General features: G+C 69.6%; 39 protein-coding genes and 3 pseudogenes. 10 read left to right on the top strand and 32 right to left on the bottom strand.

Translation table 11 applies throughout. The features are described 5' to 3' along the window. Positions 1-157: 157 nt before the first annotated feature. The 5 genes and pseudogenes from I8N67_RS29665 to I8N67_RS43090 form a co-directional block, all read right to left on the bottom strand. Positions 158-1843 carry a ribonuclease J gene (locus I8N67_RS29665; RefSeq protein WP_200307303.1) on the bottom strand — a complete coding sequence of 562 codons (1686 nt, stop codon included), beginning with the start codon at positions 1841-1843 and terminating at the stop codon, positions 158-160. Positions 1844-1991: 148 nt separating this feature from the next. Further along, a complete protein-coding gene (gene dapA, locus I8N67_RS29660) occupies positions 1992-2891 on the bottom strand; it encodes a 4-hydroxy-tetrahydrodipicolinate synthase (RefSeq protein WP_200307302.1) in 900 nt (299 codons plus the stop codon). Between the two features lie 211 nt (positions 2892-3102). Beyond that, positions 3103-3552 (bottom strand): annotated as a pseudogene (thyX, locus tag I8N67_RS43100) (FAD-dependent thymidylate synthase); the annotation flags it as partial. A gap of 3 nt (positions 3553-3555) precedes the next feature. Next, a pseudogene (locus tag I8N67_RS43095) lies at positions 3556-4482 on the bottom strand (HNH endonuclease); the annotation flags it as partial. Next, positions 4462-4752 (bottom strand): annotated as a pseudogene (locus tag I8N67_RS43090) (FAD-dependent thymidylate synthase); the annotation flags it as partial. The pseudogenes I8N67_RS43090 and I8N67_RS43095, both read right to left, overlap by 21 nt. A gap of 199 nt (positions 4753-4951) precedes the next feature. On the opposite strand from I8N67_RS43090, the gene I8N67_RS29650 reads away from it, so the two are divergent. Continuing rightward, positions 4952-5506: an SCO5741 family PH domain-containing membrane protein gene (locus I8N67_RS29650; protein ID WP_200307300.1), complete on the top strand. Its 555-nt coding sequence runs from the start codon at positions 4952-4954 to the stop codon at positions 5504-5506. A gap of 48 nt (positions 5507-5554) precedes the next feature. Here the strand turns inward: I8N67_RS29650 and I8N67_RS29645 are convergent, their stop codons facing one another. From I8N67_RS29645 to rpsO, 5 genes are all read right to left on the bottom strand, one after another. Further along, complete coding sequence (locus tag I8N67_RS29645; RefSeq protein ID WP_200307299.1) at positions 5555-6010, bottom strand: tetratricopeptide repeat protein; 456 nt, start codon at positions 6008-6010, stop codon at positions 5555-5557. Positions 6011-6028: 18 nt separating this feature from the next. Beyond that, a complete protein-coding gene (gene dapB / locus I8N67_RS29640; protein ID WP_200307298.1) occupies positions 6029-6781 on the bottom strand; it encodes a 4-hydroxy-tetrahydrodipicolinate reductase in 753 nt (250 codons plus the stop codon). 34 nt (positions 6782-6815) lie between these two features. Next, positions 6816-8195 carry a M16 family metallopeptidase gene (locus I8N67_RS29635; protein WP_200307297.1) on the bottom strand — a complete coding sequence of 460 codons (1380 nt, stop codon included), beginning with the start codon at positions 8193-8195 and terminating at the stop codon, positions 6816-6818. Then, the gene (locus I8N67_RS29630; RefSeq protein WP_200307296.1) at positions 8192-10408 is read right to left on the bottom strand and encodes a polyribonucleotide nucleotidyltransferase; all 2217 of its coding nucleotides are present in this window, start codon (positions 10406-10408) and stop codon (positions 8192-8194) included. Before I8N67_RS29630 ends, I8N67_RS29635 begins: the two co-directional genes overlap by 4 nt. A gap of 370 nt (positions 10409-10778) precedes the next feature. Further along, the gene (rpsO, locus tag I8N67_RS29625) at positions 10779-11066 is read right to left on the bottom strand and encodes a 30S ribosomal protein S15 (protein ID WP_030041128.1); all 288 of its coding nucleotides are present in this window, start codon (positions 11064-11066) and stop codon (positions 10779-10781) included. Positions 11067-11475: 409 nt separating this feature from the next. Between rpsO and I8N67_RS29620 the strand changes: the two genes are divergently transcribed. After that, positions 11476-11769: a DUF397 domain-containing protein gene (locus tag I8N67_RS29620; protein WP_200307295.1), complete on the top strand. Its 294-nt coding sequence runs from the start codon at positions 11476-11478 to the stop codon at positions 11767-11769. Between the two features lie 445 nt (positions 11770-12214). Here I8N67_RS29620 and eccD read toward each other — a convergent pair whose 3' ends face one another. Continuing rightward, positions 12215-13723, bottom strand: a complete 1509-nt coding sequence (gene eccD, locus I8N67_RS29615; RefSeq protein WP_200307306.1) for a type VII secretion integral membrane protein EccD — start codon at positions 13721-13723, stop codon at positions 12215-12217. A 338-nt stretch (positions 13724-14061) separates the two neighbouring features. On the opposite strand from eccD, the gene eccCa reads away from it, so the two are divergent. Next, the gene (gene eccCa / locus I8N67_RS29610) at positions 14062-18036 is read left to right on the top strand and encodes a type VII secretion protein EccCa (RefSeq protein ID WP_200307294.1); all 3975 of its coding nucleotides are present in this window, start codon (positions 14062-14064) and stop codon (positions 18034-18036) included. 409 nt (positions 18037-18445) lie between these two features. On the opposite strand, the gene I8N67_RS29605 is transcribed toward eccCa, so the two are convergent. The 9 genes from I8N67_RS29605 to I8N67_RS29565 form a co-directional block, all read right to left on the bottom strand. After that, positions 18446-18745, bottom strand: a complete 300-nt coding sequence (locus I8N67_RS29605; protein WP_200307293.1) for a WXG100 family type VII secretion target — start codon at positions 18743-18745, stop codon at positions 18446-18448. Between the two features lie 76 nt (positions 18746-18821). Then, positions 18822-19172, bottom strand: coding sequence for a WXG100 family type VII secretion target (locus I8N67_RS29600; protein WP_200307292.1), 351 nt, complete (start codon positions 19170-19172; stop codon positions 18822-18824). Positions 19173-19265: 93 nt separating this feature from the next. Beyond that, on the bottom strand, positions 19266-20495 hold the full coding sequence (locus tag I8N67_RS29595) for a S8 family serine peptidase (RefSeq protein WP_372443821.1): 1230 nt from the start codon (positions 20493-20495) through the stop codon (positions 19266-19268). 90 nt (positions 20496-20585) lie between these two features. Beyond that, entirely contained in the window at positions 20586-22355 is a 1770-nt protein-coding gene (locus I8N67_RS29590) for a WXG100 family type VII secretion target (protein ID WP_200307290.1), read from the bottom strand. A gap of 2 nt (positions 22356-22357) precedes the next feature. After that, on the bottom strand, positions 22358-22798 hold the full coding sequence (locus tag I8N67_RS29585; protein WP_200307289.1) for a DUF2563 family protein: 441 nt from the start codon (positions 22796-22798) through the stop codon (positions 22358-22360). Between the two features lie 475 nt (positions 22799-23273). Next, positions 23274-23939 (bottom strand): hypothetical protein, encoded by a 666-nt coding sequence (locus tag I8N67_RS29580; protein ID WP_200307288.1) that lies wholly within the window; start codon positions 23937-23939, stop codon positions 23274-23276. Next, complete coding sequence (locus tag I8N67_RS29575) at positions 23939-24733, bottom strand: hypothetical protein (RefSeq protein WP_200307287.1); 795 nt, start codon at positions 24731-24733, stop codon at positions 23939-23941. The genes I8N67_RS29580 and I8N67_RS29575 overlap by 1 nt, the downstream gene beginning before the upstream one ends. A gap of 270 nt (positions 24734-25003) precedes the next feature. After that, positions 25004-25516, bottom strand: coding sequence for a hypothetical protein (locus I8N67_RS29570; RefSeq protein ID WP_200307286.1), 513 nt, complete (start codon positions 25514-25516; stop codon positions 25004-25006). Between the two features lie 59 nt (positions 25517-25575). Next, positions 25576-25863, bottom strand: a complete 288-nt coding sequence (locus tag I8N67_RS29565) for a hypothetical protein (RefSeq protein ID WP_234046498.1) — start codon at positions 25861-25863, stop codon at positions 25576-25578. A 102-nt stretch (positions 25864-25965) separates the two neighbouring features. On the opposite strand from I8N67_RS29565, the gene I8N67_RS43995 reads away from it, so the two are divergent. Continuing rightward, positions 25966-26262: an integrase core domain-containing protein gene (locus I8N67_RS43995; RefSeq protein WP_200307285.1), complete on the top strand. Its 297-nt coding sequence runs from the start codon at positions 25966-25968 to the stop codon at positions 26260-26262. Between the two features lie 617 nt (positions 26263-26879). Here the strand turns inward: I8N67_RS43995 and I8N67_RS29555 are convergent. The 3 genes from I8N67_RS29555 to eccB all read right to left on the bottom strand — a co-directional run bounded on the left by I8N67_RS29555 (position 26880) and on the right by eccB (position 30008). After that, entirely contained in the window at positions 26880-27098 is a 219-nt protein-coding gene (locus I8N67_RS29555) for a hypothetical protein (protein ID WP_200307284.1), read from the bottom strand. Continuing rightward, positions 27086-28312: a type VII secretion-associated serine protease mycosin gene (gene mycP / locus I8N67_RS29550; protein WP_372443822.1), complete on the bottom strand. Its 1227-nt coding sequence runs from the start codon at positions 28310-28312 to the stop codon at positions 27086-27088. Before mycP ends, I8N67_RS29555 begins: the two co-directional genes overlap by 13 nt. 172 nt (positions 28313-28484) lie before the next feature. Then, entirely contained in the window at positions 28485-30008 is a 1524-nt protein-coding gene (gene eccB, locus I8N67_RS29545) for a type VII secretion protein EccB (protein WP_200307282.1), read from the bottom strand. A 205-nt stretch (positions 30009-30213) separates the two neighbouring features. On the opposite strand from eccB, the gene eccE reads away from it, so the two are divergent. The 3 genes from eccE (at position 30214) to I8N67_RS29530 (ending at position 36087) form a co-directional block, all read left to right on the top strand. After that, positions 30214-31599, top strand: coding sequence for a type VII secretion protein EccE (eccE, locus tag I8N67_RS29540; RefSeq protein ID WP_200307281.1), 1386 nt, complete (start codon positions 30214-30216; stop codon positions 31597-31599). Continuing rightward, entirely contained in the window at positions 31599-32378 is a 780-nt protein-coding gene (locus tag I8N67_RS29535; protein ID WP_200307280.1) for a hypothetical protein, read from the top strand. The genes eccE and I8N67_RS29535 overlap by 1 nt, the downstream gene beginning before the upstream one ends. Before the next feature lie 298 nt (positions 32379-32676). After that, positions 32677-36087: an SCO5717 family growth-regulating ATPase gene (locus I8N67_RS29530; protein ID WP_200307279.1), complete on the top strand. Its 3411-nt coding sequence runs from the start codon at positions 32677-32679 to the stop codon at positions 36085-36087. A gap of 156 nt (positions 36088-36243) precedes the next feature. Here the strand turns inward: I8N67_RS29530 and I8N67_RS29525 are convergent, their stop codons facing one another. The 9 genes from I8N67_RS29525 to rimP all read right to left on the bottom strand — a co-directional run bounded on the left by I8N67_RS29525 (position 36244) and on the right by rimP (position 48663). After that, on the bottom strand, positions 36244-37197 hold the full coding sequence (locus tag I8N67_RS29525) for a bifunctional riboflavin kinase/FAD synthetase (RefSeq protein WP_200307278.1): 954 nt from the start codon (positions 37195-37197) through the stop codon (positions 36244-36246). 140 nt (positions 37198-37337) lie between these two features. Continuing rightward, a complete protein-coding gene (locus tag I8N67_RS29520; protein WP_200307277.1) occupies positions 37338-41171 on the bottom strand; it encodes a S1 family peptidase in 3834 nt (1277 codons plus the stop codon). Positions 41172-41494: 323 nt separating this feature from the next. Then, a complete protein-coding gene (gene truB / locus I8N67_RS29515; protein ID WP_200307276.1) occupies positions 41495-42409 on the bottom strand; it encodes a tRNA pseudouridine(55) synthase TruB in 915 nt (304 codons plus the stop codon). Next, positions 42406-42855: a 30S ribosome-binding factor RbfA gene (rbfA, locus tag I8N67_RS29510; RefSeq protein ID WP_200307275.1), complete on the bottom strand. Its 450-nt coding sequence runs from the start codon at positions 42853-42855 to the stop codon at positions 42406-42408. The genes truB and rbfA overlap by 4 nt, the downstream gene beginning before the upstream one ends. A 46-nt stretch (positions 42856-42901) precedes the next feature. Then, entirely contained in the window at positions 42902-43195 is a 294-nt protein-coding gene (locus I8N67_RS29505) for a DUF503 domain-containing protein (RefSeq protein WP_200307274.1), read from the bottom strand. A gap of 198 nt (positions 43196-43393) precedes the next feature. After that, positions 43394-46567, bottom strand: a complete 3174-nt coding sequence (infB, locus tag I8N67_RS44350) for a translation initiation factor IF-2 (protein WP_200307273.1) — start codon at positions 46565-46567, stop codon at positions 43394-43396. A 147-nt stretch (positions 46568-46714) separates the two neighbouring features. After that, a complete protein-coding gene (locus tag I8N67_RS29495) occupies positions 46715-47011 on the bottom strand; it encodes a YlxR family protein (protein WP_200307272.1) in 297 nt (98 codons plus the stop codon). 150 nt (positions 47012-47161) lie between these two features. Then, positions 47162-48148: a transcription termination factor NusA gene (gene nusA / locus I8N67_RS29490; RefSeq protein ID WP_200307271.1), complete on the bottom strand. Its 987-nt coding sequence runs from the start codon at positions 48146-48148 to the stop codon at positions 47162-47164. Positions 48149-48150: 2 nt separating this feature from the next. Then, positions 48151-48663 (bottom strand): ribosome maturation factor RimP, encoded by a 513-nt coding sequence (rimP, locus tag I8N67_RS29485; protein WP_200307270.1) that lies wholly within the window; start codon positions 48661-48663, stop codon positions 48151-48153. A gap of 197 nt (positions 48664-48860) precedes the next feature. Between rimP and I8N67_RS29480 the strand changes: the two genes are divergently transcribed. The 3 genes from I8N67_RS29480 to I8N67_RS29470 are packed head-to-tail and all read left to right on the top strand — an operon-like array spanning position 48861 to position 50803. Continuing rightward, positions 48861-49391, top strand: a complete 531-nt coding sequence (locus I8N67_RS29480; RefSeq protein WP_307835407.1) for a hypothetical protein — start codon at positions 48861-48863, stop codon at positions 49389-49391. Then, a complete protein-coding gene (locus tag I8N67_RS29475; protein WP_200307269.1) occupies positions 49388-49843 on the top strand; it encodes a ferritin-like domain-containing protein in 456 nt (151 codons plus the stop codon). The genes I8N67_RS29480 and I8N67_RS29475 overlap by 4 nt, the downstream gene beginning before the upstream one ends. Before the next feature lie 27 nt (positions 49844-49870). Continuing rightward, positions 49871-50803: an aminoglycoside phosphotransferase family protein gene (locus I8N67_RS29470; protein ID WP_200307268.1), complete on the top strand. Its 933-nt coding sequence runs from the start codon at positions 49871-49873 to the stop codon at positions 50801-50803. Positions 50804-50935: the final 132 nt, after the last annotated feature.

Raw genomic sequence — 50935 nt, 5'->3', positions numbered from 1 at the left:
TTATCAGAAGTTCTGAGTCGGAATTTCCACCTTCCTCGGGTGGCTCCTGGCACACGATGGTGCCGGGTTCCCCCTTGGGCGGAGCCGTAAACGTACTGGAGCGGGGCGCCCCGATGCAAATCGAGGAGCCCCGCTCCAGGCAGGCGCTGACGGAGGGTCAGACCTCAACCACCACAGGCAGGATCATCGGCCTGCGCCGGTAGGTGTCCGAGACCCACTTGCCCAGGGTGCGGCGGATGAGTTGCTGCAGCTGGTGCGGCTCGACCACGCCGTCCTGGGCCGAACGCTCCAGCACTTCGCTGATCCGCGGGACGACCGCGCTGAAGGCGGAGTCCTCGATGCCGGAGCCACGGGCCTGGATGTGCGGCCCGGCGTTGATCTTGCCGGTCGTGGAGTCCACGACCACGAAGACCGAGATGATGCCCTCGTCGCCCAGGATCTTCCGGTCCTTCAGGGCCGGCTCACCAACATCGCCGACCGAGAGGCCGTCGACGTACACATAGCCGGCCTGGACCTTGCCGGAGATCTTGGCCTTGCCCTCGACGAGGTCGACGACCACGCCGTCCTCGGCGATGACGATGCGATCGTGCGGTACGCCAGTCAGTGCGCCCAGCTCGGCGTTGGCGCGCAGGTGGCGCCATTCACCGTGCACCGGCATCAGGTTCTTCGGCCTGCAGATGTTGTAGAAGTACAGCAGTTCGCCGGCCGAGGCGTGTCCGGAGACGTGCACCTTGGCGTTGCCCTTGTGGACGACGTTGGCGCCCCAGCGGGTCAGGCCGTTGATGACGCGGTAGACGGCGTTCTCGTTGCCGGGGATCAGGGACGAGGCCAGGATCACCGTGTCGCCCTGGACGATGCGGATCTGGTGGTCCCGGTTGGCCATACGGGACAGGGCCGCCATCGGTTCGCCCTGCGATCCGGTGCACACGAGGACGATCTCGTGGTCCGGCAGGTCGTCGAGCGTCTTGACGTCGACCACCAGGCCCGGCGGGACCTTCAGATAGCCGAGGTCGCGGGCGATGCCCATGTTCCGGACCATCGAGCGGCCGACGAAGGCGACCCGGCGGCCGTACTCGTGGGCGGCGTCGAGGATCTGCTGGATCCGGTGGATGTGGCTGGCGAAGCTGGCCACGATGATCCGCTTGCGGGCGCTCCCGAAGACCTGGCGCAGGACGTTGGAGATGTCCCGCTCGGGCGCCACGAACCCCGGGACCTCGGCGTTCGTGGAGTCGGAGAGGAGGAGGTCGATCCCTTCCTCGCTCAGCCGTGCGAACGCGTGCAGATCCGTCAGCCGGTTGTCCAGCGGGAGCTGGTCCATCTTGAAGTCACCCGTGTGGACCACCATGCCCGCGGGGGTGCGGATGGCCACGGCGAGGGCGTCCGGGATGGAGTGGTTGACCGCGACGAACTCGCAGTCGAAGGGGCCGATGCGCTCGCGGTTCCCCTCCCTCACCTCAAGGGTGTACGGGCGGATGCGGTGCTCCTGGAGCTTGGCCTCGATGAAGGCGAGGGTCAGCTTGGAGCCGATCAGCGGGATGTCCGGCTTCTCGCGGAGGAGATACGGGACGGCGCCGATGTGGTCCTCGTGGCCATGGGTGAGGACGATGCCCTCAATGTCGTCGAGGCGGTCCCTGACGGATGTGAAGTCCGGCAGGATCAGGTCGATTCCGGGTTGCTCCTCCTCGGGGAAGAGCACGCCGCAGTCGACGATCAGCAGACGGCCCCCGTACTCGAAGACGGTCATGTTCCGGCCGATTTCGCCGAGACCGCCGAGCGGGGTGACCCGCAGGCCGCCCTCGGGAAGGGGCGGCGGCGGGCCGAGTTCAGGATGCGGATGACTCAAAAGACTCTCCTCACCACGCGCGCCACGTACCTGTGGCACGTGGCGCGCGTGACGTTCGTGCAAAAGCAGTTGTGGATGTGGACGCAGGCAAGTTCATCCTGCTTATTCAGTTGTGAAGTCTGGTTGCGGCGCCGTGCGAAGTCCGTTGTCAGAGCTGTACCCCGCCGGCGGCAAGATCGATCTTGAGCTGGGCGGTCTCCTCGGGCGAAAGCTCCACCATGGGGGCGCGCAGAGGTCCGGCGGGCAGCCCCTGGAGGGCGAGCGCCGCCTTGGTGGTCATCACGCCCTGGGTCCGGAACATGCCGGTGAAGACCGGGAGGAGCTTCTGGTGGATCTCGGTCGCCTTCTGGACGTCACCGGAGCCGTACGCCTCGACGAGGGCGCGCAGCTCGGGGGTGACGACGTGGCCGACGACCGAGACGAAGCCGACCGCGCCCACGGAGAGGAGCGGCAGGTTGAGCATGTCGTCGCCGGAGTACCAGGCGAGGCCGGAGCGGGCGATGGCCCAGCTGGCGCGGCCGAGGTCGCCCTTGGCGTCCTTGTTGGCGACGATGCGTGGGTGCTCGGCGAGCCGGACGATCGTCTCGGTGTCGATCGGGACGCCGCTGCGGCCGGGGATGTCGTAGAGCATCACCGGCAGGTCGGCGGCATCGGCGACGGCCTTGAAGTGACGGTACAGGCCCTCCTGCGGCGGCTTGTTGTAGTACGGCGTGACCACGAGGAGGCCGTGGGCGCCGACCTTCTCGGCGGCGCGGGCCAGCTCCATGCTGTGGTGGGTGTCGTTCGTGCCGACGCCGGCGATGACGTGGGCGCGGTCGCCTACGGCTTCGAGGACGGCTCGTACCAGGTCCGATTTCTCCACGTCACCGGTGGTGGGGGACTCGCCGGTGGTGCCATTGATCACCAGGCCGTCGTTGCCTGCGTCCACCAGATGGGTGGCGAGCCGCTGCGCGCCGTCGAGGTCGAGTGCGCCGTCCGCCGTGAAGGGCGTGACCATGGCGGTGAGGACCCGCCCGAAGGGGGTCTGCGGAGTCGAGGTCGGAGCCATGGGTAACACGCTACTCGCTGCTCAGGGCATGGTCTGCCCTCGGGGGGCTGGAAAAGTCAGGACAAATGCGGAGCCCGGCACTGCCTGCTCGGGGGTTCAAGCAGTGCCGGGTCCGTTTGATCAGGCTAGATGAACTTCACGAAATGCCGCAATACGGACACTTCGCCCGGCTGGCCCGTACATCAGTGCCTGGCCCGGAGTCAGCGGTCCGCTACGGGGCGACCCGGCCGTTCGTGTTGAACGCCGCGTGGGTGAGCGGCATGAGCTTCGCCCACTCCGCTTCCATCTTCTCGCCGACCATCTCGATCTCCCGCTGCGGGAAGGACGGGACCTTGGCGAGCTCGTGCTGGGTGCGCAGCCCGAGGAAGTGCATCAGCGAGCGAGCGTTGCAGGTGGCGTACATCGAGGAGAAGAGTCCGACCGGGAGAACGGCCCGGGCGACCTCGCGGGCGACTCCGGCGGCGAGCATCTCCTGGTAGTGCTCGTACGCCTGGATGTACGACTCGTGCATCGAGCGCTCCACGATCGCCTGCTGCGTATCGGTGCCCGGGACGAACTCGTACTTGCCCGGGCGTCCCTGCTGCACGAGCTTGCGGTCCTCGCCGGGGACGTAGAAGACGGGCTCGAGCTCGCGGTACCGGCCGGATTCCTCGTTGTAGGAGTTGTGGACGACGATCCCGTTGGCCAGGAAGTTGTGCCAGGGGCCTTCCACGCTGAGGTCGTACGTCATGTCCTCGCCGTCGTCCTCGATGGAGACGACCGGGTCGGGAACGGCCATGTCGAGCCGGCCTCCGCTGCGGGCGCGCTCCTGCTCCGCGGCGCTCCTGGCCGTCTGGCAGGGCTCGCAGGCAGGCGCCAGGTTCCGCTCGTCGAGTGCGCGGGTGATGTCCTCCGCCACGGGGACGACATGGTCGAGCGCGAGTTCGTCACGGCGGAAGGAACCGCCGCAGAGGTGGCAGGTGTCCTTCTCCCCGATCAGGCGGTCACGCCGCATCGAGGTCCAGACGCCCAAACCGCGGCCGAGACCGGGCGGGACCTGCTCCTCCGCGGGGAGGGGGGGCGTCCCGGCAGCCATCACCGCGTCCCCCACCGTAAGTTCACCGGCCTTGCGCCAGCCGTCCGGGGTGAGCACCGCGTGGTCGACGGTGGAGCGCAGGACCTTGCCGCCGGCCGTGGTGATTCTGATCAGCGGCTTCACGCCCGACTGGATGACGTCGAGGATCTGGCCCTGCTGAGCGGTCAGTGTCTCCTCGTCGTAGCAGCGGACGTGGTTGCGCCGGACCGGTTCGAGCTTGCGCAGCCGGGTGGACGGGTGCCGCTCCCGGAATTCCGCGACGGCGGAGTCGGCCGCTTCACGGTTGTCGTACAGGCCCAGGTAGTGGTCCGTGTCTCCGTGCCGGACCCGCGCCGTCCACTTCGCCGCGTCGGCGTGCCAGGTGACACCGCCCGCCGAATGCGGCAGCCGGTCCTCGACGTCGAGGTGCCAGAGCTTGTACAGCTCGTCGATCGGGCGGCGCCGGAGCGTGCCCGCGTCGCTCACCAAGGTGATTTCCGTGTCGCCGGCGACGCACCAGCCCACGCGGTGGCGCATGAACTCGCGGAAGACGAAGATCGGAGCGCTGATGAAGAAGGTCATCGAGTTGTGCTCGAAGGGGCTGCCGTGCCGGTCCCGCATCAGGTAGTTGATCAGGCCCTTCGAGCGCTCGGGGTCCTTCGTCAGCTCCTCCAGGGACTGCTCGCCGGCGGTGGAGACGCGGGCGGCCCACAGCACGTCCGAGTCGGCCGCGCTGTGCTTCACCAACTCGACGGTGACATCGCTGCGGAAGCTGGGCTTGAGGTCGTCGGCGGGGGTGTCGGTCACGGCTCGGAGGGTCCTTCCATTGCTGCTCTGGGGCGGCGCCCACTCTACGGCCCGGCACCGACAGGGGGTCCGGATAGCCGGATTTGCACCCTCTTGCGCCTCCCCTTGGACCCGTTGGGCCCCCGAAAGTGGTGAGCGGGCATCCGGCTAGGTAGCCTCACCCGGCGAAACCTGTGCGTGTATTGAGTGAGGATCAGCCGTGCCCCTGCCCTTCCTGACCGCCGATCACGCCTTCGACCAGGCAGTGGACGAACCGCTGCCGTTCGACGACCGTGACCGCTGGCGGCGCCCCTACCGGCCCGGTCCGTGGCGGGTCGGCGCGGCCGCGCTTCTTCTTCTGCTCGCCTCGTACGTGCTGGTCGCGGCGGTCGTCATCACGGTGGCCGAGACCCTGCGAGCGGGCGCGATCTGCTTCGCGGCGGCGCTGTTCGTCATCGTCTGCGCCCTTCGGCTGCTGCGGGTCGGCGTCTGGGTGAGCGCCCGGGGGGTGCGTCAGGTGGGCTTCTTCCGCACCCGTACGGCGTCCTGGGGGCCGACCGTCTCGATGCGTACCGTGCAGCAGCCGGTGCGGTGGCTCGGGCTGCCGCGGACCGTGCAGGGACAGGCGCTGCTCCTCGTCCGCACGGACCGTGTGCAGGAATACGTGACGCCACTGATGACCACGTACAACGCCGACTTCCTGGCGCGTCCGGAAGCCTTCGACCGGGCGGCCGACACGATCGAGGCGTGGGCGGCGGAGTACGGACAGAGCTGAGCTGTCGAACGTATGGGTGAGGGGTTGAACCGAATGCGGTTCAACCCCTCACTCATACGCTACGGGCTTGCCGTCGTGCAGGGCGATCGCTCGCTGCATGGCCTTGCGGGCCCGGGGGGTGTCGCGGGCGTCGTGATAGGCGACGGCGAGGCGGAACCAGGTACGCCAGTCGTCGGGGGCGTCCTCGGTCTCCGCCTTGCGCCGCGCGAAGACCTCGTCGGCCGAGTCGCGGTCGATACGGCCGCCCGGGGTGCGCTTCAGCTCGTCGACGGGAAGGCCGCCCTCGGCGTCGAGCTCGGCGGCGAGCCGGTTGGCCTTCTGGACGAACTGGGTGTTCTTCCACAGGAACCAGAGGCCGATCCCCGGGAGGACCAGCACGGCGACGCCGAAGGCGATCGTGACCGGCGTACCGGTCTCTATGAGCAGGACCCCACGGCTGCCGACCAGGACGAAGTAGACGACCAGGACGGCTGCCGTGATGGCGTAGGTGAGCTTCGCGCGCATGACGTCTCCCCGGCCCGATCAGCTCAGGTCGAGGAAGTGTTCGAGGCCGAAGGTGAGACCCGGGGTGGTCACCACGCGGCGGGCGCCGAGCAGGATGCCCGGCATGAAGCTGCTGTGATGCAGGGAGTCGTGGCGGACCGTCAGGGTCTCGCCCTCGCCGCCGAGGAGGACCTCCTGGTGGGCGAGCAGGCCCCGCAGGCGTACGGCGTGGACCGGGATGCCGTCGACGTCGGCGCCCCGCGCGCCGTCCAGGGCGGTGACCGTGGCGTCCGGCGCGGGGGCCGTACCCGCCGCGCGGCGGGCCTCGGCGATGAGCTGGGCGGTGCGGGTGGCGGTGCCGGAGGGGGCGTCGACCTTGTTGGGGTGGTGCAGCTCGACGACCTCGACGGACTCGAAGTAGGGCGCCGCGATCTGGGCGAACTTCATGGTCAGGACGGCCCCGATGGAGAAGTTGGGCGCGATGAGCACGCCGGTCTCCGGGGACCTCTCCAGCCAGCCGTTCAGCTGCGCGAGGCGCTCGTCGGTCCAGCCCGTGGTCCCGACGACCGCGTGGATGCCGTGGCGCAGGCAGAAGTCGAGGTTGCCCATGACCGAGGCCGGGGTGGTCAGTTCGACGGCGACCTGGGCGCCGGTCTCCGCCAGCGTCTCCAGTTTGTCGCCGCGGCCGAGGGCGGCCACCAGTTCCATGTCCGCGGCGGCCTCGACGGCCCGCACCGCCTCGGATCCGATACGGCCCTGGGCACCGAGGACCGCCACGCGCAGCTTGCTCATCTGTCTTGCTTCCTTCTGGGCCTTGTAGGAGGGGTCAGGCGACGGCTTCGTGGAGACGGGACGCCTGTTTGTCCTTGAGCGGGCCGATCACCGACAGGGAGGGGCGCTGTCCCAGGATCTCGCGGGCCACGGCACGGATCTCGTCCGGGGTCACCATGGCTATCCGGGTCAGCATCTCGTCGACGGACATCTGCTCGCCCCAGCACAGCTCACTCTTGCCGATGCGGTTCATGAGCGCGCCGGTGTCCTCCAGGCCCAGGACCGTGGAGCCCCGGAGCTGGCCGATGGCGCGCTCGATCTCGTCGTCGGGCAGCCCGTGCTCGGCGACCTGGTCCAGCTCGTCGCGGCAGATCTTCAGCACGTCGTGCACCTGGGACGGACGGCAGCCGGCGTAGACGCCGAAGAGGCCGCAGTCGGCGAAGCCGGACGTGTACGAGTACACGCTGTACGCCAGGCCGCGCTTCTCCCGGACCTCCTGGAAGAGGCGGGAGGACATGCCGCCGCCGAGCGCGGTGTTGAGCACGCCGAGGGCCCAGCGGCGCTCGTCGGTGCGGGCGAGACCGGGCATGCCGAGGACGACGTGCGCCTGCTCGGTCTTGCGGCCGATCAGGTCGACACGGCCGGCCGTACGGACGGCTCGGCGGCCCTCGCGCGGGGCGATCGGGGTGGCGTCGGCGCGGGTGAGGGCGCCCGCCTTCTCGAAGGCCGCGCGGACCAGTCGTACGACCTTGTTGTGGTCGATGTTGCCCGCGGCGGCGACCACGAGGTGGGTGGGGTCGTAGTGCTTCTTGTAGAAGCGGCGGATGCGGTCGGCGGTGAGGGCGTTGACCGTGTCGACCGTGCCGAGGACCGGGCGGCCGAGGGGGGTGTCACCGAACATCGTGTGCGCGAACAGATCGTGCACACAGTCGCCCGGGTCGTCCTCGGTCATCGCGATCTCTTCGAGGATGGCGCCGCGTTCGACGTCGACGTCCTCCTCGCGGATGAGCGAACCGGTGAGCATGTCGCAGACCGTGTCGATGGCCAGCGGCAGGTCGGTGTCGAGCACGCGTGCGTAGTAGCACGTGTACTCCTTCGCCGTGAACGCGTTCATCTCGCCGCCGACCGCGTCGATGGCGGAGGAGATGTCGAGCGCGCTGCGGCGTTCGGTGCCCTTGAAGAGGAGGTGCTCCAGGTAGTGCGTGGCGCCGTTCAGCGCGGGCGTCTCGTCGCGGGAGCCGACGTGCGCCCAGATGCCGAAGGTGGCGGAGCGCACGGACGGCAGGGTCTCGGTGACGATGCGCAGTCCACCCGGGAGGGTGGTTTTACTGACCGTGCCGATGCCGTTCATGCCCTTGATCAGGGTTCGGGTACGGGCGACGGCCCGCGCCTCCGAAGAGGTGCGGGCCGTTGCCTTGGAGCTACGCGACGTCACTTGTCGGCGTCGTCCTTCTTCTCGTCGTCAGTCTCGCCCTCGACCACGGGGATGAGGGAGAGCTTGCCGCGGGAGTCGATCTCGGCGATCTCGACCTGGACCTTGGCGCCCACACCGAGCACGTCCTCGACGTTCTCCACGCGCTTGCCGCCGGCGAGCTTGCGGATCTGCGAGATGTGCAGCAGACCGTCCTTGCCCGGGAGCAGCGACACGAACGCACCGAAGGTCGTCGTCTTCACGACGGTGCCCAGGTAGCGCTCGCCGACCTCCGGCATGGTCGGGTTCGCGATCGAGTTGATCGTGGCGCGGGCGGCCTCGGCCTGCGAGCCGACCTGGGCACCGATGTAGATGGTGCCGTCGTCCTCGATCGTGATCTCGGCGCCGGTGTCCTCCTGGATCTGGTTGATCATCTTGCCCTTGGGGCCGATGACCTCGCCGATCTTGTCCACGGGGATCTTGACGGTAATGATCCGCGGGGCGTTGGGGGACATCTCGTCCGGCGTGTCGATCGCTTCCATCATCACGTCGAGGATGTGGAGGCGGGCGTCACGGGCCTGCTTGAGAGCGGCGGCCAGGACGGAGGCCGGGATGCCGTCCAGCTTGGTGTCGAGCTGGAGAGCGGTCACGAACTCCTTGGTGCCGGCGACCTTGAAGTCCATGTCGCCGAAGGCGTCCTCCGCACCGAGGATGTCGGTGAGGGCGACGTAGTGCGTCTCGCCCTTGATCTCCTGGGAGATCAGGCCCATGGCGATACCGGCGACGGGGGCCTTGAGCGGCACACCGGCGTTCAGCAGCGACATGGTGGAGGCGCAGACCGAGCCCATGGACGTCGAGCCGTTGGAGCCGAGGGCCTCGGACACCTGACGGATCGCGTAGGGGAACTCCTCGCGCGTCGGCAGGACCGGCACGATCGCGCGCTCGGCGAGCGCGCCGTGGCCGATCTCGCGGCGCTTCGGGGAGCCGACGCGGCCGGTCTCACCGACGGAGTACGGCGGGAAGTTGTAGTTGTGCATGTAGCGCTTGCGCGTCACCGGCGACAGCGTGTCCAGCTGCTGCTCCATGCGGAGCATGTTCAGGGTGGTGACACCCAGGATCTGGGTCTCGCCACGCTCGAACAGCGCCGAACCGTGGACGCGCGGGATGGCCTCGACCTCGGCGGCGAGCGTACGGATGTCCGTGACGCCGCGGCCGTCGATGCGGACCTTGTCCTTGATGACGCGCTCACGGACCAGGGACTTGGTCAGCGAGCGGTACGCGGCGGAGATCTCCTTCTCGCGGCCCTCGAACTGCGGGAGCAGCTTCTCGGCGGCCAGGCCCTTGACGCGGTCCAGCTCCGCCTCGCGGTCCTGCTTGCCCGCGATGGTGAGGGCCTGGGACAGCTCGTCCTTGACCGCGGCCGTGAGGGCCTCCAGGACGTCGTCCTGGTAGTCGAGGAAGACCGGGAACTCGCCGGTCGGCTTGGCGGCCTTCGAGGCGAGGTCGGCCTGGGCCTTGCACAGGACCTTGATGAAGGGCTTCGCGGCGTCCAGACCGGCGGCGACGACCTCCTCGGTCGGCGCCTCGGCACCGCCCGCGACCAGCTGGATCGTCTTCTCGGTGGCCTCGGCCTCGACCATCATGATCGCGACGTCGCCGTCCTCCAGGACACGACCGGCGACGACCATGTCGAAGACGGCGTCCTCGAGCTCGGTGTGCGTCGGGAAGGCCACCCAGTGGCCGTTGATCAGCGCGACGCGGACGCCGCCGATCGGGCCGGAGAAGGGCAGACCGGCCAGCTGCGTGGACGCGGACGCGGCGTTGATCGCCACGACGTCGTACAGGTGGTCGGGGTTGAGCGCCATGATCGTGGCGACGACCTGGATCTCGTTGCGCAGGCCCTTCTTGAAGGACGGGCGCAGCGGGCGGTCGATGAGGCGGCAGGTGAGGATCGCGTCCTCGGAGGGCCGGCCCTCACGGCGGAAGAAGCTGCCGGGGATCTTGCCGGCGGCGTACATCCGCTCCTCGACGTCCACCGTGAGGGGGAAGAAGTCGAGCTGGTCCTTGGGGTTCTTGGAAGCGGTGGTGGCCGACAGCACCATGGTGTCGTCGTCCAGGTAGGCCACGGCGGAGCCGGCGGCCTGGCGGGCCAGGCGGCCCGTCTCGAAGCGGATGGTGCGGGTGCCGAAGGAACCGTTGTCGATGACGGCCTCGGCGTAGTGGGTCTCGTTCTCCACTAGCGTTTTCTCCATTACGTATCGTCTTTCGTCCCTGGACCCGCCCGTGTGGCAGGGGGACTGTGGCGGAGAAGCGCGCCGTCTGGTGCGGGCCGGTCTTCGATCGAAGCCCTCGGGGTTCACCTTCTCCCGGGGGCCACTACCGAGGACCGGCGGCGGCGAGGTGCGCTTCTCCTCGTATTGCGTCGTGCTACCACACTACAAAGGGGTGGTGACACTCCGCACGTTTCCGCACGTACATCCCGCGTGCGGCGGGGCCGCGCGCCCCCCTCTCAGGGGGCGGCGGTGGTGCGTACGGCATGCGTATGGCATGCGTACAGCAAAAGGAGCGGTCCCCATTCTCCCGGGAACCGCTCCCCTTCGCGACGTCTTACTTGGCGCCCGCCGCACCGCGGCGGATGCCGAGGCGGTCGACCAGCGCACGGAAGCGCTGGATGTCCTTCTTGGCGAGGTACTGCAGCAGACGGCGACGCTGACCGACCAGGATCAGCAGACCACGGCGGGAGTGGTGGTCGTGCTTGTGGGTCTTCAGGTGCTCCGTCAGGTCGGAGATACGGCGGGAGAGCATCGCGACCTGCACCTCGGGGGAGCCGGTGTCGCCCTCCTTGGTACCGAACTCGCTGATGATCTGCTTCTTCGTAGCGGCGTCGAGCGACACGCGATACTCCTCGTAGTCTGTAAGGCCACCGAGTGCCCCCGGTCCACATCTCGGGGGAGCTTCCGTTACTCGGGAGGCGAAGATCCGCTGCGCGGCCTCAAAGGCCTGAGCCCTGAGGCGCGTACACAAACGGCCACAGCGCAGAATACCAGCCTGTGAGGATGCCTCCGACTGGGGGGCACGATCCGAGCGGGCCGGCTTCAGGGCGACCGCGCCGCCGGGCGCGAATCCGAAACCTTTCTGCCGAAGGGATGGACGGGGGGCCGGCCGGGCCGGGCGACGCGATGGCCGCCGGTGCGGTGTTGCGCACATCGGCGAACCCCTGACCAGGAGGAACAGGGGCAAGTAGGGTGGCCGCACAGCTCGTTGGCACAGAGCTCGTCGACACAGAAGAAGGGATCGCGCCGCGATGGCCGAGGCCGAGGACAAGGAACTCAAGGCACGCAAGGAGCGGGAGAAGGACGAGCTGTACGCCCTCGACATCTCCGGCGTCGAGTGGCACAGCGCGCCGGGGACCGAGGAGCACGAGGAGCGGGTCGAGATCGCCTACCTCCCGGAGGGCGCCGTCGCCATGCGGTCGTCGCTCGACCCCGACACCGTGCTGCGGTACACGGAGGCCGAGTGGCAGGCGTTCGTGCTGGGGGCGCGGGACGGGGAGTTCGATCTGGAGCCGGCTCCGCACAATGGGGGACTGGACGCGTAGGGCCGGGCAGTGACAAATGGGGCAGGGAACCAGCGATCGGTTCCCTGCCCCATTGGCTTGTGCGACACGGCGCCTGCGGTATCGCGCCGGGCGAGAATCCGGCTCCTGGCGGGATACGGGCCAAAACGGGGTACGAGCCAAAAAGCGCCTCCGCGTATCTGCAGCGGGTACATTTCGCCACCGGTGTGGGCGTTGAACTTGACCGCAGCCTCGTCGCTCACCAGGCCAAAGGCCATGATGTTGTTCGCGGCCGGAAGTCGTCTACGGCCGCCTGTCCACCCTCCCTGGTTATCGGACGGCAGCGAGTGCCCGACCCTGGTCAGCGGAAGTGGCGCGACGGCTCCGCCCAACGGCCGAGAACCCGGTTCGGCGACGGCCCGTGCCGGACCCGGCGAAGGAGCACGGCCCGCTTCCCCCGGTCCGTGTCCGGGGCCGGGCCATGCCGCTAGCTGGTCATTGCCCGTGCCCGTGCGTACACGTCGAAGACGGCCAGAGCCAGTGGAATCAGGGTGAGCAGGACGAAGCTCTCGGCGATCTCCAGGAAGCGTCCCCAGAACGGGGTCACACCACGCTCCGGGGCGATGAGGCCGATCGCGGTGACCAGGACGGCAGCCGCGGCAATGGCTGCGGCGAGCCAGACGCTGCGGATGTCGAGGGCGGTGGTGTCGCCGAGGAAGGCGTCGCGCACGTAGTCCCGCGGCGGGTTCATCGCGAGCCCGAGTCCGAGGAAGACCAGGGCCGCGAGGCCGGCGGCCAGGGTGGCGCCCACCTGCGCGGTGTAGCGGAAGAGGTGGGCGCGCATCAACATCGCCACGCCTGTCGAGAGGGCCAGAAGTTCTGCCCACACGTTGCTGGAGAAGCCCAGGACGATCGACGCGCCCACGGAGACCAGCGCGCAGCCGCCGACGAGGCCGACGAGGAGCTCGTGGCCGCGGCGGGCCTGGGCCGCGACGCGCTCCGCGTCGATGGGCCCCTGCGGGCCGGGCGCGTCCGTGTCGTAGCCGCCGCGGGACTGATTGGGCGGTTCGAAGCCGATCGGCAACCGTGCGAAGCGCATGGACAGGCCTGGCAGGAAGGCAAGCGCGACAACGGAGAGCGGGGCGCAGACGGCGGCCGTCTCGACGGGCCGCAGGTTGGTGAGGATGGCGATGAATGTGGTGATCAAACCGATCGTGGAGGCGAAGACGAAGGCGACGAAGGGGCTGTCGCCGCCTGGCGACACCAGGGTGAGCACCACGGCGGCGACCAGAACCGCCGTGCAGGCGAGCAGGAACTGCAACCGACCGATGCCCTGCCCCTCGGAAAGAGGCAGCAGTCCGGAACCGGCCACGGCGACGTTCGGCAAAGCGCCCAGGCCGAGGGCGATCGCGGAGCCGCGATCCTCGTACACGCGTGCGCGAACGCAGGCGATCGTGACCAGCAGGAGCCCGAAAACGCCGGCGATGATGCCCTGCAGGCTGTTCATGTCGTGACGGATCTCGGAACTCCAGGCGACGAACGCCAGCAGCGCCGGCAGGAGGCCGCCCGCGACGAGGCCGGCAACCCGCGTGAGCTCACCGTTCCACAGGGTGCGATCACGGGTGACGGCAGCGGCCACCGCCTCGGAGACGTCGTCGAGGACAGCCGGCGGCAGCGACTCGGCGAACGGGCGCAGAGTGAGCAACTCTCCGTCGAGGATGCGCTGCGCCGCGAACGACCGCGCGCCGTCGAGGACGGTGCCGTCACGGCGTACGAGGTGGTAGCCGACGGGAGCACCCGCGTCGGGGCTCTGCTGGGAAAGCCTCAGGATCTCCGGGTACAGGTCGACGACCGGTACGTCGTCGGGCAGCGCCACATCGATGCGACTGTCGGGCGCCACGATGGTGACCCGGCAGAAACCGAATCCCATGCCTGCCCCGGAAGGGGCTCCGATACCCGGTCCGCCGGTCGCGCCGACCGGCGCGGAGGCCGTCATGCTCACCTGCTGCTCCCCCTCGTTCGGTGGTGGGGCAGTCTCCGCGTGCCGCCGCGCACTCGTCCGCCCGTAAAGATGCCGTGTAGGTTGCGCCGCGCCGCCCACGCAGCCGGGCGACGATACCGTCACCCCCGGGAACTGCGGGGCGGTGCTTGGTTCAAAGCGTTGCGGATTACCCGGTTTTCCCGGAATGATTCGCAACTGCTCACGCACCTCACGGGCACCCTACCGCCCGCCGGGGCCAGTGGTTGTCAGTAGGATCACCCTTCGCGATCGGCGTCCGCCGGGCACGGGGCGGCGGACGAAACAACTCGGTCCGGCAAGGGAATTGGTGCGTAGTGAGCCACATCGTCGTCAAGCGCCCGCCACGGGCGTTGCCGAAGGAAGTGCCCACGGACGAGGTCGTGCTGCAACCTCCGCCGGAGCTTCCGCGGGGGCAGCAGGAGGGTGCTCTCATGCAGCTCCTGCCCATGCTCGGCATGGGCGGTTCCGTGGTGTTCTTCTTCAACCCTCAGGCCCAGCCCTTCATGAAGATCATGGGCATGGTGATGGTGGCCTCCACTATCGCCATGGGCGTCGCGATGCTGGTCCGCTACCGCCGCGGCAACCAGGGGCAGTTGGCGGACATACGGCGCGACTACCTCCGCTACCTCTCCCAGACCCGGCGCCACGCCCTGGACACCGCCAAAGCCCAACGCGACGTCCAGTACTACCTGCACCCTTCGCCGGAGCAACTGTGGGCGCTGGTGGCCGAAGGCAGCCGGGTGTGGGAGCGGCGCGCCGGTGACGAGGACTTCGGGCAGGTGCGCGTGGGCCTCGGCCCGCAGGCACTGGCCACTCCCCTGGTCCCGCCGGAGACGGCGCCGGTCGACGAGCTGGAGCCGCTGACCGCGGGCGCCATGCAGCGTTTCCTGGCCACCCACAGCACCATCGACGGCCTGCCGATGGCGGTCTCGCTGCGCGCCTTCTATCACGTGACGATCAGCGGCGAACCGGGCACCGTGCGCGGCACGGCCCGCGCCGTGGCCGCCTCCCTCGCCTCGCTGCACTCTCCCGAGGACCTGGTCATCGCAGTCGCCACCGGACGCGAGTCCACGCCCGAGTGGGAGTGGGCCAAGTGGCTGCCGCATGTGCAGACGCCGGGCCTGGCGGACGGCGCGGGCAGCATGCGCCTGATCATGACCGATCCCATGGAGCTGGACGAGCGGCTCGCCACCCGTCTCCAGGGCCGCCCCCGTTTCCACCCCGCCGGTCCGCCCGTGCCCGAGCAGCCTCACCTGGTGGTCGTACTCGACGGTGTCTCCCTGCCGCCCACCTCCCTGTTGGCCAGCCCCGAAGGCATGCAGGGCGTGACAGTGCTCGAAGTTGTTCCCGGGGACCTCAGCTTCGGACGCGGAGACCTCTCGGTCATCGTGCACCCGGGGGAACTGCTTCTCGAGTCGGCGCACGGCATGGTCTACGAGGGCACGCCGGACGTCCTGTCGTACGAGGCCGCCGAAGCGCTTGCCCGGCAACTCGCGCCGCTGCGCATGGCATCGGGCGGCGACGACGACCAACCGCTGCTGGCCAACCTGGACTTCACGGAACTGCTGAACCTGGGCGACGCGGCCTCGGTCGACCCGCGGCGCACCTGGCGCCCGCGTTCGCAGTCAGAGCGGCTGCGCGTGCCGATCGGCCTCGGCGAGGACGGCCGGCCCGTGATGCTCGACCTCAAAGAGGCCGCGCAGGAGGGCATGGGCCCGCACGGCCTCTGTGTCGGCGCGACCGGTTCCGGAAAGTCGGAGCTGCTGCGCACGCTGGTACTCGGTCTGGCCGTGACGCACTCCTCCGAGACACTGAACTTCGTCCTGGCGGACTTCAAGGGCGGTGCGACCTTCGCCGGCATGGCACAGATGCCGCACGTCGCGGCCGTGATCACCAACCTCGCGGACGACCTGACCCTCGTCGACCGTATGGGTGACTCGATCCGCGGTGAACTGAACCGTCGCCAGGAGATGCTTCGCGACGCCGGCAACTACGCCAACATCCATGACTACGAGAAGGCCCGGGCGGCCGGCGCCCCGCTCCAGCCCATTCCGTCGCTCGTCCTGGTGATCGACGAGTTCAGCGAGCTGCTCACCGCGAAGCCGGACTTCATCGAGATGTTCGTGCAGATCGGCCGTATCGGCCGTTCTCTGGGTGTACACCTGTTGCTCGCCTCGCAGCGTCTGGAGGAGGGTCGCCTGAGAGGACTCGAGACCTACCTGTCGTACCGGATCGGTCTGCGGACGTTCTCGGCGGCCGAGTCACGTGCCGCGATCGGCGTCCCGGACGCCTACCAGCTGCCGAATGTGCCGGGCTCCGGCATCCTGAAGTTCGGCACGGAGGAGATGGTGCGCTTCAAGGCCGCGTACGTCTCCGGCGTGTACCGCACGGGTTCCCAGCAGGCCGTCACGCCTGGCGGACCGCTCCCCGTCGACCGTCGGCCCGTGCTGTTCACCGCGGCCGAAGTCCCGGTGCAGTACGTGCCGGTACCGCGGCAACGCCAGGAGGAGCCGGACGCGCAGCAGGACGACGCGCTCGCCGACACCGTGCTGGATGTGATCGTCCGACGTCTGGAGGCGCAGGGCCCGGCCGCCCACCAAGTGTGGCTGCCCCCGCTGGACAGTCCGCCCTCGCTCGACTCGTTGCTCCCTGGGCTGGCTCCGGTGACCGGCCGGGGCATGACGCAGCCCGGCTACGAGGGTGCGGGCCGGCTCGTCGTCCCGGTGGGCATCGTCGACAAGCCGTACGAGCAGCGGCGCGAACCGCTGTGGGCCGACTTCGGCGGCGCGGCCGGCCACATGCAGATCCTCGGTGGCCCGCAGTCCGGCAAGTCGACGCTGCTGCGCTCGGTCATCGCGTCCTTCGCGCTCACCCACACCCCGCACGAAGTGCAGTTCTACGGGCTGGACTTCGGTGGCGGCGGCTTGTCGGCCGTGGCCGGTCTGCCGCACGTGGGCGGTGTGGCCTCTCGTCTGGACCCCGAGAAGGTCCGGCGTACGGTCGCCGAGGTGTACGGCGTCCTGACCCGCCGCGAGGAGTACTTCCGCACCGCGGGCATCCCCTCTATCGCCGAGTTCCGGGCGCGCCGTGCACGGGACGACATCTCGGTGACCGACCAGCCCTGGGGCGACGTCTTCCTCGCGATCGACGGCTGGGGCAACTTCCGTACGGACTATGAGGCGTTGGATCCGGTGATCCTGGACATCGCGGCGCGCGGCCTCGGTTACGGCATCCATCTGGTCCTCACCGCCTCGCGCTCCATGGAGGTCCGCTCGAACCTCAAGGACCACCTGATGAATCGCCTGGAACTGCGGCTCGGCGACCCCATGGACTCCGAGTTCGACCGCAAGGTGGCCGCCAACGTGCCCACGGGCGTTCCGGGACGCGGTCAGACACCTCGGAAGCAGCACTTCATGGCAGCGGTCCCGCGCATCGACGGCCTGTCCTCCGACACGGACCTGGCGGAGGCGACGTCCGCTCTCGCGGCCGACGTCAGCCGCCACTGGCAACAGTCCGGCGCCCCCGAAGTACGCCTGTTGCCGAGGGAGTTCCCGGCCGCCCAACTGCCCCCGGGCAACCGCTTCCCGCGCCGCGGCATCTCCTTCGCCCTGGACGAGGACAACCTCGAGCCGGTGTTCGTGGACTTCGACCAGGACCCGTTCTTCCTCGTCTTCGGCGAGAGCGAGTCCGGAAAGTCGAACCTGCTGAAGCTGCTCATCAAGCACCTCAGCGAGCGGTACGACGGCAACACCTGCAAGATGTTCGTGGTCGACAACCGCCGCTCGCTGTTGGGTGTCACGCCGCCGTCCCACCTGGCGGAGTACATCCCCATGTCGAACCAGATGCAGCACCATATGGACGCGCTGGCCGACCTCATGCAGCGCCGGACGCCCACCGCGGACGTCACAGCGGAACAGCTCCGCGACCGCAGCTGGTGGCGTGGTCCCACGGTCTTCGTGATCATCGACGACTACGACCTGGTGTCCACGTCGAGCGGCAACCCGCTGGCGGGCCTGACGGAGCTGCTGCCCTTCGCCCGCGATGTCGGCGTCCGTTTCATCATCGCCCGGTCCACCGCGGGTGCGAGCCGTGCCGGCTACGAGGGCTTCATGCAGCGCATCAAGGAACTCGGTGCGCAGGGCGTCGTCCTCGCGGGTGACCCGGGTGAGGGCGACCTGCTGGGTGGGGTGCGGCCGCGGCCGATGCCTGCGGGGCGTGGGGTGTTCGTGTCCCGGAAGCGGGGGAAGCCGTTGGTTCAGATCGGGTTGGTCGAGGACGGGAACGTATGACGGCAGGACGGCATGCCGGCGTGATGGTCTGCCGGTGGGTCGGTCTGCCGGTGGGTCGGTCTGCCGGTGGGTCGGTCTGCCGGTGGGTCGGTCTGTCTGTCTGTCTGTCTGTCTGTCTGTCTGTCTGTCTGTCTGTCTGTCTGTCTGTCGACTGAAGTGCGGGGCTCTTGGGGCGTGACCGCTTCGGTGGTCACGGCGCCGGTTCGGTCAGGGAACGGGCGTCCGTACGGCGGACCTCGGACCGGGGCTCGCGCTCCATGGGAACGTCGAAAGCCGCTCGTCACGGTCGTCCGCTCTCACTTGCGGACATGGAACCGGCCTCGACATGCCGCTGGGTGGGCTCTGAACCAACAACGGGGTGGGCGCCTCCCGCGCGCGCCCACCCCGGAACTGCTCTATGCGCCTCGTGCTACTGAAGGTAGCTGGCTCCCTTTTTGTCGCCCTCCATGTAGGTACCGCCTGCCGTAGCCACAACGTGACCGATACCCGTGAGCGCCGTGTGGATGTCGGTGGCTTCCGTGTCCCACCTCTTCAGCTTCGCGTTGAACGCGTCCTGGGAGTCACCCTCCCAGTACTGCCGACTGCTCTCGACGAGCCTCTTCAACTCCTGCAGGTCCGTCTCGAGGTCCCTCGCCTCAGTCGCGATCTTGGTCGCCGTGATGTCGAGCGCGTCATAAGTGACGGAAAGCCCATCGGTGTTGTTGCCCATACTTGCCTTACCTCGTCTCGCTGGTGCGTACCTGATGAGTGCCGGTGTCCGGCCTTGGTCCTGGGTGCGGCTCGGCTCAGTAGGAGCTCAGGGGGGACGCCTTGACCGTGGGAGCACCGTCCTGGAGGTCGATCTTGTTGACCGCCGCACGCACCTCGTCTTCCTTGGTGTCAATGATGTTGCGCGTTGAGGTCATCGCCTCGATGACCTCAGCAAGGATTCGGCCCATGTTCTGCAGCGACTGGTTGATCTCGAACTGCTTCTTGTCGAACGCAGCTCGGCCGATTCCGTCCCACTGGCCACTCTCCAGGCTGTCGATAATGCCCTGAAGCCTGTGCACACGCTTCGTGACATTCTCGTACTTCGTAAGCATCTGCTTCTGGAGCAGAATTACGGCATCGTTTTCGAGCTTCTGCTTTCCGGCCATGGTCAGCCGTCCTTCCTGATTCTGTTTCCTGATCCAACTGTCTTGGCTGAGCGAACAGCACAGAGCCTGAACAGCCCTTTACGGCTGCCGAAGTCACCCGATGCGCCGCGCCCGCATGACCGCTACGCCGACACCACCGATCACGATGGCCGCAGCGGCTGTCCCGAGCGCAATCCACAGGGTGTTGCTGTCATTAGTCGATTCCGCGGCTGATCCTGCCGCCGAGGTCCCGCCGGTGGAACCCTTTCCGGGGGCCTGTGATGCGGTTGACGGAGAGGGGGAGGGAGAGGACGAGGCGGGGGATGCGGAGTTGGCCAGGAGATCTCCGCCATTGTCCTTCGCGAGGGGGTCAACGTTTGCGGCGCCTGCGTCGTAGTTGCGGTCTTCTAGAACCTTGCGTGGGCGGACCATTCCGTAGCCGGCGTACTTGCTCGGAATATCCTTCGCCCATGTGCGGCCAGCTGTGTCGATCAAGGATCGGGTGACCTGGTTCACCGTCCAGTTAGGGTGGGCGGACCAGATCAGGGCGGCGGAGGCTGAGGCGATGGCAGCTGCGGCACTCGTGCCTTGGTCGTCATCGCAGTACGAGCGAAAGCTCTCATCACACCAACCGGGGAAGCCATCACCTGGCGCCGAGAGATCCACATAATTCCCGTACGAAGAGAACTCCGGCACCGTGCCGGATGAGTCCACAGCCGCCACCCCCAGTACATACGGGTACGCGGCCGGATAACCGATCTTCCCCTCGTCTCGGCCCTCGTTCCCAACTGCGGCGATCAACAATTTTCCCTTCGAAGCGGCATACTCAATGGCCGCCTCCTGCTTAGAACTCGGCCCATCCCCTCCGAACGACATACTGATGATTTGCGCGTCTGTGTCAGCTGCCGCCCTGATTGCGTCTACGTCGTCGGGTGTCTTTTGCTTCTCTTCCGACCCGCCCTTCAGGCCCTCGAGTTCGATGCGATAGGGAACGATCTTCGCCCCGGGCGCAAGACCCTGGAGGCCTCCTCCTGATCCCGTACCGGCCATTAGCTCGGCCATGGTCGTCCCATGTCCGTCGTAATCGTCCGTGGCGTGGTACGCGACCGACTTGGGGACTTCCTCGGTCAGGACCTGTCCCCTCAGCGACGGGGTATTTGCGTTCACCCCACTGTCGATGAGAGCAATCTTGATGCCCTTTCCCGTGCTGACCTTCCACATCTGCTCGGCCTTCATTGGCCCCAAGTACCACTGTTTCGACTGGACGTCGTCCGCGGCAGCGCTCGGCGCGAAGCCCACGGTCGCTGCGGCCAGGGCGACGACAACCGCGCTCACAGCGCGCACTCGTCTACCGCAACGCGTTGTGTGGAGGGCGGGCCGCTTGGCTCGTCGGCTGGTCCCTGACTTCATCGTGTTCCGTGTCCTCGCTCGCGCTCAGTTGGCCACCGGCGGCACATTACGCCGCGGGTTGTCGGGCAGGTGAGTCTCTTGGTCTTCGACCCGGCGGTCGGCGCACTGCGATCCCTGGGCGTTTCCGTCGTCACCAGGTGTCCTGCGGCCAGGACCGCGCACGAGACCGGTGCCGCCACGTGTCAGGCCGTTGCGCTCAGCTCCTGCTACGGAGTTGCGTGCGGCCGGCCGACCCGTGACCGCCCCGGATGTTCCCGTACCACCACGAGGGGACGCCGCGCTCGAACTCTGCCGCGCCGTGGACTCGGGCGCTCCGAAAACGCCTCGCCGCCCAGGCCGACCAGTAGCAGGCCGGGCATTGGCTGCTCCCTCGCCACCGACGACCGTGCCGCGAGGAATCCCGGCCCCACCCTTCGGAGAAGCGCCGCCGACGGCCGTGGGCTGTCCCCCAACAACTCCGTTGGCCCGACCGGCCCCGGTCACGGGACCGTTGTTTGCTTTCGGAGCAGTCGTGCCGCCGACCCGCGGCGTACCACCAGTGACCGCTCGGCCCATCTGGGACGACTGCGATCCAGGAGCCATGCCTCTGGCAGTGGGCTGCCCTGTCGAGGTGGCACGTCCCATCTGGTTCATGGGCCCTTGCCCCGTGGACCGCCCCGGACCCGAATTGGTCAAATCGGGCGTGCCCGTGCGCCCTTGAGCCGACGCAGGATTACGAAGACCACCTGCTCCGCCCAGGTTCCGACCTGACGTGCCATTGGAGACCGGCTTCCCGAGGCCGCCCTCAAAGATGCTCGGCTGGCCTCCCCCCGGAGCGGGGGTACCCAATGCCGGCGGAGCCTGGCCGGTCACGGGTGTGGGCGTGGACGGTGGCAGCGTGCCGACGCTGTCGATATTCGTACGGACAGGCTCGTTGGGGTACGTGATGTTGCCCGTGATGTCTTTGGGCTGTGGGTTGTCACTTGTGCTGTACCTGGAGACATCGTTCGTCACCGTCGTCTGATGGTCAAGGACAGATGCCGTTCCGCCACTATGTGAGCCCGTGGCAGACGCCGAAGGCTGATCACTAAACCCCTTTAGAGGCTGGGGAACCCCCAGGTCGGGCATGGCCGTGAACTCCGGCGTCTTATCCTTGGCCGGCAGGGACGCCAGAACTTCTTCGGACACCCCGTAGTACGAAGCCAACCGGTTCATCTGGTTGATCGCCTCTTGGCGGTCCTTCTCCACCCGTACGGCAGTCGCGTACTCGCCCTTGTCCGCGACTTTCTCAGCCTCTGTGAAGTGGTCGGGCCGCTTCCGGCTCGCTTCCGAATCACGAGACGGCATGGCACCGCGCACAGACGCCAGGCCCACGGCGGCAGCAGTGATCTGATCCCCTGCCGCCCCGGCGAAGTCACTCAAGTGATGCGTGTTGGTGACGAGCGAGCCACCCCATTTACGGAAGGCATCACCCGACTCTCCGACCCAGTGAACGTTGTCGATGTGGCCTTCGAGTTCGTCAGCTGCCGCTTTGATGGCGTCGCGCGCATCCCACAGAGCCTTGCCCGAGGATTCCAGATCCTCCGGGTCCGTCTGCTCGACGAGGTCAATCAGCTGATTGAGGTCGAAGTCCCGCTTCTCAAAATCCGTTCGATCCGCGATGGTCCGCCCGAACGAACTATCCACGAAGGCCGAGCGCACCATGCGGTTGAGCAGTCCACCTTGCGGACGGTCCTCAAACCCACGGACGATATCCGTGACACCGTTCTGCCCCTCGACGCGGTCGAAGTCAGCCTCGTACTCTTTGTCAGTCATCGTCACGCCTTCATGCCGGAACGACCGTCATTGGTGCGCTGCTTGCCATCCTGGATCTCCCTGACCTGCCTCTGGATGGCGTAGAACCGCTGACGCAGCTCCTCTTCGAGATTGTCGAAGCCTTGATGCGCACCCTGAACCGCGATGGCCGTCGCCTCAATCTGCAGATGCAGGGTCTTGGACAGGGACGTGAGCTCCTGATGGACCCGGTTGTACTGCGTGTACAAGCCGTCGGCCTCAGGGAAAATGCCATCCGCCCCCGCGCTCAGGGACGTGGACCTGATGGTCTGGGCGCCCACCTTCGTCGGGTTGCCGGCCGACGTCTCAAGGTCGCGGAGAACCGCATCCACCCGCTTCACGAACTTGTCCAGCGCCTCACCACTGGCCTCGAGGTTCGCAGCCCTGGCCGCCGACACACCCCCCGCCATCTCTGCCGGAAGCACGACGCTCCTCCCCGTTTCCCCGTACAGCCATCGACCCCGATACGATCGAGACCTGGCCAACCACTCGCCGTGCGATCGCAAAGCGAGCCGCACCTCACAGTTCGTTTACCACTGTAGTCAACCTGCGCAACCGGGCCAACAGCGATGTGCGTCAGCTCGGTTACGAGACCGATCAGCTGCCACACTTTGCCCGCTTGCCTGTTCGCTGTGAACGGGGTGCACACGACGGCCCGTGCACCAGGCCCGCGTGGCTCTACCCCATGATTCAGCGCCACCACGGACGACGGCGTCTCACTGCTTGCGGTCTTCATCAGACTTACGCAGAAGATCGTTCGCGTCTCTACCTCAACTCCCGTGCGACACAGCTGAAGAGTTGCCCGGGCACGGGAGTGCGCGTCTTCTGCGGTTCCCGCGCAAAGACCCGCGCCCTCGTCGAACAAGCCGTCGCCGCCCGCAAGTCGTCGCAGGGAAACGCTCACTGCACGGCAGCAGGCGGCTCCGCGGGAATCGTCGGCTTGTTCTCGCAGTCCAGGGCATCGGCCATCGCGCGGGCGGACCGCAGGAGGTACTTCATGTGGTCACGGTCCGATGTGCCACTGGTGAGGGTGTCGGTCATGACACCTGCCAAGGGGTTCTCCATCTCCTGCCTCGGCGACGTGCCGGGGATCTTGCACTTGACGTAGACGCTATAATGGATGACTCCCTTATAGCCATCCACCTGATGAAGTTTAACGCCTGAATTAACTGGGGTAATAACCCCTTCCTGCTTTCCCTTCTCCTCGAAATAGAAGGAGAGAGAAGAGGGGCCGAATTCCAGTCTCAGCTCCTTACTCTTACCTGCACCATAAGTGATCATCTTGCATATTTCGGACGACCAATGCTGCTGGTATTCGTCCGAACCCCCATCTTCTAGCTGCTTGTAATGTTGCGCCCGCGCTTCCTTCAGGTCGACGCTGCCCCGGTCCAGGTCATCACCATCAGCAATGTCCGCATGGCTCTCGACCCACTTGACTCCCGAATCTCCCAGGGCTTCCTCGCAACCGTCCGCCGCCGTGGTCGACGGGCTTTCCTCCGTGGTGCAGGACGTCGCCGTCAGGAACAGGGCGGCGGTAGCCAAGGAGACGGCCAAAATTCTCGTCATCAGTATCCTCGAACGTCCTTGGTGTCGCTACGGTCGCGACCCCTGTTGTAAGCATCTTCCGCCTCACTCGACAGGTCCCAAATTTCGTCCTCGGACATGCCGCTCGCCTGCGCGCAATTCAGCAGCGGAATCATGGCGTTGCTCTGGCCTGTATCTCGGGCCTTGTCGATTGCCTGGAGCGCCTCGTCCTTGTTGTCGAACTCGTTCTCCTTCAGCCTGTCGAGCGTCTGGCTCGACATATGGGTCTCCGCCGCCCCGCCGGCCACTTCGAAGGCGAGCGGTACGGCGGTGGCCGCTGCCGCACCGGCCGGGATGACCACGGCGGAGGCCACTCCCACCCCTGTACCGATCACAGCGCCGGCGGCGAAGTCACGCCAGGCCCCCTGCTTCTCCAGCTCCCGGTTGGCAGCTTCCTTCTCGTCGGCGAACTCCTGGCCGATGCTCTCGAACCGGGACTGATCGAGGGTGCCGTGCATCAACATGCTGTGCAGAGCGACCCGCTTCACATCTCCTTCGTCGCCGCCCTGCGCGGCCATGACGCTGGAGCCGTACGCCTGCTGGGCTGCCGACACCGTGTTGTACGCGTCCTCATCAGCGGCCACGGCACGAAGGAAGTTGGTCGTGGTCGTCTCGCCGAAGTCTCGGAGGTGATTTGCATCGGCGCCGAACCGGGCATCGCGCCCGGTCGCATCGCCGCTGCGACCGAAGTCGGCAGCAGAGTAGTTGAGGCTGTCGATGTGACCCGATGCCATCCGTGCCAGGCTGTCACTGATGCCCGGCTGCTTCTCGATCACAGCAGCTGAAGTGTAATTACGAGTTCGAGGAGAATCACCACGCCGACCAGGCGACGGCCGAACAAGCGAACCCGAAACCCCGTACACCCCTTCTGGCCAGCTAATCAGCATCTCCCGCACAACGGGGAACTCACCGTCTCACTCGACGTCGAAACCTAGTACGGCATCCCTGCGCACTCCTTGTTTCGACGCTCTTTCCAGTGTGGGGCGGTGCGCAGGCAAACGGTAAGGGGGAACCCACGGCAAGGCAGCGAGTCAGGGCCCGAAAGCTCACAGCTTGCCAGTGATTACTCCTCGCCAGGTCCACCCCACGCCCAGGATTGTGTCTTGCAGGCGGCCCTTCAGCTCAGAGCTGTCGAAGCCAAACGTCTCGGTCGCTTCGAGGCCGCCGTCTTCGCCCCCGCCCAGCGTCCAGCGTTTCGAGACCGTCTGCACCTGGCCCCGTTGAGCCTCGGCCGCGATGGCCAGTCTGGGGGTGTCGCCGACCCACGTCACCTCGTATTGCTGGTCGAGGGAGCGAACTTCGTTCGTCTCCGGAACCAAACGCATACGGACCTGGAAAACTCGACTCACCTGGGCGCGGACGAAGAAGGTCTGCCAGGCCGGGTCCAGGATGCGCCACTCGGCAACCAAGTCGGCGCCTTCCGCACGGCCGTCCCGGATGACGTACGGGACATCAGGACTGTTGAGGCCGAGCAGGGCCGCCTGGATCTCGGCGGCGGATCGCGGGGCGACACCATCGGCGGGGCGTTTGGTTCCGGTCAGCTTGTCGAAGAGTCCCATGAAGTCAACCTATGAGGGGAGGGTTGCAGGTGCAAGATCTGCCGCTTGCGCCGAACGTGCTACGAAGCCGCGTTGGAGTCCGGGCTGACTGTGCGTACGAAGTCCTGGAAGTCGTGTAGGACAGCAGGGTGTTGGGATGCGGTAGCTGTCAGGACCAGGCGGATCACCACCCGCTCGTGCGGATCGGCAACGTCCAGCATGGACAGGTACACCTGGGACTGAACAAGGTCGCGGGGTACGCCGCCGACAACGGCCGAGACGGCCAGCGTCTGCGTGAAACCGGGCGCGTCTGCGGAGTCGATCTCTCGGCGGCCGGTGACCACAACAGACGTGGCAGCCTGACTCAAGCGCTCCACGGACTCGTGGGCGATGTCGAACAGCGTCGCCGCGTCCGGTCGGTACGCGCCATCGATCGTGATGTTCGCGGCGAATCCGAGACCACGAAGTACATGTCGGACTACCCCGAGCGGTTCGACTCGCTGACCCACGCTCGCGAGTGGTTCGACGCGTTCATCGCGTACTACAACCATGAGCACCGGCACTCGGGCATCGGCTGGCACACCCCCGCCTCCATCCACTTCGGGACCGCCGAGGAGGTCCGCGACCAGCGCGCGCTCACCCTCGCCGAGGCATACGCCCGCCACCCCGAACGCTTCGGCCGCCGCCCCCGACCACCACGGATACCCCAGACCGCGTGGATCAACGACCCGGCCAAGCGCCGGGAACCCGCACCACAAACCTCATAGCGTCACGACCGTCTCACTGGACTTGAAATCTTCCGCTTGGCGGCGAGGCGGCCACCGGGTCGCGTGACATCAGTATCAGGCTGACCGCGAGCAGGCTCAGACCAGAGCCCCCAGCCAAGGAAGCCGCAGTTTTCACGGTATCCGTCCCATCGCTGCTGTTCTTCGCCGCAGGGCTTCCGGCAAGACATCTGGCGCTTCACACTATTGGCCGTGTGACAACTCATCGGTAGAGGTCAGCACTCCCCGCCCTCCACCTCCACAGCAAGCCGATACGCTCGATAAGTCAGCGTCCCTGGCCCACCGGTGATGCGGCGTGTGGTCGTCCTCTTTCGACCGAACGCGTTCGATGTGCGTACAGAACACGACGCCCGCGCCGTTCCCCTTGACCGTGACGTAGGCGTCGGAGTCGGTGTTGGCGTCAGCCGGTTCGGCGTCCACGCCCAACGGCGGGGCATCGCCGCCGCCGTTCTGGGCCACCTTTCTCCTTGATGAGGGTCCCGTAGTCATCGAAGTAGAAGGAGTCGCCCGCCTCGTCATTCCGGCAAATCCACCGTCCGGGTCGTCCGTGGCCCCCTGCACCGCAGTGGTCAGCCCGCTGTCGTCCACGACGCGTCGTCTTAGCCGCCGAAGCCCTGGATGGCCAGATAGATACCAAGGCCGGCCGCGGTGACGAAAAGGATACGGGCGGCTGTGAAGGCCGCATCGGGTAGGTCCTCAGCCGATGGGTTGATGCGGGAGCGCCAGGCGCGTACTCGGTCCGCCTTGATGCAGGCCATGGCCAGCAGTAGGGCGGACAGGACCAGGCCCAGCACGTTCAGTTGGGTCAGCGTGTCCATGCGTCGTCTCCCGGGCGCCGCTGCCTGCGTCGTGTGTCGCGTACCGCTACCGCCGTGCCGCTCAGGCCCGCCACCAGTACCAGGCCGCCTACGGCCACATATGTCGCCAGGCGGGTGTTCCGTTCCTCCGCGGACTCGCCGAAGTGCAGGGGAGTGACCGCGGGTGCCTCGCCCTTGGCCACGCCGTCCTCGGGCTTCGGGCTTTCGACCGGGTGCTCCGGGTCCACGTCTGTCAGGGCTTTGACGGGGTCGATCACGCCCCAGCCGACCAGGCGGTCGTGGCCGGGGATCGAGCGTTCCGCGGTCTGCTCGATCTGGGCGACGATCTGCTGGGCTGTCCATTTCGGGTACTTGGACTTCAGGAGGGCGGCCACACCGGCCACGTACGGCGCCGAGAAACTCGTACCGTTGTCGGAGCAGTGGCCGCCGCCGGGGACTGTGGAGATCATGTCGACGCCGGGGGCTGCGACTCCTACGAATTCCCCTGACTGTGAGAAGGATGCCCGTTCGTTGTTGCGGTCGGAGGCCGCCACCGCCAGGACTCCCTCGTACGACGCCGGGTAGGTGACCTTGACGTTGCCGCCCAGGCCGTCGTTGCCTGCCGAGGCGACGACCACGACGTTGCTCTCGAGGGCGTGCTCGACGGCTTGCTCAAGCCTCACGTCGGGTTTCACGGCGTTGGCCGTGTCCTGAGAGATGTTGATGATGTCGGCACCCACGTCGACCGCGTGGCGGATCGACGACGCCAGGGTGAGGGCCGTTCCGTCGCCCTCCGCGTTGTTCTGCTTAATGGGAATGATCTCGGCGTCCGGGGCCATGCCCACGAAACCGGTCCCCTTCAGCGGGCGGGCCGCGATGATGCCGGCCACGCGTGTGCCGTGGCCCACCGTGTCGGTGGTGCCGCTGCCGTTGCCGCGGTCGATCTTCTCGCCCTTGGCGTTCTTGACGGGAAGGTAGTTCGCGCCCTCGGCGGCGTCCACGGCCTCCGTGAGCTGGCGGTTCTTGACGTCCACACCGGTGTCGATCACGGCTACTTGTACGTTCTTGCCCGTGGACAGGGCCCACAACTGGTCGAGGTTGACGCGTTGCAACGCCCAGGGGCGGCCCGCGTAGTTCTTCGACGGAAACGTGCACTGGCCGCTGTCCGCCCAGGCGGACGTCGCAGGCCAGGCGACCACCGAGGTGGCGGCGATCAGCGTGGTCGCGGCGGCCAGGGCCCCCGGCCTCGCGCTCCAGCCGCTCCAGCCGCTCCGGAGCTCCCGCGCTCCCGCGCTACGCCGGCTCCGCTCATTCAGCGCCCGCTCGTTCGGCCTGGCGAGCGCCTTCACCCTCGTCTTCACCTTCACCTTCACCCTCGCCATCGCGTCGCTCTCCTCCGACCCGCGTCTACGAGCCCTGCGGCTGCCGCGCCGCCGCCTCCGACAGGCGCGGGCCGGTCGGCAGGAATGTCGACCACTCGGCGGGAACCGGCGAGGGGGTCACCTTCTCGTAGCCGAGCCGGGTCTGAGCGATCTTCGCCTCGGTCAGCGCTTCCTCACGCTGCTTGGCGGAGGTGCCGATGCCCTCGTCGTCGGTGGCGCTGTCGCTGTTGGACTGCAGGGCATAACGCAGACCCGTGTCCGTGACCAGGAACACGCCGCCTGCCGCCGTCTCCGTGCCCTGGAACTGGCGGTAGAGCTGGCCGGAGCCGGGGGTGACGTACGCGCTGGAGGAACCGGTGGGCAGTTGAGCGGGGAAGTCGGTGCCCACCCAGGTGGACAGCGTCGTCTTCCCCTTCGAGCCGACCGAGAGGAGGACGTTGCAGACGGTGTTGCGGCCCGAGGCGGCGCTGGCGCCGTCGTTCACCGTCTTCGGCTTGAACGCCGGCCAGGTCTTGTCCGCCTCGAAGGTCGTGCTGTCGGTGACCGCGCCGGGGTGCACCTGTTGCGCCTCGCCCGCCTGCCCGACGTCGACAAGGTCACGGCTGTTGAGCAGCAGCGTGGCGACGAACTCGGAGATCCGGGCCACCTCGCCCTGCAGCACCACGTAGTACTGCATCCGCTGGCCGTCGTATGCCTTGATGACCTCGCCGACCTTGTCGTACTGCTCGAGGCCGGTGGAGGCGTTCGCCTTCACGCCGGGTGTACCGTCGATCTCCGGGATGGAGATCGGGTCGCCCTTGTGGAGGGTGTCGAGCCATTCCTGGGAGACTCGCTGCGGTTCACGCCCCTGGGTGTCGAGGGCTTTGAGCAGCTCGGTGTCGGTGGAGTCGGCCAGTTGGTACGCGGTGCCCTGGGCATCGACCACGTATTGCGTCTTGTCGTCCGGGCCGACGACGTACATCAAGTCGCCTCCGGAGAGCTTGTTGGAGCCTCCCGTCTTGGAGAACTCCTTCTTGGCCAGGACGAACGCGGCGTTCTGGATGGCGCGGCCGCCGTCACCGGGACGCTCGCACACAGCCCAGCGCTTGGCGACCTCGGCCTCGTCGGCGGAGGGCAGGCGGTCGGGGGCGTAGGGGATCCCGATCGTGGCGCCATGCGGCGGCTTGCCGCTGTCCAGGATCTTCTCGTCGACGGTGATGACGCCGGCCTTGGCGGGGTCCAGGAGCAGCTTGGCCGACGCCATGTTGAGAACCGGATGCAGCTGCTCTCGACCGTCCGTCTTCAGCACCACGTACCGGGTGGTGGAATCGCTCGCCACGATGACGTGCTCCTCCGCCTTGGCCCAGCCCTTGGGTGCCGTGGGGCTGAACACACCGATGCCGCCGAAGACCGCGAGGATCACCACACCGACGACGGCGCCGGGCCACAGCGCACGCATCGGCCTCGGGGCGCCTTCCTCCGAGCCCGACGGGGATGGCTGAAGGAAGGACGCGAGCGTACGACGCTTCGCGAAGGTGTAGCCGCTGAGTTCTTCCCGCCGTGATGCCATCTGTGTCCGCTCTCTCCTGTGCGGAGCCATGGGGGGGACCTGTGAAGATCCGTCCCCGTCCTCGATCGCCTCTGGTGCCTAGGCTGTCAGAGCCGCCCCCTACTATGCCTGTTGCGTGACTGTGCTGATGGCACGGGCAGGGTACTCAGGCTTTGAAAGGCCCTGAGCGCAGGGAATTTCGGGAGAGTTCGGGGGTTTTGGAGTAATGGCTTCCGCAACACGGGCCCGGTCGCGTTCGCAATCAGGACCGCGATCGGGTGGCGCGCGCCGGTCGCGTTCGCACGGTTCGTCTTCCCCTTCTCCAACTGCGCGGCCGGGAGCGGCGCCTGCCGCCTCCGCGTCGTACCGGGGGTCCGTCTCGCCCCATCTGAAGTCCCACTCGGGGCACGGGGGCTCGTTCGCGGTGCAGCGTCTGGTGATACTGGAGATGGCGGCCGCCCTCGTGGTCGCCGGATGGCTTGTCGGTACGGCCGCACTCATTCCAGCGGTCGCCGCTGCCGCCGTGCTGGTCGCACTCGCTCTCGTACGACGCCGCGGGCACTCCCTGCCCGAGTGGTTGGGCTCGATGCTGGCGCTGCGGGCCCGCACGCGCAGGGCCGCGAGCACGCCGGTGCCCCCGGGGACCGATTCCGGCCTCGCACCTGCTGTGGAGTGTGATCCGAGACTGCGGACGTACAGCTTCAACCGCGGCGAGCGCCGCGATCAGCGGCCGGTCGGCATGGTGGGCGACGGAGGATTCCTCACCGCGGTGCTCCAACTGGAGTCGGACGCCGGTGCGCTGCGCGCCGAGCGCAGTCGCCGTCCGTTGCCCGTCGCGCTCGTGCAGGATGTCCTCGAAGTCGACGGAATCCTGCTGGAGTCGGCACAGATCCTGGTGCACACGCAGCCGGCGCCCGCGCTGCATCTCCCCCAGCAGTCGGTGGTGGTGAGCAATTACGCACCGCTGCAGGCCCAGACGGGCGCTCCCGCGGTGCGCATCACATGGATAGCGCTGAAACTCGACCCCGAGTTGTGCCCGGAGGCGGTCGCCGCGCGCGGCGGCGGACTCCGCGGTGCGCAGAAGTGTCTGGTGCGGGCGGCGGAGCACCTGGCCAGTCGACTGACCGGCGCCGGCTTCCGGGCCAATCTCCTTACGGAGGAGGAGCTGACGGCCGCCATCGCCACCTCGGCGTGCGCCAACCCGATGGCTACCGCGCAGGCCGCGCAGACCGGGCTGGACGAGACGCCGCAGCGACGGACCGAGGAGTCCAGCCGCAGTTGGCGCTGTGACAACCGCCGGCACACCACGTACTGGGTGCGCCGCTGGCCTCAACTGGGCGGTTCCGGCACCTCGCTGGCACAGTTGGTGGCACATCTGACCGCGGTTCCCGCTCTTGCGACGACCTTCAGTCTGACGCTGGCCAAGGGCGGTCGGCAGGACGTGACCATCACAGGTCACTTTCGCATCGCCGGTCGCAGCAATCAGGAGCTGACCGACGCGCGGCGTGAGCTGGAGCAGGCCGCGCGACAGGCGCGGACCGGGCTCGTGCGTCTGGACCGTGAGCAACTCCCCGGCGTTCTCGCCACCCTGCCGCTCGGAGGTACCCGCTGATGACCACCAGGGCATCGGCCTCGCCGGCACCCGGGTCCGTGGCGGAAGGCGCTCCGGAGGCCACGGGCCTCGGGCAACGGTTGCGCACCGGGTTCGGGCTGCTGGGTCCCAAACACCCGCGGCACAGGCTGCCCGTGGAGCAGGTGGGCGCGCTCTCCCTGCCCATCGGAGACGACGGTGTGGTGGTGGGTGTCGACCAACAGGGCCAGCCCGCCGTCCTCGGGGTCAACCGTCCGACCCCGTTCGACGTCGTCCTCATCGGCGGTCTGTGGACGGCCCAGGTCTTGGCGCTGCGCGCGGCGGCGACAGGGGCACGCGTCGCCGTGGAGACGGCACGGGCACAGGCCTGGATGCCGTTGGTACACGCGATGGGTGGCGGGCAGAACGGTCTTGCCGTGTACGACGTGGGACGCGTACCCCCACAGGGCGCGTCGGCCGGGACCCCGGTGCTGGTGGTGCGTGACTGCGGTATGCGGCCGCCACGCGGACGCGTGACGTCCGCACCCTGGCAGTCCGTTCTCACGCTTCTTCCCTATCTGAGTCCGGTCGCACCGCGGTTGATGCGCCAGGCCCGTCTCGTGGGCGTACAGCGGGTGTCGCCGGACGAGGCCACGGAGATCGGGCGCGTGATAGGGCTGCCGCGCCCCGAGATCCGGTCCCTGCCGGGACTGCAGGACGGCATCACGCTGTGGTGCACGGAGCGGGACCGGCAGTACGTGATGACGCAGGCCACAGACGCGGAGACCGGTCTCCTGGGTGTGGCACGTCGCATGGACTGAGCCGCCCGTTCAGGACGAGGCCGGCGAGTGAAGACCAAGCCGGGGACCTATGTCCAAGTTACTCCGCTTTTTGGCTAGTTGTGCGATTCGCGGAAGCCGGTCGGGAGAGACGGGCCTGACGGGTCCGCGCTTTTGATGATTAGGCTGGGGTACAGCACGTCGTGAGTCGCCCGCGAGCGGGTGGTACAGGCTGTGCGACATGGCCCGGGGCCCGAGGGGGGACCAGCCCGGCGAATCGGACGACAGGAACGGTCGCCCCAGCACAGCATGAGGGTGCTCGACCACACCAGGAGGAACTGTGAGCAGCGAGCGGGACGGGATCCGCGGGGGCTGGGCCACACCCGACGATGACCAGCCCGACGCGGAGTCCGCCATCGAGATGACGGGCGAGTTCACCATCGACTACGCGCCGCCTGCCTGGTACACGCAGAACGCCTCGCCGGGAGCGGCCGGGGCAGGGGCGGATTCGGGTGCGGGGGCTGCTGGTGCGGGGGCTGCGGGTGCGGGTGCGGGGAGTGTTCCTCCGGCCGTTGGTCCCGCGACGCCTCCGGCCGTTGGTGCCGTGACGCCTCCGGCCGTTGGTGCCGTAACGCCGCCGCCCGCGCCGCCGGTCGGTCCTCCTGTCGACATGTCCGGCTCGTCCGGCGCGGCTCCGGGTGGCGCCTTTCCGACTCCCTGGCCACCTGTCGCGCCCCCGGTCGGGCACCCTGTCGCCGCCGCGCCCGAGGCCGGCTTCGACAACGGGGACATCGAGAGCGGCGCGACCATGCGGATCTCCGCTGCCGCGTTGAAGCGTGAGGTCGCGGGTGCGAGTGCGGCCGACGAAGAGACGGCTTCCGACGCGCCTCCCCAGGTCGACGCGGGTGCGGGTGCTGCTTCCGGTGGCGGTGAAGTGGGTGCCGGCGACTTTGAGTTGAACGCGCCGCAGGCGGAGGACGGGGAGGCGGGGGGCGCGAATGCGTCCGACGCCGGGTCCGTGGCCGGTAGCGGCGACGGTGTCAATGCCAGTGTCCCTCACGCTGAGGGGGCTGCGGAGGCCGGTGCGGCTGCCGAGGTGCGGCAGGACGGCCCCGCAGTCGGCAGCGCTGTTGCGGACGCCAATGCCGATGCCGATGCCGATGCCGTCGAGCGGCCCGCCGATGGCCAGAGCGCGCAGGGCAGCGGTGGTCAGGACCACCCGGACGGTGAAAGCTCCGAGGGCTCAGCCGCTACGGAGGCGTCCAGCGAGGCGGGTGCCGCCGCTGAGGGCGAGCAGCCCGGGGACGCCGTGAGCCCGGACGCCGTCTCCGACAGGGCCGAGCCGGCGGAGGCCACGCTTCCGGAGGCCGCTCCTCAAGGCGCCGTCGCTGACGCCGCCGAGCCCGAGGAGGCCGCGCCGCAACCCCCCGCGCCGCAGGCCGGTGCACCGCAGGACATCCCACCCGCCACACCCGCCGCACCGGTTCCGGCCGCGTCCGGTGGCGTGCCGCAGACGCCGCCCGCCTGGACGCCCCCGCCGACGCCGACGCCGACGCCGCAAGGTGGGCTTCCGCCGTTGCCGCCCGCGTACCAGCCCGCCGCGCCCGCCCCGGCGGCGCAGTGGCCCGCGTCCGCACCGTCGGCGCCGGACGCGCAGGCGGTGCCCGGGATGCCCGATCAGCAGCAGCCGATCCACCCGCAGGCTCCTCAGGGCGCGCCTGCGGCCTGGGGCAACGCTGTCGACGCCCCAGCTGCGCCGCCGGCCCCGCAGGCCGCCGGTGCCCCCGCTCCCGCCGGCTACGGCTTCCCTCAGCCCGGCACTCCCGTACCGCCCCAGGCACCCATCCCCCACCAGGGCGGCTACGGCTTCCCCCAACCTCCGGCTCAGCCCGGGCAGCCGGGACAACCGGGACAGCCAGGTACCCCCGCCCCCGGTTACGGCTTCCCGCCCTCCAGCACACCCGTACCGCCCCAGGCACCCATCCCCCACCAAGGCGGCTACGGCTTCCCCCAGCCCCCGGCCCAACCGGGCGCACCCGCACCTGCCCCCGCACCCCACCCCAACGCGCCACAGCCCCCCGGCCCCCCGGCGGGCTACGGCTTCCCGCACCCCGGCACACCGAACACCCCTGGCACGCCCGGCGCCGCCGGCCCGCCCGGCACTCCCGGCGCCCCCCTCGCCCCACCCCCCCAAGGCGGCTACGGCTTCCCCCAGCCCCCCGCCCAGCCCGGCCACCCCAGCCAGGCCGCCCAACCGCACGCCCCCTTCCCCGCCCAGCCCGGACACCCCGCCCACCCAGGCCAGCCCGAACAGCCGGCCCACGCAGCTCACCCAGACCACCCCGGACAGCCCGGTCACCCCGGACACCCCGGCGGTCAAGCCCACCCCCCCGCCCCCATCGACCCTCGCACAGGCGCCGCCTGGCCCCAGGCCGTGCAGCACGACCAGCGGCAGCCCACCAACCCGGGTGTCGCCCCGCTCGGTTACACCGCGGCAGTCGAGCTGTCCTCCGACCGGCTGCTGAACAGCAAGAAGCAGAAGGCGAAGAGCAGTCGTCCCGCGTCGGGCGGCGGGCTGTTCAAGCTGGGCGGCAAGAAGGAGGAGGCCGAGCGGCAGCGGAAGCTGGAGCTGATCAGGACCCCGGTCCTGTCCTGCTACCGCATCGCGGTCATCAGCCTGAAGGGCGGCGTGGGCAAGACCACGACCACCACGGCCCTCGGCTCGACGCTCGCCACGGAGCGGCAGGACAAGATCCTCGCGATCGACGCCAACCCGGACGCGGGCACGCTCGGCCGCCGGGTGCGCCGCGAGACCGGGGCCACCATCCGTGACCTGGTCCAGGCGATCCCGTACCTCAACTCGTACATGGACATCCGGCGGTTCACCTCGCAGGCCCCCTCCGGCCTGGAGATCATCGCGAACGACGTCGACCCGGCCGTGTCCACGACCTTCAACGACGAGGACTACCGGCGCGCGATCGACATCCTCGGCAAGCAGTACCCGATCATCCTGACCGACTCGGGTACGGGCCTGCTCTACAGCGCGATGCGCGGGGTGCTCGACCTCGCCGACCAGCTCATCATCATCTCGACGCCGTCGGTGGACGGTGCGAGCAGCGCCAGTACGACACTCGACTGGCTCTCCGCGCACGGGTACCAGGACCTGGTGGCACGCTCCATCACGGTCATCTCGGGTGTGCGCGACACCGGCAAGATGATCAAGGTGGAGGACATCGTCTCCCACTTCGAGACGCGCTGCCGCGGTGTCATCGTCGTGCCCTTCGACGAACACCTGGCCGCCGGTGCCGAGTTGGACCTCGACATGATGCGGCCGAAGGTGCGGGAGTCGTACTTCACGCTCGCGGCCATGGTCGCCGAGGACATGGCCCGCCACCAGCAGTCACACGGCCTGTGGACGTCGGACGGCAACCCGCCGCCGGTGGCCGCCCCGCCGATGCCGGGCCGGCAAACGCCTGGTCAGCCGATGCCGGGCCAGCCATATCCCGCGCAGCAGCAGCCCGGCCAGCCGTACCCACAGCAGCCGCAGCCCCAGCCGTACCCCGGCCAGCCCTACCCGGGTCAGCCCGCCCCCGGCCAGGCCCCGCAGCCCTACGGCCACCCCGGCCATCCCCAGCAGCCGGCGCCGGGCCAGCACGCTCCGGGCCAGCCGTACCCCCCGCAACAGCAGGATCAGCAGTACCCGCAGCAGCCGGGCCAGCCCTACCCGCCCGCACCGCCCCCCCAGCAGTAACGGCCCAACCGCACACGCCAAAGGGCCCGTACCGTTCACGAGTCTCGAACGACTCGATCGGTACGGGCCCCACGCGTATCCGCCGCATTCGGCACAGCCGACCCGGCCTACGCGGCCGACGCATTGAGCGCAGTCGGCGCTCCACACCTCAGGGGACTACTCCCCCTCATACGCCCCGATCAGCTCCCGGCACCTCTTCACGTCGTCCCCGATCGCCACGAGCAGCGCGTCCAGCGAGTCGAACTTCGCCTGGCCGCGCACATAGGCGAGGAAGTCGACGGCGACGTGGAGGCCGTAGAGGTCGAGCCCCACCCGGTCGATGGCGTACGCCTCGACCGTGCGCTCGGTGCCGTCGAACTGCGGGTTCGTGCCGACGGAGATCGCGGCGGGCATGGCCTCGCCCTCGACATGCAGCCAGCCGGCGTAGACGCCGTCGGCGGGGATGGCGGTGTGCGGGAGTGTCTCGACGTTGGCCGTCGGGAAGCCCAGTTCGCGGCCGCGCTGGGCGCCGCGTACGACGACGCCCTCGACGCGGTGCGGGCGGCCGAGGATCTCGCGCGCGCCCTCGACGTCGCCCTCGGTGACCAGCCGCCGGGTCATGGTCGAGGAGAAGGGCTGACCGCCGCCCGCCTCACCGGTGACGAACAGGTCGACGACCTCGACGTCGAAGTCGTACGTCTTGCCCTGCTCGGCCAGGAACGCCACATCGCCGGCGGCCTTGTGGCCGAAGCGGAAGTTGGGGCCCTCGACGACCGCCCTGGCGTGCAGCCTGTCGACCAGGACCTTGGCGACGAAGTCGGCCGGGGACAGCCGCGAGAACTCGGTGGTGAAGGGCAGGATCAGGACCGCGTCCACGCCCAGCCCGGCCATCAGTTCGGCGCGGCGGTGGTGCGGGGCGAGCAGTGGCGGGTGGCTGCCGGGGCGCAGGACCTCGCTGGGGTGCGGGTCGAAGGTGACGGCGACGGTGGGAACGCCCAGCTCGCGGGCGCGTTCCACGGCGTGCCGGAGGATCAGCTGGTGTCCGCGGTGCACCCCGTCATAGGAACCGATGGTGACGACGCTGCGCCCCCAGTCCTCGGGGATGTCCTCCAAGCCACGCCAGCGCTGCACTGTGACCGCTCCTCGTCGAACCTGTGTCCGTGGTTGCCTCGTACGCAGGTCTAAGGGTGCCATGCCGGATGCCCTCGGCCCGCATCGGCATCCGGGCTGTGACCCGGAGCACGGATTCACGGCCCTTCACGGAACCCCCTTCACACGGACACCCGCACGCCGGGCGCCCCCCGCACCCCCGCCAGGTTCTCGATCATGCGCCGCGTGCTCGGACCGACGACCGCCGCCCACTCCTGGGGCGTACCGCTGAGCCACCCGGCCACCATGCCCGCGAAGCCGGGAACGTGGCGGGCCAGGTCGACGAGCGCCCAGTCGAAACGGGTGGCCCCCTCGGGCGTCCGGACGAGCAGCATCCCGACCCGGTGAATCAAGGCCCTGGTCTCCCCGAAGTCCCTCCTGCCCTCTCCCCCACCCGCATCGGCCCCGCGCGCGGCGGCGGCCCGCAGCAGCGCGTCCAGCACCGACGGATCCCGCTCGGTCGCCATCAGCAGGTCGAGCAGTTCGCGCCGCAGCGGCACGGACGTGGACGTGCCCGGCTCGGCGAAGACCGCCGCGAGCGCCGCCCGCACCTGCACAGGCCCCTCGGTGACAAGCCCGCTGACCAGCGGGAACAGCACAGCTCGGGTCCCGGGCCCATGCTCCAGCCGCCGGTCGACGTACGCGGCCACATGCCCGGCCACCTCGGGGCGCAGCTCGACGACCTCCCGTACGAGCGTGGTGACGCGCCGCGCGAGACCGGGCGTGGTCACCTCGGCGAGCGTCCGCAGAGCCTCCCCATCGGAACCATCGGAACCATCGGAACCATCGGGACCGCCGGAGCCACAGGTGTTGGAGCCGCCGTGGCCCCCCGGCGTCCGCAGCCGCGTGCGGAACGCGTCGAGGACCGCGTCCGGATGCGTGGCGAGGGCGGTGACGAGCGCACTCGCGGGCAGTTGCGGATCACCGGCCGCGAAGCGCTCCAACGCCTGGGGCAGGTACCGGGATCTGGTCAGCGGGTCCCGTACGAGCAGGGCGAGCGCCCCGCTGTGCAGGGTGACGTCGGCGGGGCGGCCCAGCAGGGCGAGGGCCGCGTAGCGGAGCAGCTCGTGGTCGGCCTCCGTACGCACATGCGGAGCCGTCCGCAGCCCGTAGGCCAGCGCGGCGACCCGCCGCGCCGGGCGCTCGTCGTGCGCCCACCGGTCGACGGCCCGGCACACCGCCGAGGGCTCCTCCTCGGACAGTACGGCGAGGAGTTCGTCGCCGCGCCGGTGCGCGCGGTCGACGAGCGCCTCGGTCAGGTCGTCCAGGGCACACCGCCGGTGTGTGTGCAGCAGCGCCTGCGCGGCCGTCGCCACGGTGGCGTCCGGGTTCGCGACCAGCGGGGTGTCGTCGTGGAACCAGCGGGTGAGGTGCGGTTGTACGGCGGTGGGGTCGGCGCCGAGGAGGCGGGAGGCCACGTCCAGGTAGCGGGGCCCGTCGCCAGTGGCCGGGTCGGCGACGACCAGGCGGCGCAGCAGGCCGAACCGTTCCGCCTCGGGCAGCGGCAGCGCCGCCCAGAAGTCCGGCCCGAACTCCGGCGGTACGTCCCGGCCCTGGGCCTGCCAGGCCCCGATCCGCTCGGTGAGGAACCGCAGCACCCGGCTGTACGGCGTGGCGTCGGGCACCCTCAGCAGCGCCTCGGACAGGAGGTGGGTGGCCCACCAGGTCGGGGCGTCGGGTGGTGTGGCGCCCGGCGGCAGCAGCGCGTCCAGGGCGTCGAGCAACTCCTCCAGGCGCCCGGAGAGTTCGGTGGGGCCCTGCTGCCGGCCGAGGAGGAGCAGCGCGTGGACGACGGGGCCGATGCGGTGGCGGGGCACGGGGAGGTCGCGGGTGGCCCGGCGGGCGTGCCGGCGGACGCGGGCCTGCGACGGCATCGTGCCCCAGGCCCGCCCCGCCTCGGCCCGCGCGGCCCAGCCCCGGTGCACCAGCGCGTGCAGGGCCGCGTCGAGGTCCAGGTGCGCGCCCTGGATCCAGTCGGCCAGCTCCTCGTGGGCGAAGCGGTAGCCGTTGCCCGCCGGGACGAGCAGCCCCTCGGTGAGCACGGCCGAGGCCCAACCGGTGGTCCCGCCGAGCCGCCTCCCCGGCACCGGCCCCCAGGGGAACACCGCCTCGAACGCCGCCCGGTCCAGCTCCCCCTGCCCGGGCCCGAGACACCGCCGCGCCGCCTCGTGCACCTGCCCGGAGACCTGCGCGGCGAGCCGCCGTACGGCCGTGCCCCGCACTCCGTTCACCGCGGCGAGCCGCACGGCGACGCGCAGGCACATCAGGGCCAGGTAGGCGGCCAGCACCTCGTTCCGGTCGGGACGGCCCGAAGCCCCGGTGGCGGCCACCCGCGGGGCCCCCGCCCCACCGGGCGGCCCGGCGAAGGCGCCATCCTCGCCGGGCCGCCCGCCCGGGCCCTCCGGCAGCGCCGCCCGCACCTCGGAGAGGAGCCGCAGGGTGAGCGGGTGCCGGGCGTCGGTGGCGGAGAGCGCGCCTTCGGGGATCCCGTACCGCAGCCGGGCGCGCCGCGCCTCGGCCTCGGTCAGGTCGCCCAGCCGTACGCAGGGAGGCAGTGGTTGTCCTTGGCCGGCGGGCTCGCTCCCGTGCAGCAGCTCCGGCGGGAACTGCGAGCCGGCCCGCTCCCAGTACTCGGCGCGGCAGGCCACCACGAGCCGCGCCCCGTTCTCCCGGAGCCACTCGACCGTCCCGGCGGTCCACTCGGCCGACCGCTGGGCCGGCGTGGGCGGCATCTCCTCGGGGCCGTCGAGAACCAGCAGCAGGGGCCGCCCCGCCGCCAGCGCGAGCCGGGCCAGCCGCTCCGGCCGGATGTCCCCCAGCTCCCCGTCGTACCGCCCCGGTAGCGACGACGGCTCCACCCCGGCCCGCCGGTCGTCCAAGGCACCCGAGGCGTCGGAGGCACCCGAAGGGTCAGCGGCGCCACACGTGTCCGGCCGGCCCGGGCCGTTCGACGCCGCCACGATCCGCCCCGCCCGCTCCAGCGCCCGTCGCGCCGCGTCCGCCACGGACGCGTCGTCGGCCAGCAGGTCGGCCCCGCGGAGCCACAGCGTGGGGGCGGACTCGGGCTCCCGGCCGCGCCGGGCGGCCAGGGCCGCCAGTTCCGTCGTACGGCCGCTGCCGGGTGGGCCGACGAGGCCGAGCACGGTGGCCGGGCCGTCGGCGAAGGCGGCGAACTCCCTGACGACAACGGGCCGTTCCACGGGTTCGGCACCGGTCGCCGCGACGGCCCCGGCGCCCGCGCCCGGCCCGTCCGACCCCACGGTGGTGGCCGTGAGCTCCAGCACCCCGGCGAGATTCAGATCGCTCCCGTACGCGGGCACCGTCGCCGCGTTGCGGGCGAGAAGCTCGGCCAGCGGCGGCTCTGCGCGCCAGCCGCGCAGGGGTACGGCGAAGCCGGTGGCCCGGTGCCGGGCCTCCAGTGCCGTGCCGAGGACGCCCACCACGGCGCCGGTGGTCATGTCGAGCACGGGTCCCCCGGCCGCTCCCCCGGCCGGCCGCAGCGCCTCGCGCCCGGCCGTCCCGATCGCCAACTCCAGGGCGCCGCGCAGCAGATGGAACCCGTCGGTCGCGGTGTACGTGACGTCCGCCGCGCCCAGCACCCGGGCCTCGCGCCAGCCGCCGGCCGCGATCCGGACGTATGCTCCCGTCCCGATTTCGTCGCGCAGGGCGAAGGGCAGCGGGTCCACACACAGCCCCTCGGTGCGGATCAGCGCGAGATCGAGGGCGGGCAGCGGGGTCACCGCGTCGGAGGTCACCACGCAAGTGCGCTCCCCGGCCGTGTGCAGCACCAGCCGGGCCAGCCCGTCCACCGCCTCGTGGCTGGTGACCACCGTGCCGTGGTGGTCGGCCACGAAGCCGGTGCCGCGCGGGCGTCCCGCCAGGTCGCCGACGCGTACCAGGACCTCGTCCCGAGCCGCCCGGCCGTCGTCCGTTGCCCGACGGCCACGTACCGCCATTCCTGACCTCCCCGTCGTACCTCTGTTCCGACGGTAGGCACCCGAAGATCAGCAGAACAGATCGTCCGGCGAACGCGCCCCCTTCCGCTCCCTCGGTTCACTCCGAGCGCCTGCACGAAGGGGTGAATAGGCGTCGGCGGATGGATACACCTCTGGGTGGGGGAACCGAGGGGGGACCGTGGAGCGGCGGGAACAGCAAGTCCCGCCGCTCCGCTGGGCTTTGGCCGATGAGCGGGAGTTCGGCGGGTGCGGGTCGTGCGTGGTTGATCGCGCAGTTCCCCGCGCCCCTGAAGCACGCGGTGCCCACACCCGAAAGGCCGGCCTCAGCCGAAGATCGCCAGGCTCTTGGCCTTGCCCTTCTGGCTCTCCACGAGGGCCAGGAAGCGCCCGGTGGGGTCGAAGACGGCGACGGCCCCGCGGCCCTCGTACTCCTCGGGCATCTCCAGCCGCACCCCGTTCAGCAGCAGCCCCGCCCGCCTGTCGTCCACGTCCCAGCGGGGGAACGCGGCCGTGGCGGCCTCGGCGACCGGCATCACGGTCAGCTCCGCCTGGAGCTGGTCGAGCGTCCGGGCGGACTCCAGCTTGTACGGCCCCACTCGGGTCCGGCGCAGCGCGGTGAGGTGGCCGCCGACGCCCAGGTCCGCGCCCAGGTCACGGGCGAGGGCCCGGATGTACGTCCCGGAGGAGCACACCACCGACACCACCAGGTCGAGGACGGGGGTGCCGTCCTCGGCGACGGCGTCGCGGACGTCGTACACCGCGAAGGAGGAGACGGTTACGGGCCGGGCGGGAATCTCGAAGTCCTCGCCGTCCCTGGCCCGCTTGTACGACCGCACGCCGTCGATCTTGATGGCGCTGACCTTGGACGGCACCTGCATGATGGCGCCGGTCAGCTTGGCGATCCCGGCGTCGACGGCTTCGCGGGTGACCTTCGACGCGTCGACCGACGCCGTGATCTCGCCCTCGGCGTCGTCGGTGATCGTCGTCTGCCCGAGCCGGACGGTCCCCAGGTACTCCTTCTCGGTGAGCGCGAGGTGACCGAGGAGCTTGGTCGCCTTCTCCACACCGAGGACGAGCACACCGGTGGCCATGGGATCGAGCGTCCCCGCGTGCCCGATCCGCCGGGTCCGGGCGATGCCGCGCATCTTGGCGACGACATCGTGCGAAGTGAAGCCCGACGGCTTGTCGACGACGACAAGCCCGTCGGGCGGGGTGGTCTTCTGACGCTGCTGGGTCATTCTGCGGCGTCGTCCTCGTCCTCGTCGCCCGGCTTCTTGTACGGGTCGGCCTCACCGGCGTACTGGGCGCCGGACGCGTCCTCGCGCACCTTGGCGTCCGAGGTCCGCGCCTTGTCGAGGAGGTCCTCGATGGTCTTGGCGGTGTCGGGGAGGGCGTCGGCCACGAAGGTGAGGCTCGGCGTGAACTTCACGCCCGCGGCGCGCCCGACCTCGGAACGCAGGACGCCCTTGGCGCTCTCCAGTCCCGCGGCGGCGGCCGCCCGCTCCTCGTCGTCCCCGTACACCGTGTAGAAGACGGTCGCCTCCCGCAGATCCCCGGTCACCCGGGTGTCCGTGATGGTGACGTGTGAGCCGAGTCGCGGGTCCTTGATCCCACGCAGCAGCTTCTTGGCCACCACCTCTCGGATGAGGTCCGCCAGCCTCTTGGCACGCGCGTTGTCGGCCACTGGTCCGTCTCCTAGCTCGTTCTGCGTTTCTCTGATCAGTTCTCGGTCAGTCGTCGTCGCCGTGGAGACGACGTCTCACCGAGAGAAGTTCCACCTCGGGGCGCCCGGCGACCAGCCGCTCGCACCGGTCCAGTACGTCGGTCAGATGACCGGTGTCGCCCGAGACCACCGCCAGTCCGATGACGGCCCGGCGGTGCAGATCCATGTGCTCGACCTCCGCCACACTCACCGCGAACTTGCGCTGGAGTTCAGCGACGATCGGGCGGACGACGGAGCGCTTCTCCTTCAGCGACCGTACGTCGCCGAGCAGGAGGTCGAAGGACAGAGTCCCCACGTACATATGTGTATCCGGTTCACCCGCCGGTACGGGATAGATGGCCTGCCCGGGTGCCTGGGCAGGAACATCAGAACCGTACAACGAACGGGACACCGACTCGACGGGATTGTTTCGCCCGCGGGCAGGGCCCCGACAACCCCCAGAGACGGCCACACCGGCCGGCGGTGAACAAGTCACCCCCGGCCGGCATGGACCAACCACTTATGAACGCGGCTTCTCGCGCATCTCGTACGTCGCGATGACGTCGTCGACCTTGATGTCGTTGAAGTTGCCGAGGTTGATACCGCCCTCGAACCCTTCGCGGATCTCGGTGACGTCGTCCTTGAAGCGACGCAGACCGGAGATGGTGAGGCTCTCCGCGATGACCTTGCCGTCGCGGACGAGGCGCGCCTTGGTGTTGCGCTTGACCTCTCCGGAGCGGACCAGGACACCGGCGATGTTGCCCAGCTTGGACGACTTGAAGACCTCGCGGATCTCCGCCGTGCCGAGCTCGACCTCCTCGTACTCCGGCTTGAGCATGCCCTTGAGGGCCGCCTCGATCTCCTCGATGGCCTGGTAGATCACCGAGTAGTACCGGACGTCGACGCCCTCGCGCTCCGCCATCTGCGCCGCGCGGCCCGCAGCGCGGACGTTGAAGCCGATGACGATCGCGTCGGAGCCGGTCGCCAGGTCGATGTCCGACTCGGTGACCGCACCGACGCCGCGGTGCAGGATGCGGATGTCGACCTCTTCGCCGACGTCGAGCTGGAGCAGCGAGGACTCGAGAGCCTCCACCGAACCGGACGCGTCGCCCTTGATGATGAGGTTGAGTTCCTGCACCAGACCGGCCTTGAGGGCCTCGTCCAGGTTCTCCAGGGAGAACCGGACTCCGCGCCTGGCGAAGTTGGCGTTGCGCTCGCGCGCCGCCCGCTTCTCGGCGATCTGACGGGCCGTACGGTCCTCGTCGACAACCAGGAAGTTGTCGCCGGCACCCGGCACGTTGGTGAGACCGAGGACGAGGACCGGGGTCGAGGGACCCGCCTCTTCCACGTTCTCGCCCTTGTCGTCGAGCATCGCGCGGACACGGCCGTACGCGTCGCCGACCACCATGGTGTCGCCGACCCGCAGGGTGCCTCGCTGGACCAGGACGGTCGCGACGGCGCCGCGGCCCCGGTCGAGGTGGGACTCGATCGCGATGCCCTGCGCGTCCTGCTCCGGGTTGGCCCGCAGGTCGAGCGAGGCGTCCGCGGTCAGAACCACGGCCTCCAGCAGGGAGTCGATGTTCAGACCCTGCTTGGCGGAGATGTCGACGAACATGGTGTCGCCGCCGTACTCCTCGGCCACCAGACCGAACTCGGTGAGCTGACCGCGCACCTTGGTCGGGTCGGCACCCTCGACGTCGATCTTGTTGACCGCGACCACGATCGGCACACCGGCCGCCTTGGCGTGGTTCAGCGCCTCGATCGTCTGGGGCATCACACCGTCGTTGGCCGCCACCACGAGGATCGCGATGTCGGTCGACTTGGCACCACGGGCACGCATGGCGGTGAACGCCTCGTGACCCGGGGTGTCGATGAAGGTGATGCGACGCTCTTCTTCGTTGACCTGGGTGGCGACCTGGTACGCACCGATGTGCTGCGTGATACCGCCGGCCTCGCCCGCGACGACGTTCGTCTTGCGGATGGTGTCCAGCAGTCGGGTCTTACCGTGGTCGACGTGACCCATGACGGTCACGACCGGCGGACGCGCGACGAGGAACTCCTCGCCACCCTCGTCCTCGCCGAACTCGATGTCGAAGGACTCGAGCAGCTCGCGGTCCTCCTCCTCGGGGCTGACGATCTCGAGGACGAAGTTCATCTCGTCCGCGAGGAGCCTCAGCGTCTCGTCGGAGACGGACTGCGTGGCAGTGACCATCTCGCCGAGGTTCATCATCACGCCGACGAGCGACGCCGGGTTGGCGCCGATCTTCTCGGCGAAGTCGGTGAGGGACGCACCGCGCGACAGGCGGACGGACTGTCCGTTGCCGCGAGGCAGCATCACGCCGCCGACCGACGGGGCCTGCATGGCCTCGTACTCCTGGCGCCTCTGCCGCTTCGACTTGCGACCACGACGCGCGGGACCGCCGGGACGACCGAAGGCGCCCTGCGTGCCACCACGTGCGCCCGGACCACCGGGACGACCGCCGAAGCCGGGACGGCCACCGCCGCCACCCGGACCACCGGGACGACCGGCGAAACCGCCACCGCCGCCACCGGGACCGCCGGGACGACCGGCGAAGCCGCCGCCACCGCCACCGGGACCAGCGGGACGACCGGCGAAGCCGCCGCCACCCGGACGACCGCCGCCGCCACCACCGGGACCACCGGGACGACCGCCGCCGCCACCACCGGGACCGCGGCCACCGGGGCCACCGCCGCCGGGACGCGGGCCGGCAGCCGGACGCTGCGGCATCATGCCCGGGTTCGGACGGTTACCGCCGGGGCCACCGCCGGGACGGGGCGCCTGCGGACGGGGCATGCCACCCGGAGTCGGACGGGCACCGCCCGGACCGCCCTGGGGACGCGGAGCGCCACCGGGGCCGCCCTGCGGGCGGGGAGCCTGGCCGGGGGTCTGCGGACGCGGACCCCCACCCTGGGCGCCACCGGGACCACCGGGGCGCGGCGCGCCACCCGGACGGGGCGCCTGCGGGCGACCCATGCCGGTGGAGCCACCGGAGGTGAAGGGGTTGTTACCGGGACGCGGACCGGCCGGACGGGCACCGCCCGGCTTGGGGGCACCCCCGCCACCGGAACGCTCCGGACGCTGACCACCGGGACGCTGCGCCTGGCCACGGTCGCCACGCTCCTGCCCACGCTCCTGCCCACGGTCCTGACCGCGGTCTTGACCACGGTCCTGGCCGGGGCCGCCCGGACGCTGGCCACCGGGCCGCGGCGCACCGGGGCCGGGGCGAACGCCCGGACGCGGGGACGACGGGGCGACCGGAGCCGACGGGGGCGCCTGGAACTCGGGCACGCTCGGGGCCGGGGAGGCCGGAGCGGGCTTCGGCGCCGGCGGCTTGGGACCGGGCGTCGGGCGCGGGCCCGGAGCCGGGGTCTGGGCCGCGGGCTTCTCCGCCACGGGCGGCTTCGGTGCGGCCGGACCCGGACGCGGTGCGCCCGGACGGGCGCCCTGCGCGGGAGAGGGGGCCGCCGGACGAGCCGGGGCGGCCTTGCGGGGAGCGGGCTTGCCGCCCCCATTGCCCTGCTGGAGGGCATCGGTCAGTTTGCGTACAACGGGCGCCTCGATCGTCGAGGACGCCGAACGGACGAATTCACCGAGTTCCTGGAGCTTGGCCATGACGACCTTGCTCTCAACCCCGAACTCCTTGGCGAGTTCGTATACCCGGACCTTAGCCACTTCGCTCCTTTTTAGGTCCGGGTGCGTCCGGACCGTCGCTACTTCATGGGCGTACTCATCGCGTGCTCATCGAGTGCTCATCGCAATCTCGACCTACTTCCAACTCGCGGGGTACCAGGGCCGCGCGGAGGCTCCGTGCGGCACGTCCTACGGTGTTGCCTGCTCAGCAACTGTTGTCTGCTCCACGTATCGGCGCAACGCCTTTGTGTCGAGCGCTCCCGGGGCACGCAGCGCCCTCGTGAACGCCCGGCGGCGGACCGCCAGGTCGAGACAGACTGGGGAGGGGTGTACGTACGCACCCCGGCCGGGCAGCGTACCGCGAGGATCGGGGGCACATTCGTCCTCGATCGCCACGACCCGCAGCAGTCCGGTCTTGGCCGATCGCTGCCTGCACCCCACACAGGTGCGTTCAGGGCATGCATGGGCACGCGTCCGGCCAGACACCGCTAAGTCTACCTCCCCGCACCGACCTCACCCCTTTGGGGCAAGAATCGAACGGTTGTTGTCGTGATCTAAGCCACCTGCGGCTTGGATCTATTCCCTCGGCCCCCCGGCAGCCCCCGAAGGGGCCGGTCCGGACGTCCGATCGAGTGGTTACTCCGACGGCTGCTCGGTGTCCGGACGGATGTCGATGCGCCAGCCGGTGAGGCGGGCGGCGAGGCGGGCGTTCTGGCCCTCCTTGCCGATCGCCAACGAGAGCTGGTAGTCCGGCACCGTCACGCGCGCGGAGCGGGCCGCGAGGTCCACCACGTCGACCTTGGAGACCCGGGCCGGGGAGAGCGCGTTCGCCACCATCTCGGCCGGGTCGTCCGACCAGTCGACGATGTCGATCTTCTCGCCGTTCAGCTCGGCCATGACATTGCGCACCCGGCCGCCCATCGGGCCGATGCAGGCACCCTTGGCGTTCAGGCCGCTGCGGGTGGAGCGGACCGCGATCTTCGTCCGGTGACCGGCCTCACGTGCGATGGCGGAGATCTCGACGGAACCGTCGGCGATCTCCGGCACCTCCAGGGCGAAGAGCTTCTTCACCAGATTCGGGTGCGTGCGCGAGAGGGTGACGGACGGACCGCGGACACCCTTCGCCACCCGGACGACGTACGACCGCAGCCGTGTGCCGTGCTGGTACGCCTCGCCGGGGACCTGCTCCTGCACGGGCAGGATGGCCTCCAGCTTGCCGATGTCGACGAGCACGTTCTTCGGGTCGCGGCCCTGCTGGACCACACCGGTGACGATGTCGCCCTCACGGCCGGCGTACTCGCCGAGCGTCGCATCGTCCTCCGCGTCCCGCAGACGCTGCAGGATGACCTGCTTGGCGGTGGTGGCGGCGATGCGGCCGAAGTCCGACGGGGTGTCGTCGAACGGACGCGGCTCCTGCCCCTCCTCCAGGTCCTCGGGATCCTCCTTCGCCCACACGGTCACGTGGCCGGTCTCCCGGTTGAGCTCCACGCGCGCGTGCCGGCGGCTTCCCTCGGTGCGGTGGTAGGCGATGAGGAGGGCCGCCTCGATCGCCTCGACGAGCAGGTCGAAGGAGATCTCCTTCTCCCGTACCAAGCCCCGCAGGGCGCTCATGTCGATGTCCACGGCTACGCCTCCTCTTCTTCCGTCATGTCCGTCTTGTCCTTGCGGTTGAACTCGACCTGGACGCGGGCCCTGTCGATCTCTTCGAAGGCGAGTCTGCGGGTGGTGGCCTTGCGGCCCTTCACTCCGGGCACTTCGAGGTCGAGGCCGTCGTCGTCCACGGTCAGGATGCGGGCCACCAGCTCACCGGCGCCGTCGTGGAGCTGGAACCTGACCAGCCGGTCCACGGCGCGGTGGTAGTGGCGGTGTTCGGTCAGGGCGCGCTCGGCGCCCGGCGTACCGACTTCCAGGGTGTACTCCGCCTGTCCCATCGCGTCCGTCTCGTCCAGCTTGGCCGAGACGGCGCGGCTGACGTCGGCGACCGCGTCCAGATCCGCGCCCTCGTCCGAGTCGACCACCACGCGCAGCACTCGCTTGCGGCCGACCGAGTCCACTGCGATCTCTTCGAGATCGAGGCCCTGCGAGCGTACGAGCGGTTCCAGAAGTTCTCGCAGCCTCTCGCTCTGGGTGGTGCTCATCCGGGTGACTCCTCGGCCGCGTGTGCTGTTGTGGGTAGGGCGCGTGTCAGGTCAAAGGGTATCCGCTCCGCGAGGGTGTTGCCGTCCACGCGGGTTCCGTCGGGCGGGCGCGCGGTGGTGGCGTGTGCGAGGGGATCGCACGGGTACCGTGATCACACCGCTCTTTTGTTCGTACGACCCCTCTGAGGACGTCTGCCGTGTCGTTCACCGTGCCGTCGCGTACCCCGTCGGGGCCGCGCCGAAGGAGTCTGCTGGTCGGGGCCGCGGGTGCGGGTCTGCTCGTGGGGTGCTCGTCCGGGGGTGAGGGGCCCGATGCCGCCGGGGGCGGTACTTCGGCGGCGGAGCGGGCGCGGACTCGGGTGGCGCGGGACAGCGGGGAGCTGGTGGAGCGGTACGACGCCGCGCTCGCCGCACATCCGGACCTGACCGCGCTGCTGACACCGCTGCGGGCGGAGACCGTACGGCATGCCCGGGCGTTCGGGGGCGGGAAGAGCACGGGTGAGACGAGTGCTTCGCCGTCCGCGTCGCCCTCCGCTTCGGCCGTCCCCTCCCCCGTGCCCGAGGACCCGAAGTCCGCCCTCGCCGAGCTGGCCGCCGCCGAGCGGGCTCTCGCCGACCGGCGGGCGAAGGCGCTGCTGGAGGTGGAGGGCGAGGTGGCCCGGCTGATGGCTTCGGTCGCGGCGGCCGGGGCCGGGCACGCCTACTTGCTGACGGAGGGTGCGAAGTGAGCGGCGGGGAGCTGACGGCGGTACAGGCGGCGCTCGACGCCGAGCACGCCGCCGTCTACGGGTACGGGGTCGTCGGCGGGAAGATCGGCGAGGACCGGCGGAGCGAGGCGCGGGAGGCGTACGACGCCCACCGGGCCCGCCGGGACGAGCTCGCCCGCGTGGTGCGCGACCTGGACGGCAAGCCCGCCGCGGGGGCCGCCGGGTACGCCCTGCCGTTCCCGGTCACGGACTCCGACTCCGCCGTACGGCTCGCCGCCGAGCTGGAGGAGCGGGTGGCCGGGGTGTACTCCGATCTCGTACGGGCGGCCGAGGGTGAGCGGCGGCGTACGGCGGCCGAGGCGCTGCGGGAAGCGGCGGTGCGGGCGGTGCGGTGGCGGGGCGGAAGCGTAGCCTTCCCTGGTCTCGCCGAGCGGGCGGCCGGTGCCTCCGCGTCGGCGGCACCGCGCACCTGATCACGGTCCGAAGGGAACTACTCGCACATGGCTCGCATGGCTTTCGAGGCTTTCGAACCGCCGCGGCGACTCGTGCGGGCGCTCGCCGAGACACGGCGGCCGGGCGGCGGCGACGGGGTCGGCGAGTGGCTGGAGGAGCTGCCCGTGCTGGCCCAACAGGCCCTGGATCTACGCGAGTTGACCGTCGAGCGGGTACAGGCACCCGGCGGTCGCAGCAGTCTGGTGCTCCTCGTCCGGCGGATCGACGGCACCCCCGCCGTGCTCAAGCTGGCGCCCGAGCGGGCCCGGCCGGAGAGCGAACGGGCCGCGCTGGCCCACTGGGACGGGCGGGGTGCTGTGCGGTTGCTCAACCCCGGCGACAGTCAGGGCGTGCTGCTGCTGGAGCGGCTGAGCCCGGACCTGTCGGTGCGGTCGCTGCCCGAGCCGAAGGCGCTGCTGGAGGCCGCGGCGACGTTGCGGCGGCTCTGGGTCGAGCCGCCCGGGGCGCATGTCTTCGAGACCGTCGCCGAGCGGACCGGGCGGCAGGCCGAGCTGATGCGGGACGGCTCCGCCGGGGACGCCGAGGTACGGGCCCTGGTCGACGCCGCGCTGGCCGCTCGTGCGGAACTGCTCGGGTCCGAGCCCGAGGAGCGGTTGCTGCACGGGACGTTCCGGCAGAGCAAGGTGCTCGCCGGGGAGCGGTTGCCCTGGCTGGCCGTCGGGCCCGATCCGGTGGTCGGGGAGTGCGCGTTCGATCTGGCGCGGCTGGTGCGGGACCGGGTCGAGGATCTGATCGCGTCGCCGTCGGGGGCGGCGATCACTCGGCGGCGGGTGAGGAAGCTGGCCGAGTCGTTGGATGTGGATCAGGAGCGGTTGCGGGGGTGGACGTTGTTCCGGGCCGTGGAGTCGGGGGTTCGGGCTCGGCGGGTGGGGCGGGTGCAGGACGCGGAGTTGTTGTTGGAGTTCGCTGGGTGGCTCTAGCTTCCGCGGCTTCCGCGGCTTCCGCGGCTTCCGCGGAGGATGGGGTGTTGGGGTCAGGAGCGTTCGTCGGCCGTCGGTGATTCGTACTGAGCGCGCAGTTCCCCGCGCCCCTCAAGGGGCGCTGCCAGCGGC

The organism is Streptomyces adelaidensis (assembly GCF_016598475.1).
In the GTDB taxonomy this organism is placed as follows: domain Bacteria; phylum Actinomycetota; class Actinomycetes; order Streptomycetales; family Streptomycetaceae; genus Streptomyces; species Streptomyces adelaidensis.
The sequence above is the reverse complement of the archived record's forward strand: the minus strand, read 5'-3'. Positions and strand labels throughout refer to the sequence as shown.

Excerpts from the sequence above, each read along its gene's own strand:
- I8N67_RS29600 (WP_200307292.1), bottom strand. The coding sequence starts at position 19,172 with ATGGCCGGAAAGCAGAAGCTCGAAAACGATGCCGTAATTCTGCTCCAG.
- I8N67_RS43995 (WP_200307285.1), top strand. The coding sequence starts at position 25,966 with ATGTCGGACTACCCCGAGCGGTTCGACTCGCTGACCCACGCTCGCGAG.
- I8N67_RS29535 (WP_200307280.1), top strand. The coding sequence starts at position 31,599 with ATGACCACCAGGGCATCGGCCTCGCCGGCACCCGGGTCCGTGGCGGAA.
- eccE (WP_200307281.1), top strand. The coding sequence starts at position 30,214 with ATGGCTTCCGCAACACGGGCCCGGTCGCGTTCGCAATCAGGACCGCGA.
- I8N67_RS29645 (WP_200307299.1), bottom strand. The coding sequence starts at position 6,010 with ATGCGCGCGAAGCTCACCTACGCCATCACGGCAGCCGTCCTGGTCGTC.
- I8N67_RS29590 (WP_200307290.1), bottom strand. The coding sequence starts at position 22,355 with ATGACTGACAAAGAGTACGAGGCTGACTTCGACCGCGTCGAGGGGCAG.
- I8N67_RS29555 (WP_200307284.1), bottom strand. The coding sequence starts at position 27,098 with ATGGACACGCTGACCCAACTGAACGTGCTGGGCCTGGTCCTGTCCGCC.
- eccB (WP_200307282.1), bottom strand. The coding sequence starts at position 30,008 with ATGGCATCACGGCGGGAAGAACTCAGCGGCTACACCTTCGCGAAGCGT.
- I8N67_RS29505 (WP_200307274.1), bottom strand. The coding sequence starts at position 43,195 with ATGTACGTGGGGACTCTGTCCTTCGACCTCCTGCTCGGCGACGTACGG.
- I8N67_RS29520 (WP_200307277.1), bottom strand. The coding sequence starts at position 41,171 with ATGGCGGTACGTGGCCGTCGGGCAACGGACGACGGCCGGGCGGCTCGG.
- I8N67_RS29620 (WP_200307295.1), top strand. The coding sequence starts at position 11,476 with ATGGCCGAGGCCGAGGACAAGGAACTCAAGGCACGCAAGGAGCGGGAG.
- I8N67_RS29580 (WP_200307288.1), bottom strand. The coding sequence starts at position 23,939 with ATGACGAGAATTTTGGCCGTCTCCTTGGCTACCGCCGCCCTGTTCCTG.
- I8N67_RS29570 (WP_200307286.1), bottom strand. The coding sequence starts at position 25,516 with ATGGGACTCTTCGACAAGCTGACCGGAACCAAACGCCCCGCCGATGGT.
- dapA (WP_200307302.1), bottom strand. The coding sequence starts at position 2,891 with ATGGCTCCGACCTCGACTCCGCAGACCCCCTTCGGGCGGGTCCTCACC.
- eccD (WP_200307306.1), bottom strand. The coding sequence starts at position 13,723 with ATGACGGCCTCCGCGCCGGTCGGCGCGACCGGCGGACCGGGTATCGGA.
- I8N67_RS29605 (WP_200307293.1), bottom strand. The coding sequence starts at position 18,745 with ATGGGCAACAACACCGATGGGCTTTCCGTCACTTATGACGCGCTCGAC.
- rimP (WP_200307270.1), bottom strand. The coding sequence starts at position 48,663 with ATGAGCACCACCCAGAGCGAGAGGCTGCGAGAACTTCTGGAACCGCTC.
- I8N67_RS29470 (WP_200307268.1), top strand. The coding sequence starts at position 49,871 with ATGGCTCGCATGGCTTTCGAGGCTTTCGAACCGCCGCGGCGACTCGTG.
- dapB (WP_200307298.1), bottom strand. The coding sequence starts at position 6,781 with ATGAGCAAGCTGCGCGTGGCGGTCCTCGGTGCCCAGGGCCGTATCGGA.
- truB (WP_200307276.1), bottom strand. The coding sequence starts at position 42,409 with ATGACCCAGCAGCGTCAGAAGACCACCCCGCCCGACGGGCTTGTCGTC.